Origin of the sequence: Deinococcus multiflagellatus (assembly GCF_020166415.1) — a bacterium.
Classification (GTDB): domain Bacteria; phylum Deinococcota; class Deinococci; order Deinococcales; family Deinococcaceae; genus Deinococcus; species Deinococcus multiflagellatus.
The window spans coordinates 114,928-172,598 of sequence record NZ_JAIQXV010000006.1 but is presented as its reverse complement, the minus strand read 5'-3'; the positions used below and the strand labels follow the sequence as shown (position 1 = coordinate 172,598).

Sequence of the window (57,671 nt, the reverse complement as noted above, 5' to 3'; positions counted from 1 at the left end):
GCACAGCAGACCGTCTCCGCTCGGACCATAGCCCCCGTCATGGCGGCGCGCGGCGCTGTCATGGGCGCGGCGGGCGACATTACCCGCCTGCTGCCGCGCGAGAACGGCACTGGGCGCAGCGCGGGCCGCATGGACCGTATTCGCGCGCGCAGCGACGACATGATGGTGCTGCGGGGCGTGAACGTGTATTCCACCCAGATAGAGGCGGTGCTGGCCCAGCTGCCCGGTCTCCGCCCGCATGACCAGCTGGTGCTGTCCCGCAGCGGTAACCTGGACGAACTGCTGCGGGTGAAAAGCGAGCGGCTTGACCACGCCCTGCGCCTGGAGATCATCCGCCTCGTCAAGGCGCAGGTGGGCGTGTCCATTGCGTGCGAACTGTGTGAGGTGGGCAGCTTGCCCCGCAGCGAGGGCGGCAAGCTGCAGCGTGCTATGGGCCAGCGCGGGCCCCGCTAAGGGCCTCGCCCCTCCCAGGCCAAGGTTTCAAAAAGCGCAGAAACGTGTCCACCCTCGGGGCGAGGCCCTTTGTTCGCTGCTTCGCTCTACGGCCCCGCTGTTCAGGCCCGCTCGGTTGATCACAAGATCAACAGCGGGCGACTTCGCTGCGCGTGGGCACCCGGCGCCTGTGCAGGGCCCGGGACCGTTTGATGTGGGTGAACGGCCCTCCAAGCGGAATCTGGATCAGCGGAATCTGAACCAGAAGGCACCAGACACGCCTGACCGCCTCCGGTCATGGAGATGGCGGACACCCCGCGCCATCCTGAGCATTTCCTGATCTTTGGCAGCGGGCGCCCGGGGCAGCGTTATGCTGCGCGGCGATGACCCGGCCCCTGGCGCCCTGGCGACCCGTTCCCCTCTGGGCGCGGCGGGCGCCGGCTTGCCCAGGACCCGCGGGGGCCCAGCCGTGACGCTGGGACCGCCCGACCCTGACCCGCTGCTGCAGGCCCTGGACACCGCGCAGCAAGCCCTGGCAGGCGCCCAGACCCCCGCCGAGGTGCGCGCGCGCGCCGCAAGTGCCTTCGCCTTCCTGGGGCCGGACCTTTCGGTGCAGTGGACCGTGGCCGCCCATGTCCCTGCCGGCGCCAGCGGCCAGGACCAGCTGGCCCTGGGGGGCGGCGGGGCCGAGCCCGCGTGGGCCGCGCAGCCGTTCAGACAGGGGCAGGACGAGGAAGCCGCGGCGCTGGTGATTCAGCGTCCCGGCGGACCCTGGACGGACCGCGAGCGAACCCAGCTGCGCGCCGCGGCCCTGGTGGTGGGCCGCGCCCTGGACCGGGCCACCCTGGCCGAGCGACTGGCGGCTGAGCGCGCCGCCCTGGCCGCCTTTGCAGGCTTCAGCGAGCAGGCCCTGCGCAGCACCGATGTGGCGGCCCTGGCGCAGCGCGCGGTGGCCGTGCTGCGGGCCACCCTGGGTCCGGTGTCGGCCGCCTATCTGGTGCCGCAGGGGCGGCTGTGGCGGGCCTCGGTGCTCTCAGGCGGCGTGCCCGAGGCGCTGGCGGCGCAGCTGCGCGCGGGCCTGCCGCTGCGGGGCACCAGCGTGGAAGCGGCCCTGGGCGGCCAGGACGTGCTGTTTGTGCCGCACTGGGCCGGGCCCGCCGTGGCAGGCGTGCACACCTTCCGGGCGCTGGCGCTGTACCCCATGCACCAGGGCGGCGCGGCGGCGGGCCTGCTGGCCATGGGCACCGCGCGGGCCGACGACTGGACCGAGCGCGAACGCAGCGTCTTCCGGGCGGTCGGGCGCAGCCTCGCCCTGGCCCTGGACCGCGCCCTGCACGAAACCGGCCTGCGCGAGGAAAACGCGGCGCTGCAGGCCCAGGCCCGGGCGCTGGAGGCCTTTGCGCAGCTCAGCGCCGACCTGGGGGCCCAGGACCAGCGGCTGGCCCTGATCCGGCGGGCGCAGGAAGTCATTCTGTCGCTGATGCCGCGCGGCTTCGCGGCCTACTACGAGCAGGCGGGCAGCCGCTGGCAGCTACGCTCGCAGGTGGGACAGGTGCGCAGCCCCGCCTTTCAGGCCGCCCTGGACGCGGGGCTGCCCCCAGAAGCCCAGAGCCTGCAGTTGCCCTGGGACAGCGGCGAGCCCTACTACCAGGCGGCCTATGACCCCCAGGCCGACGGCCTGGACCTGCTCGACGCCCCAGGCGCGCTGGCCAGCCTGCCGCTGCAGGTGGGCGAGGAACGACTGGGCGTGTTCACGGTGGGGCAGTTTGAGGCCCAGCCCTGGACCGGGGGCGAGCGCACGCTGCTGCTGGCCGTGACCCAGAGCCTGACCCTGGCGCTGGGCCGGGCGCGCAGTGTGCAGCAGCTGCAGCAGTCGGCCCTGGACCTGGAGCGCAGCAACGAGGCCCTGCAGGCCGCCAACGAGGAGCTTGAGGCGTTCGCCTATTCGGTCAGCCACGACCTGCGCGCGCCGGTGCGGCACATTGCCGGCTTTGCCGACCTGCTGTCGCGCGCCCTGGACGACGACACCCGCGCGCAGCCCAAGGTGGCGCGGGCCCTGCAGGTGATCGCAGACGCCGCCGCGCAGATGAACGCCCTGATTGACGCCATGCTCAACCTCTCGCGCGCCGGGCGCCAGGAACTGCGCCTGAGCGAGGTGGCGCTGGACCCCCTGGTTCGCAGCGTGCTCACCGAGCTGCAGCCCGAAGTTCAGGGGCGCGAGGTGCGCTTTGAGGTGGGGCCGCTGCCCACCGTGTACGCCGACCCCGCCCTGCTGCGGCAGGTGCTGGCCAACCTCCTGGGCAACGCGGTGAAGTACACCGCCCGCTGCGAGCACGCCCACATTGAGGTCTGGGCGCAGAGCACGCCGCGGACCTGGACCATCTCCGTGCGCGACAACGGCGTGGGGTTCGATCCGCGTTACGCGCATAAGCTGTTCGGGGTCTTTCAGCGCCTGCACCGGGCTGAGGACTTTGGCGGCAGCGGCGTGGGGCTGGCCAATGTGCGGCGCATTCTGCAGCGGCATGGCGGCAGCTGGGCCGCCGAGGGCCGCCCTGGAGAGGGCGCCACCTTCAGCTTTACCCTGCCCCGTCCGGCAAACTAATCGGCGCTCATAGGCCCAAACTCGGTTGAGCCCCCTTGCGCCTGAGAAGGCCGTCCTCACCTTGCGGCCTGGATCGAAGGGTTGGTCGGGTTGAGCGTTCTTTCTCGTCTGGACGACGGCACAGCTTGGCTCCAGAACCCAGTGTACCCTCACGGCCAGGAAATGAGACGGCACTCAGCACTGGAGGCCCGGAGGTTGTGCCCACCAGCAAACAGGACGGGCCTCACGTCTCCAGCAGTGTCCTTTTTCTGCTCACCCTGCAGAGGCCCTGTCGCCGTCTACTCGACTGGGTTTGTTGGTCCAGGGCGGGCGTCCATACGCGCCGGGCACTGATTCCGCAGGCGCAGCGAACGATGTCCGCTCACAGCGGCCTTCCGTTCCGCCCAGGGGCGGAAAGCACCCCTCAACGCCCCGCCAACCGCTGTCTGTCGCGGTCAATCGCGCCGCTCGCCCCAGGTCACCGCTATGAGGGAGATGTGCTGCAGACCGGGCGCGCGGAACCGCTCTCCACCCCTGGCCAGGGCTGCGGGCAGCGGGCAGACAGGCCCCTGCGCCATCAGGACGAAGGCAGAGACTGGGGCCCTTCCTCGTCCTGGGTGGGCGTTTCGCCCGGTGGCCACTGCGGCGCCGACAACCGGGCCCCAAGCTGCGCGGCGCTGAGCGGCCGGGCAAAGTGGTAACCCTGGCCCAGTTCGCAGCCCAGCGCGGCGGCGGCGGCGGCCTGGGCCGGGGCCTCAATGCCCTCCACCACCACCTGCGCGCCCTGGGCCTGTCCCAGCGTCACAATGGCCCGCACAAAGGCGTCGTTGCCCTCATTGAGGGTGTGCACGAATGAGCGGTCGATTTTCAGCACGTCCACGGGCAACTGGCGCAGATAGCTGAGGCTGGAATATCCGGTGCCAAAATCGTCCAGGGCAATGCGCACGCCCAGTTCGCGCAGGGCGCGCATCTTCTGCGCCGAGGCCTGGGCATCCTGAATCAGCGTGCTTTCCGTGAGTTCCAGCATGACGGCCTCGCCCGGCACCCCGTGGTGCGCCAGGGTCCGCACCACCCCCTCCACAAAATCGCCCAGCCCAAACTGCGAGGCCGACACATTCACCGACACCGTCAGGCTGGGCGCGGCCTGCCGGCGCCACTGGCCCACCTGCCGCACCGCCTCGGCCAGCACCCAGGCGCCCAGTTGCGGCATCAGGCCGCGTTCTTCGGCCAGTTGCACGGTCTTTAGTGGGGACACGGGGCCCAGGGCCGGCGAGGTCCAGCGCAGCAGGGCCTCTACGCCGCGCAGCTGTCCGCCCGGCAGCGCCACAATCGGCTGATAGTGCAGTTCCAGGGCGCCGCTGGCCAGAGCGGCGCGCAGTTCCTCTTCCAGCTGAATCTGCTGCATCTGGGCGGCGTGGTCGTGGGCGTCGTAAAAGGCCAGGGCGTTGCGGCCCATGGCCTTGGCGCGGTACATGGCCAGGTCTGCCTGGTGCAGCGCGGCGGCGGCGTCCACTGCGTCGCCGGGGCACACCGCAACCCCCACACTGGCGGTCAGTTCCAGCCGCTGGCCCATCAGCTCAACCGGCTGCCGCACGCCGAGCAGCAGCCGCTGGGCCAGGGCCTGCAGGCGCGGCTGGTCCTGGGCAATGGCCACCACCACAAACTCGTCGCCCCCAAAGCGCCCCACGACGTCGGCCGCGCGGGTGCTGGCGCGCAGCCGCTGGGCAAACTGCCGCAGCATCTGGTCACCGGCCGCGTGCCCCCAGGCGTCATTGATGTGCTTCAGGCGGTCCAGGTCCAGAAACATCACGCCCACCACCTGGCCCTGCGCCTGCGCAACCTGAATGCAGTGCGTCAGGGCCTCGTGCACGGCGCTGCGGTTGAGCAGCCCGGTCAGGGCGTCGTGCCGGGCCTGCCGCTCCAGGGTGCGCTGCAGGCGCCCGGTGTCGATCAGCGCCAGCACCTGACGCACAAACAGCAGCGCCAGCAGCAGCGGCGCGGCCCGCCACAGCGCGTGCCCGCCCTGCAGGCCGGGCCCCAGAAAGAACACGGCGTACGGCAGCGTCAGCGCCAGGGACGGCAAGACATTCAGGCGGTGGCGCCGCGTGGCCGACAGGGGCGCGCTGGACAGGGCCTGCGGGTCCCGGGCGGCCAGACGCACGTAAGCCGCGCTGCCAAAGGCCACAAACGCCAGCGGCCACAACAGGTCCAGCGGCCCGCCCACCAGGTAGGCGCCGCGCGCCGCCTGCTGGGCATACACCGTGTGGGCCACGCACAGCACGGCCAGGCCACCGCCCAGCAGCGCCAGTTGCATCTGCCCCAGGCCCCGGGGCTGCCACACCGCCGCAACCAGGGCCAGCGCCACCACCACCAGGTCCGACAGGGGGTAGGCCACCGCCACGGCCAGGGCGAAGGGGTGCCCGGCATACAGCGTGAGCACCGGCGCCACCAGGGATGCCCAGAGGGCCGTGCCCAGCGCCAGCACAATCAGGGCCACGTCCAGCGCCAGGCCCAGGGCCAGCAGGCGCGAGGGCAGGGGTTGCCAGATGTGCAGTGCCCCCAGGAAAAAGCAGGGTGCCAGCAGCAGATACCCCACGTCGGCCAGCGAGGGAAAGGGCGAGGCCCCCGTAAGGTCCAGCCACACGTACGCCACCTGCCCCGCCGCCCAGCACAGCAGGCCCGCCGTGAACAAGGTCCAGGCGCGGCGGGTCTGGCCGCCCACGCGGCGCGAGAGGGTCCAGCCCAGGGCCGCCGCCAGCAGGCAGGGGGCAAAAAAGATCAGGTTGCCCAGCACCGGCCGCAGCGCCGCTGGCTGGGCACCTGTCCCCACCCAGCCGGCATGGAGCAGGGCCGAGATCAGCAGCGCGCCGAACAGCAGATGGGGCTGGCGCCAGCGGTTCACAGGTCTTTTCCTCACCTCCTTGGCCCTGGGGCGGCCCACGCCTCAGCGGACGCGCGGCGGCGGCCCGTGTGCGCTCCTTTACCTGAGCATCACGGACTTCAGCGCACCGCCAGACGATGAGAAGTTTGCCATGACAGGGCCCTGTCCCCCCGGCAGTAACATAGGACAAGCCACGCAGCGCCCGCGTCTTAAGACGGCCATGGGGGCACCCTCAGGTGAGCTCATCATGAAAGCGCTACACTCAGGCGCCGCCAACAGTGTGGTCTTCCGGCGCTCTGGTTCGCGTTTCCTTCCTTCTTCTTTCTTCAGGAGCTCTTCATGCGTCGCACTTTCCCCTGCATCCTTCTGACTGCCCTCCTGCTGCCCGGCTGCAGCCGTCTGGTCACCCCAGAGGTGCAGCGGCCCACCACCACCGTGACGGTCCCGGTGACGGCTTCGGTGACCAACGAGGCGCTTGAACGCCAGTACGGCGGTCGCGTCGCGCTGCGCACCGAGACCTTCGCCGTGGTGGGCAACCCCACCCGCGCGCCCCTGCAAGGGCAGGGGGCGGGCCCCCAGCCCCAGGCCAACCAGAATGTGCTGTCCGTGCCCTCCGATACGCCGCCTACATTCTGGAGCAGCGCCAGCAAGTTGTCCTGGGGGCGGAGCACGGGCGACCTGTGGTCCAGCACCGTGACCGACTGGACGGCAACGGCACAGCAGCTGTGGTCGGGCGGCACCTATCAGGGTTTACCGGCCAACACGGGAGCGTGGCGCCGCATCGGCCTGGACAACGCCTACGCCAACAGTCGCCTGGGCGCGGGGCAGGTGATTGCCGTGGTGGACAGCGGCCTGGACCTGCAGCACCCCATGTTCACCCACCTGCTGAGCGACCCGTCCACCTGGCACGATTTTGTGGATGGCGACGCGCGCCCCCAAGACGAGGGAACCGCAGGCGAGGGCGCCTACGGGCACGGCACCGTGGTGGCGGGCATTGCCGCGCAGGTGGCTCCACGCGCCAAGATCATGCCGCTGCGCGTGCTGGACCACGCTGGCCGGGGCGACGCGCTGAACGTGGCCGCCGCCATCGTGTGGGCGGTGGACCACGGTGCCGACGTGATCAACCTGAGCCTGGGCACTGCTGAGCCCTTTGACGCCCTGCAGCAGGCGATTGCCTATGCCAACCGCCAGCAGGTGTTGGTGGTGGCGGCGGCGGGCAACAGTGACCGCCCTGAACTGGACCACCCGGCCGCCGACTTTGCAGGCCAGGCCCTGAGCGTGGCCGTGGGCAGCGTGGACAGCGACGACCTGAAAAGCTCGTTCTCGTCGTACGGCTCTGCCGTGGGGCTGATGGCGCCCGGTGAGCAGGTGGCCGCGCCGTACCCTGGCGCGCGGGCCGGGCAGTTCAGCGGCACCTCCATGAGCACGCCTGTGGTGGCGGGCGCCCTGGCCCTGGGGCTGTCAGAGGGGGCCAGCCCGGAAGGCGCCCGAGAGGCCCTGCAACGCGCGGCGCGGCGCGTGGACTTGCTGCCCGGCAACAGTGCCTACCAGGGGCAGTTGGGCGCCGGGCGCGTGAACCTCACCGATTTCCTTGACGACCTCGATGATTGACCTGGGGGACTTCCCAGGCGGCGCCTTGCGGGAGACAGGAGAGGACTCCAGGAACTGGGTCAAGACTCAGGTAGACGGGCCTTCCCCGGGTTTCGCCCGCGGTGTGGTGCGGGTTCGTGGCTGTAGACGTGTTTCTTCCCAGCCGGTTCAGCAAGTCTCCCCTTGCCCGCCGCGCCCGCCGCGCCCGCTTCGCTGATGCCAGACGCGCTGCAGAAAGTGCTCGATCTTCTCGACAGAGGAGAGTTGGAGGCCGCGCACACCGCGCTGGCCTCGCTTTCTGCCGCCGATCTCCCGTACGCCAGGGGTGAATACCACAAGGCGGCCGGCGACCTGGCCCAGGCCCAGCAGGAGTTTGAACAGGCCCGCGAGACCGCGACCCTACGTGGCGACCTGGCCGCCCAGGCGCGCAGCCTGGTGCAACTGGCCCACCTGCACCACCTGCAGCTGGACAGTCAGAAAGCCCTGCGCCTGCTGCAGGAAGCCGCCCAGTTGCGCGCCCGGCTGGGCGACACGGTGGGCCGGGTGAACGTGCTATGTAATATCGCGGGCATCTGCCTGAGCCTGAACGATGACTATCAGGCCATGCTGGCGCTGCAGGAAGCCCAGACAGCCCTGGACCAGATGCCCGCCAGCGAGCTTCCCCTGGCGGCCGAACTGCATTTCCTGAACACCCTGGCCCGGGCCCTGACCTCGCAGGGTAAGCTGGACGAGGCGGCCCACCAGTACCGGCGTTGCCTAGAACGGGCGCGGGGCGCGGGGGCCGCCAGCGCGCTGTTTCTGGCGGCCATCAATTTGGGCGACGTGTACCTGAGAGGAGAGCGGTACGCCGAATGTGTGGCGCTGCTTGAACCCCTGATTCAGGAACCCGAACTGCCCAGTCTGCCGGACATGCAGGCGTACGTGCAGCTGAATCTGGCGCAGGCCCTGTTTCATCTGGGGCATACGGGGGCCCGTGCCTGCGCCGAGCAGGCCCAGGCCACCTTTGCAGGGGTTCATGATCCCGACGGGGTGATGGCCACCCAGTTGCTGCTGGCGCGCATTTACCAGGAGGCGGGCGAGCAGGGCCTCGCCCGCGCCGCTGCGGCCCAGGCCCTGGAACTGGCGAGGGCGGACCGCCGTAAGCAGGTGGAGCTGGACGCCCTGAACATTCTGGCTGAGCTAACCGAGACCGAGCACCCCGCGCAGGCGGTGGCCTACCTGCGGCAGGTGCTGGCCCTGCAGAGTGAACTGAACGCCGCTTCCCAAGACCAGCACCTGCGCGAGCTGACGGCGCAGGCCGCCCTGGACAGCGCCCAGCGGCGCGCCGCCTACGAACAGACGCTGCGCCTGCAGGCCGAGGAAACGGTGCAGCGCCAGCTGCAGGAACTGGAACGCGGGCGGCTGTACGACCCGCTGACCGGCCTGCCCAACCGGGTCATGCTGCGCGCGCAGCTGGACCAGCAGGTGGAACGCGCCGGGCGTCAGGGCTCTGAATTTCTGCTGGTGTCGGCGGACCTCAACCGCTTTCAGCTGGTGAACGACGCCTATGGCCAGGACGCGGCCGACGAGGTGCTGCGGGTGGTCGCCGGACGACTGCGCGCGGCGCTGCAGGACGACGAGATGGTGGCGCGGGTGGGCGGCGACGAATTCGCCTTGCTGCTGCTGGGCCGCCGCGCCGACGGCACCCTGGATCAGCGGCTGGCGCAGGCCCTGGACGCCCTGAACGCCCCGGTGCCGGTGGGGGGCCACCCTATCCGGATGTCGTGGAGCGTGGGCGCGGCGCACTGGCCCAGCGACGCCCGCGAACCCGAGGCGCTGCGCCAGGCCTCCGAGCTGGCGCTGAACGACGCTAAGGCACAAGGTGAAGCCTGCGTGGCCTACGACCACCGGGCCCATGCCCACGCGGGCCTGGAAGGCGCGCTGGCCCGCGCACTGGAGCGCGGCGAGTTTGAGTTGCACGTTCAGCCGATGATAGATGTGCGCTCGAGGCGGGCGGTGTGCGCCGAGGCCCTGCTGCGCTGGCGCAGCGCCGAACACGGCCTGCAGAGTCCGGGCATCTTCATGCCTATTCTGGAACGCAGTGGCCAGATCGTCGAAGTAGGAGCCTGGGTGCTGCAGGCCGCCTGCGCCCAGGCGGCGCACTGGGGCGGGACGCGGGTGGCGGTGAACCTCTCAGCGCAGCAGTTTGCCCACGCCGATCTGCGCGGCGTGGTGCGTGCGGCGCTTGAGAGCAGCGGCCTGCCGCCTGAGTGCCTGGAACTGGAAATTACCGAGAGCCTGATGATGCAGTCCCCTGAACGCGCCGCCCGGCTGCTGGCCGGGTTGCAGGCCGACGGCGTGCGGGTCATGCTTGACGACTTTGGCACCGGCTACAGCAGCCTGGGCTATCTGGCGCGCTTTCCCCTCAGCGGCATCAAGATTGACCGGGGGTTTGTGACGGCCCTGCAGGAGCAGCCAGATGGCCGCGACGCAGCGATTGTGCGGGCGATGGTGGGCCTGAGCCGCGACCTGGGCCTGGAACTGGTGGCCGAAGGGGTGGAAACCCTGCGGCAGGTGGACCTGCTGACTGCGCTGGGCGTGCATGTGATGCAGGGGTATTACTTTGCGCGTCCTGCCGCCAACTGGCGCCCGCCCACGCCGTAGGGCACTGGCCGTCCAGCAGGCCTCACAGCGGTCCTCCGTTCCGCCCAGAGGAAGAAGGCACTCCCCTCAAGGCGACGCCAACCGCCCTCTGTCGCGGGCACTCGTTCCGCTCGCCCCAGATGACCTGATACGGACTGCCGTCCATTTCCGGAACATCCAGTCTTTCCTGGATGTTCCCCACGTTCGGCCCTGTGCCAGTCCAATTCCCGGAAATCCGTCCTTTTTCCTTCGCGCTTCGGTCGGAAAATTCCACAACTCGCTACGGAATTTTTCGGGAGTCGTATGAAGGGTTGACCTTCAGGTCTTGTGGTGACCGTTATCAGCGCCAGGAACGTTCCCCAGGCGGCAGGTGGCCCACCTCGTTGAAGCTGTCCAGGCTCACGCGGCCCCGGCCAAAGCTCAGGCGGGTCACAGACGCGTTGCGCACCCGCCAGTTCAGGGCCAGGGCGCGGGCGGGAGCTGCCTGCAGCACCTGGGCCACGGCCAGCGCGATCACGCCGCCGCTGGTGAACACGGCCGCCCTGGACCCAGAAGGCAGGCCGCAGAGGTCGTGCAGGGCGGCCGTCACGCGCGCCTGGAATGTGGGCCACGGCTCGACTGCCGGGTGAGTTAAAGCCCCGGACTGCCAACCCTGGGCCACCGCTTCCAGCACGCCCTGAAAGGCCCGCTGCCGCTCTGCGGGGGGCAGAGGTTGGCGCAGCTGGGCCAGCCACGCGGCCACTCCTGGGTCCTGCGCGGCGAGCAGCGGGGCCAGCACCCGCATCAGCCCTTCGCCGTCGTACTCGGCCAGGCGGGGGTCTGCTGAAGGCAAAGGCCAGAGCACGCCCGCCGCCTGGGCGGCCAACTCGGCGGTGTGGCGCTGGCGAATTAGGGGGCCGTGTACCACATGGGTGGGCGTCAGACCCTCGGCGGCCAGCCACTGCCCCACCCGGCGGGCCTGCGCCTGTCCCAGCGGGGAGAGCCGATCCGTGTCGGCCTCAAAGGGGGTGGCCTGCCCGTGGCGCACCAGCAGCAATTCAGCCACGGGCAGGCAGGCCCGCCTGTTCAATGCGGCGCTGGGCTTCGGTGATCAGCCACGCGGCCTGGGCGGCCAGGGGAGCAAAGCGGGGGTCCTGGGTCTGGCCGGCGCGGTAACGGGCGAAGATCTGCAGCACGATCACCGCCAGCTTGAAATGCCCCAGCACCTCGTACCACGGCAGGCTGCTCGTCACATGACGAGCAAGGCGGGCTTCGTAGTGCGCCACCAGTTCGTCGCGGCCCAGGAAACCGGGGGCCGCCGCGCCCACCCGGTTTGGGGCGCCGCCGGGCAGCTCGGGCAGCGTCCAGTAGGTGAGCGTCAGGCCCAGGTCCACCAGGGGGTCGCCCACCGTGGTCATCTCCCAGTCCAGCAGGGCCGTCACGCGCCCGGGGTCCTGGGGGTCGAACATCAGGTTGTCCAGCTTGAAATCATTGTGCACCAGGGTGTGCGCGCTTTCTGTGGGGGTGTGGGCCTGCAACCACGCCATGACCCCTTCGTCGGGCAGGGTATCGGGCAGATCGCCGCTGCCCTGCAGGGCGGCGCGGGCGCGGCGCCAGCGGCCGGACCAGCCGTCGACCTGCCGCGCGTTGAAGCCTTCGGGACGGCCAATGGCGCGCAGGCCAGCGGCGTCAATATCCACCGCGTGCAGGTCGGCCAGCGTGCCAATCAGTGCAGCCGAGAGCTGCGCGGGGGCGTCTGGACGGGCTGCGTATTCGGGGGGCAGGGCCGTACGCACCACCACGCCCCGGCGGCGTTCCATCAGGTAAAAGGGGCGGCCCAGCACCGTCTCATCCTCGACCACCAGCACCGGGCGCGGGGCCACCGGCAGCACTGGGTGAATGCGCGCCAGGAGGGCGGCCTCGCGCGCCATATCGTGGGCGCCGGGGGCCACCGGACCCAGCGGCGCCCGGCGCAGCACGTATTCGGTGTCGCCCAGGCGCAGCAGGTAGGTGAGGTTGGAAAAGCCGCCCGGAAACTGCTCGACCTGCAGGGCGTCCACGTCGCCCGGCACGCGGCCTCGCAGGGCGCCTTGCAGCGCGGCCAGCGGCAGCTCCTCGCCTGGGCGCACCGGGGCGGTGTCCGGGCGGGTCACGGCTGGCCCCTCACGCCTTCCCCAGCAGGGTCATGGCCTTCGTGCGCAGGGCGCGCATGCGTGCAATCCAGCCGTCGTAGTCGGCGGCCTTGAGCGCAAAGCCCTTTAGGGTGGTGGGGTGGGTGGTGATCAGGAAGGCCTCGGCGCGCAGGGCGGCCAGCGTCTTGTCCACCAGCTCATCGGTGGTGATGGCGGTTTGCTGCAGCAGCGGCGCGTGCGCGATCATGGGGGTCCAGACCCCTTCCGGGCACAGGCAGGCCACGCGGATGCCCCGGTCGCCGTAGGTGATCGCCAGCCACTCGGCCAGGGCCAGCGCGCCGTGCTTGCTGACCGCGTAGGGTGCCGAGTGCAGTTCGGTGAGCAGCCCCGCCGCCGAGGCCGTGTTCAGCAGGTAGCCCTCGCCGCGCGCCAGCATGTGCGGCAGCAAGTGCCGGGCGGCCCACACATGGCTCATGACGTTCACCCGGTGGCTGAGGTCCCAGTGGGCATCCGGCGATTCGGGCCCCTCCCCTATCGCCACACCGGCGTTGGAGCAGAAGAGGTCAATGCGCCCCTCATGGGCCAGCACGCCTTCGATCAAGGCCTGCACGTCCGCTTCGGTGCCCACGTCGGCGGCCACGAACCGGGCGCCGATGTTCGCGGCGGCCTGGGCGCCCTGGGCGGCATTCCGGTCAGCGGCCACGACGGTGGCCCCCTCCTGCACAAAGCGCGTCGCCAGCGCTAGCCCAATCCCGGACGCGGCCCCGGTGACCACAATGATTTTGCCCGGTATCTCCATCTTCAGTCCTCCTGGCGGCGAGCGTGCCGGCCCAATTCCACTTTGGCCACCGTCTCGGTGTGCACGATGTCCGGGCCGTCGGCCAGCCGCAGGGTGCGGGCCTGGGCGTACATCAGGGCCAACGGCGTGTCCTGGCTGACCCCGGCCCCGCCGAACACCTGAATGGCGCGGTCAATCACCCGCAGGGCCACATTCGGCGCCACCACCTTGATGGCGGCAATCTGCCCCCGGGCGGCGCGGTTGCCCACAGTGTCCATCAGGTGCGCGGCCTGCAGCGTCAGCAGCCGCGCCTGATCAATCTCGATGCGCGACGTGGCGATGGCCTCGCGCACATGCTGGTGGCCGGACAGGGGCTTGCCAAAGGCCACCCGCCCCTGGGCGCGCTCGATCATCAGGTCCAGGGCGCGCTCGGCCTGCCCGATCAGGCGCATGCAGTGGTGAATGCGGCCCGGTCCCAGGCGCCCCTGCGCGATTTCAAAGCCCCGGCCCTCGCCCAGCAGCAGGTTGCCGGCCGGCACCCGCACGTCGCGGAAGGTCATCTGCGCGTGGCCGTGCGGGGCGTCGTCGTAGCCAAAGACGGTCAGCATGCGCTCGGTGGTCACGCCGGGGGCGTTCATGGGCACCAGAATCATGCTCTGCTGCGCGTGGCGGGGGGCGTGCGGGTCGGTCTTGCCCATGAAGATGGACACAGCGCAGCGGGGATCACCCGCGCCACTCGTCCACCACTTCTCGCCGTTCAGGACATACTCGTCGCCGTCGCGCTCAATGCGGGCCTGGATGTTGGTGGCGTCGCTGGACGCCACGTCGGGTTCGGTCATGGAAAAAGCCGAGCGGATCTCGCCGCGCAGCAGCGGCCACAGCCACGCCTCCTGCTGCTCCGGGGTGCCGTAGCGCGCCAGCACCTCCATGTTGCCGGTGTCAGGGGCCGAGCAGTTAAAGACCTCCGGCGCCCACCACACCCGGCCCATCAGTTCGCACAGCGGCGCGTACTCCAGGTTGGAGAGGCCGGGACCAAACTGGCCCTGGGGATCGCTGGCGGGCGGCAGGAAGAGGTTCCACAGGCCCTCGGCGCGCGCCTGCTCTTTCAGGGTTTCCAGCAGGGGCAACGGGGCCCAGCGGTCCCCCGTGTCAATCTGGCGGCTCACTTCCGCCTCGTTGGGGGAGATGTGGGCGTCCATGAAGCGCTGCAGACGCGCGTGCAGGTCACGGGTGCGCGGGGAAAGGTCAAACAGGGTCATAGGGAGGTTCTCCTTCAAGAACTGCTTTCAATCGCTGTTGGCCCAGACCAGCACGCCGGAGCAAGGCTCGGGGCTGACAAAGGCAGGCGGGGGGTGCTGCTCGCTGTGAACCTCGACCCAGATCCACGCCTCGGAGGAGTCGCGCAGTTTCTGTCGGTCCACACGAATCCAGGGAGGCAACACGTCTGTATCGAGCCACTGGGCGGTCTCGGGCGATACCCCTCACCAGGACTCTCCCGCCGTTCGAGTGACTGCAAAACCTGTACCGCTGTATGGTGGCGCGGCAAAATGACCCTCCAGGGCTTCTCTGAGTCGGCCAAGTTCGTCAGACAGAGGAACCAGGAACCCTTCCTGCTCCGGCTGAAGACACACGGTGCCGCAGGCTTGCTGGGCGTAGATGACCCCAGAGGGCGAACAGACGATCACCGCTGGGAAATCCAGCAGCAGGCCAAGCTCAACCCGCACGCTTGCTCTGTCCCCACTCATAGTGGCTCCTCTTCCGGGTGCAGTGGCCGGAAGCCCGCCTGGTCGCCCTCAATGCTCAGCAGCATGTTGCGGTAGCCGGTGCCGCGTGGGCCGCGCAGCACCAGCCCCAGGGCCAGAATCCGTTCCAGGCTGGCTTCGGCCTGCGCCAGCACTGCCGGCGAATCGTCGTCGGCCACCCGCTCGGCCCACCGGGCATCCTCGTCGAAGAGGGCGCGGTAGGGTTCGAACGCGGGAGTGGCCTTGAAGGTGCCACGAATGGCGAACATGTCGGTGTCGGTGACGGTCAGGGTGCCCAGGACCACGCCGGCCTTTTCCAGGGTGTAGGCGGCGCCGGTGATCACGGCGCCTCCGAGGCCGGCAGGTCGTACACGGTGACGGGCACACCGTGGCGGGTCAGCTCGTCTTCGATGATGGGCGCGATCACCGCCCAGTCGCCACCCGCCACCCCTGCGCCAATCCGGGGCATGTGGACGCTGGCGCCCAGGCGCCCGGCTTCCAGGCGCACATGCGCCAGCCCGGCGCGAATCGCCTCGTAGCGCACCGGGGGCTGGGCGGTGGGCCTGCTTTTGCGGGCGATGTCGTGCTGCCCCACCAGATTCGCCACCACAAGGTCCGGCGCCACTGGCACGAATTGCACCTCGCCCAGCGCGTAGGGCTGCCCGGTCTCCCCGGCGGCCCAGCGTTTGAATTCGGCTTCGGGGGTGGGGAAACGCTTGGAGAGCGCCAGCACAAACCCCCGGCCCCAGGCACCAATGTCATTGCACACGTGCACCAGCAGCTTGGGGCCCTCGCCCTGCGGCTGGGTGGCGTCGCCCGTCACGTACACGATGGTCATGCTTCTCCTCCTTGGCGGCCCACCCAGACGTGGCCGCGCTGCAGGGCGTACAGCGGTTCGCCCACCTCTGGGGTCAGGACACGGTGGGGGCGGCGCAGCCACGAGCGCCGCGCGGCCACCTCCTCGCAACTCAGAAACACCTCGTCCAGACCCGTCTGCCAGTGCAGCGTGTTCAGCCGCGGGTCCTGCAGGGCCAACTGCGGCGGCAGCGGCCGGGGCTCGGCGGGCGTGAACATGGTGCGGTACATCTGGGCCCGCTCGGGCGACGCCATCACCACCTGCGAATCCACGAAGTGCGGCCAGCCCAGCCAAAGGGCCAGATACGCCACGTCCTCGCGGCCCGCAGCGGCGCGGGCCCAGGCGGCGTGAATGTCCAGCAGCCCGGCCAGCAGTTCGCGCCGCACCCACGCCGGCGGCTCGCGGCGGGGAAAGCGGCACCAGGGGTCCACCCAGAGCTTGGCGTAGGTCACGCCGAAGTGCTCCAGAGCGAACCAGTCGGGTTCCAGGTACTGCGCGCGCCAGCGGGCCACCCGCCGCAACTGGGTGTGGCCGCCGCGCAGTTTTTTACGGTTGGTCAGGCGGCTCACAGGAAAATCCGGTACACCACCTCGGCGGTGCAGGCGGGCCGGGCCTCGCCTTCAATCTCAATAGTGTTGCCCAGGGTGAGTTGCACGTGGCCTTCCCCCTCCTGTGCGGCCTGCAGCACGGCGCGGGCGCGCAGACGGGCCCCGGCGCGCACCGGGGTAATAAACCGCACCCGGTTCAGGCCATAGTTCACGACCAGCCGGGCGCCTTCAATGGTAGGCACCCCGCCCTGGGTCATGAATTCGCCCGCCAGCAGCGACAGGGTGAGAAAGCCGTGCGCCACCGTGCCCCCAAACGGCCCGGCCGCCGCGCGCACGGGGTCGGTGTGAATGAACTGGTGGTCCCCCGTGGCGTGGGCAAAGGCGTCAATGCGCGCCTGCGTCACCTCCACCCAGCCGGAGCACGCCACCTCTTGCCCCAGGTGCGCGGCCAGTTCGGCGGGCTTCATACCGCCGTGATTCCGCCGTCCACGGCGATGTTCTGCCCGGTGATGTACGCCCCGGCGTCGCTGGCGAGTAGCAGGGCAAGGCCCTTGAGGTCCTCGTCGCTGCCCAGCCGCCGCATGGGGGTGTGCTCTAGAATGGCCGCCTCGCCGTAGGCCAGGGTGCCCTTGGTCATCTTGGTGGGAAAGTAGCCGGGGCAGATGCTGTTCACCGTGATGCCCTGCGCGGCGAATTCGGCGGCCAGGGCGCGGGTGAAGTTCACCAGGGCCCCCTTGCTGGTGTTGTAGGCCAGGGTGGGCACCATGCGGGGGTCGTTGCCCTGCAGCCCCGCCACCGAGGCCACGTTGATGATGCGCCCCCAGCCGCGCGGCAGCATGGAGCGGCGCAGCACGCTCTGGGTCAGCACGAACGCGCCGTTTACATTCACGTTCATCACCTTCTGCCACGCCTGCAGCGGGTGCTCGGTGGTGGGCGCGCCCCAGGTGGCCCCGGCGTTGTTCACCAGAATGTCAATGTGCCCCACTTCGGCCAGCAGGCCCTCTACGGCAGCGTCAATGGTGTCCAGGGCCGAGAGGTCGCCGGGCAGCACCTGCACCGTGATGCCCTGGGCGCGCAGGTGGGCGGCGGCTTCTTCCAGTTCGTGGACTTTGCGGGCCGTGAGCACCACGCGGGCGCCGTATTCGCCCAGGGCCTCGGCGATTTGCAGGCCCAGGCCCCGGCTGCCGCCAGTCACCAGGGCCACCTTGCCGCTCAGATCAAACAGTTGCTTCAGGGGCATGGACCATCCTCCAGGGTGAGATGTGGGTTCAGCATAGGCTGAAAGTTACGAGCACGTCAATTTTGAACGTGGGCGGAGATTTGAGGGGTTCAGGGGTCAAGCGGCGGCTGGGCTTCAGAAGTACGAAGAGCGGACCTGCACCCGGCTCAGCGGCGACACCTTGAGCGCGTTCTCTTCACCATGGCTGCGGCGTCCGCTTCAAGCGGCATCCGGGGGCATTGCCTGTCGCTGCCGCTTCCAGGCCCCGCGCCATTCCCACCCCAGCACGCCGCACAGGGCAAGGTGCACGCACAGCAGCCTGCCCAGCTCCACATCCGACGTGGAACTGCGGGTCAGCAGCAGGCCCAGGCCCACGAGGCCCAGCAGGCCAGACCCAGCCAGCGCCCCCGGACGGAACCCGATCAGCCAGCACAGGGGCGGAAACACGATGGGCACGATCAGCAGCAGGAAGGCGAAAAACCCAAGGATCAGCACGTAGATCAGGCTGGCCAGGACCTCCAGCGGGGTCTGCGTTTGCAAGGCGTTCAAGACGAACACGAGTAGCGGCAGGGCACACACCAGCACCCCCAGCAGGCGCAACCAGACCGGCATGGGGGGCAGGGCAGCAGAGGGGGCCACACCCCGGTACAGCCTGGGGCCACCGCCCCCGCGTGCCCCCGGGCTTGGGCCTGCGTTCAGACACAGGACCGGCGGCGGGAGCGCGATGGCGTGCGCAGGCCCTCAACAACGCGCCATTGGCATCCTGGCCCGCTGGTTTCTACGGATTTGGACACTTGGTCCTACCGGCTCCTGGGCCTGCAGGACCACATTTCTTACCCGTTGAGAGGTGGTTGGGGGAGGGAAGGAGGTCTGAGGCCTCTGCCACGTTGTTTCCTGAGTGCAGTTCGCATCACCCTGTCCCGTGATGCTGGGCGGACCCGGCCGGGCGCGCGCTACGCTGCGGTGATTCCGCTCGGCTCTCCCCTCCCCTCCCCTTCAAGGAGCCCCATGACTGTCCTGCTGAACGACCCCGTGACCCGCACCCAGGCCTACTTTGACGGCGAGTGGCGCGCCGGCGCCCGCACCTTCGAGGTGATTCACCCCGGCACCCTGGAACCCATCGGCGCGGTGGCCGACTGCACCGCCGACGACGCCCGGCGCGCCATTGACGCCGCCGAAGAGGCCCTGCGCGCGTGGCGGCAGGTTAACCCGTACCAGCGCGGCCAGATTCTGCGCCGCTGGCACGACCTGATGTTCGAGCACAAGGAAGAGCTCGCCCGCCTGATGACCCTGGAAATGGGCAAGCCCATCACCGAGACGCGCGGCGAGGTGCATTACGCCGCCAGCTTCATCGAATGGTGCGCCGAGGAGGCCGGGCGCATCAGCGGCGAGCGCATTTCCATGCGCCAGAACCGCAAGCGCGGCTTCACGAACGCCGAGCCGGTGGGCATCGTGTACGCCGTGACCCCCTGGAACTTCCCGGCGGGCATGATCACCCGCAAGGCCGCGCCCGCCCTGGCCGCCGGCTGCGTGATGATCCTCAAACCCGCCGAGCAGAGCCCCATGACCGCGCTGTATCTGGCCGAACTGTGGCTGCAGGCGGGCGGCCCGGCGAACACCCTGCAGGTGCTGCCCACCAACGACGCCCCGGCCTTCAGCGCGCCCTTCATGGCCGACGAGCGGGTGCGCAAACTGACCTTCACGGGCTCCACCGCCGTGGGGCGCCTGCTGTACACCCAGGCCGCCCAGACCCTGAAACGGGTCTCCCTGGAACTGGGGGGCCACGCGCCTTTCCTGGTGTTCGAGGACGCCGATCTGGAAAAAGCCGCCCGCGAGGTGGTGGGCAGCAAGTTCCGCAACGCGGGGCAGACCTGCATCAGCACCAACCGCATATATGTGCAGCGCGCCGTGGCCGAGGAATTCACCGCCATCCTCACCCGCCTGACTGGCAAGCTGGTGCTGGGCGACCCCCTGCTGGACGGCACTGGCGTGGGCCCAGTGGTGGAACAGGCCGGCCTGGACAAGATTCAGGCGCAGGTGCAGGACGCCCTGCAGCGCGGCGCCCGCGCCACGGTGGGCGGCACGGTGAAAGAGGGGCTGTACTTCCACCCCACCGTGCTCACCGACGTGCACCCGGATTCGCTCATCCTGCGCGAGGAAACCTTTGGGCCGGTGGCGCCGGTGGTGCCGTTTGACACCGAAGAAGAGGCGCTGCGCCTGGCCAACGCCTCCGAATACGGACTGGCCGCCTATGCCTACACCCGCGACCTGGGCCGGGCGTGGCGCGTGGCCGAGGCGCTGGAGTACGGCATTGTGGGGATTAACGACGGCGTGCCCAGTGCAGGCGCCCCGCATGTGCCTTTCGGCGGCATGAAAAACAGCGGTGTGGGCCGCGAGGGCGGGCACTGGGGCCTGGACGAGTACCTGGAGACCAAGTTCATTTCGATGGGCCTGTAAGGGCGGCAAAGAAGGGGCCGGACTGGGAGCATCTTCCCTGGTCCGGCCCCCTTCTTTGCCTCTACAGCACCAATCGGCCTAGCTTGCGGTATTCGAGGTGCAGGGCTTCTTCCACCAGCGGCTGGGTCAGCGGGACGCCGCGCGCCACGGCCATGAACACCGCGTTCATCACCACGCTGCGGATGTTGCCCCCGGCCACATCGGCGGCGGCGAGTGCGGGGAAATCCAGGGCGCTGGTGTCCAGGGTCTTGGGAAAGGCCCCGCGCCACAGCCGCTCGCGTTCCTGGGCCTGCGGCGCGCGGAAGTTGATCACGAACTGCAGGCGGCGCATGAAGGCAATGTCCATGCTGCTTTCCATGTTGGTGGTCAGCACCGCCAGCCCGTTAAAGCTCTCCAGGCGCTGCAGGAGGTAGTTCACCTGCACGTTGGCGTAGCGGTCATTGGAATCGCGGACCTCGCCGCGTTTGCCGAACACACTGTCGGCCTCGTCGAACAGCAGCACGCAGCCGCCCTGGTCGGCCGCATCGAAAATCTTCTTGAGGTTCTTCTCGGTTTCCCCGATGTACTTGCTGACCGTGCTGCTGAGGTCCACCCGGTACAGGTCCAGGTTCAGGTCGCGCGCCAGCACCTCGGCACTCAGGGTCTTGCCGGTGCCGCTGGGCCCGCTGAAAAGGGCCGCGATAGAGCGGCCACGCCCCGGGCGGGCCATGCCCATGTCCTCGTACACCTGCGAGCGGTGGCGCACATGCGCGGCGATCTGTTCCAGCGCGGCGCGGTCGGCGGCGGGCAGGATCAGGTCGTCCCAGCCCGCGCGGGTTTCGATGCGCTGGGCCAGCGAGCCCATCAGGCGGCGGTTGGCGGTGCGGGCCGCTTCCCAGGCGCGGTCCAGCCGGGCGGCATGCGAGGCATTGGCCGCCAGGGCGGCCCTCGCCTCGCGCGCCAGGGTGTCAATGCGGTCCAGGCTCAGCTGGTACTGGTCGCCCAGCTGGCGCAGCAGACTGGACTCGCCGCCCACGCCCAGCGCCTGGGCCCAGCGCTCGCGCTGCTCGGCGGGGGTGGGGGCCTGCACCTCCAGCGGCAGGATGGCGCGCGCCGAGTCCAGCGGCAGCGGATCGGGCGCCAGCATCACGCACAGGCCGGTGGCGGCCCCCAGCACGCGCCCGGTCAGGTCGTCCAGGGTCTGGCCCTCGGGGGGGTCGCCGGTGGCGTCGAGCACCAGCGGCGTGGTGTTCACCCGCCCGTCGCGCTCCAGGGCCCGCAGGATCACATTCAGTTCCTCGGCGGGGCGGGTGGCCAGGGCCGCCACGTCCAGCAGCAGGGCCGGCCCCGCCGCGTCGGCCAGCAGGTGCCCGGCCAGCGAGCGCATGGCGGCGGTCTGGGTGCCGTAGAGTAGCACCGCCCGCTCGTTGCCCCCGCGCGACAGGTGCTTGCGGGCGGTCTGCAGCGCCGCCTCCTGCGAGTCGCTCAGCAGCCCCCCGGCGAGCAACGGCTGCGCCACGCCGCGCAGTTCCAGGGCTGCGCTGTCGTCGCCGCGCAGGTAGGCCAGGGCGCCGGCCGTCAGGCGCAGAGGGGTCAGGGCCTCCACCACGCTGGCATTCACACTCTGGCCAAACTCGATCAGGTGGTAGCGGAACAGCGCGCCGCCCGGCTGAAAGGCCGCCACGTCCGTGCCGGCAGGGTCTGGCAGCCAGCGGCGGCACAGCGAGGGGGTCAGGAAGCCGGCGTAGGGGCCTTCCAGTTGCAGCGCGGTGGCGCAGGCGGCCAGGGTGCGCTCGGGGTACAGCTCGGTGGCCAGGGCCAGGGCCACCACGCCGGTTTCAAAGGGGGTCAGCTCCAGGCCCCGGGCCAGCGCGCCCAGCCGGGTCTGGTCCAGCTCATCGGGCAGCACCACCTCGTAGGCGGCTTCGGGGTCACCCTGTTCACTCAGGGCGGCGTCCAGCACCTGGGCACTCAGGCTGTCACAGACAGCGCGCAGCAGGCGGGGGTCCTGGGCGGCGGCGGGGCGGGGGGCAGTTCGGGGCATCAGTCGTCCAGTTCGATGGCGTAGTTCACGCGGCTGTAACCGGCGCCATCATCCACCGTGCGAAAGGCGGCGTGAAAGGTGCGCGTGGCGCCGCCCGCCAGCTGAATGCGGCCGGTGCCCACCGTGCAGCGCGCCTCGGCTTTCAGGGTCCGGTAGCAGGCGCTGAGTTTCTGCCCGCTGATGGGCGCACCCAGCACCAGCCGCGTGAAGTGGCCCAGCAGGTTCAGGGTGGCGGCTGGCAGGGCTGCGCGCACCGTGGTGTCAAACATCAGATCGGCAAAGGTCACGATGTTTTTCTCGTACATCACGGTGGCTTCCGGCACGAAGCGCCCCGCTCCGCTGTCTCTCAGCACCTGCTCTGCACGCGCCGAGAGGGGCGCCACATACCATCCCAGGGTGCCGGTGGTGGTGGTGCCCTGCGACTGCGAGCCCACGCAGCGGTACGTCCGGCAGAAGGCGGCGCCCTCCACGCCCACCGGCATGGGCACAGGCCCTTCCACCGTCTGCACCGGCCGGAACAGGGCCTGTCCCAGCAGGGGCCGCCCCGGCGCAGAGGCGGCGCCGGCCAGCCCCAGGGCGCCCAGCACAACGGGCCAATACCAGAGGCGGCTCATACGACTTCCGAAAAACTCCGTCAGGTATGACGGAATTTTTCCGACCGGAGGGAGAGGGAAAAAATACGGATTTCCGGGAATTGGAGGAACATCCAGTTCTTTCCTGGATGTTCCGGAGATGGACGGAATCCGTATCACTTCTTCTTCACCGCCGCAATCCACAGCATGTCGTGTTCGGCCACGCTGGCCCAGGACCAGACGGTATCGTTGCCGCTCTTGGTGCCATCGTGCTTGTACTGGCCGTCTTTGTCCTTGGCGGCCAGGCCCGTGTTTTTCTTCAGCACCGACTTGCCATACGGGTCATCCACGATCAGGCCCTGCTCATTCATGCCCTGCAAGCGCACGATATGCCCGTTGATGCTCATCATCACGGCCTCGCCCTCTTCCAGGTGCTTGCGCACGGTGCTTTCCCAGAACTTCCGGTCGCGGCGGGGCGGAATGGTGTCGTGCGAGGCGCCCATCAGCGCCAGCACCTTGCCCCAGCCTTCCATGGTGGTGCGGTGGAAGCGCTGGTACGAGCCCTGGCGAGCCTTTTTGGGCGAGAGGCCCGCCGCCAGCAGTTCCTGGTAACGGGCGTCCACGTATTTGCGCCGCAGGTCCTCCAGGTAATCCTCGAACTGGGGAAAATCCTCGGGGTTGGGGTTCTCAATGCCCAGCTGCTCCAGCACCATCGCCGCGCTGGTGAGGTTGCACATAACCCCGCCAATGCGGGCGTTGGGGCGGTCGCCGTCCACCGCACGCCCCAGGCTCTCGTTGTTGCGCTGCGAATGGTGCGGGGTCTTTTCCTGCAGGATCAGGTACAGTTCGGCCCGCTGCGACTGGGGCTGCAGCTTGATCAGTTCCCGCGCCACCCGGATCTGCTGTGCGGTGTACTGCGGGGTGTCCTCGGTGAGTTTCATCAGCTGGTCCAGGGCGTCGGGTTCGCCCACCGGCTCCTCTTCCTCACGGAGTTCCACCGCTGGGGGCTTGGGCAGCACGGGCGCGGGGATGGGCGTCCGCTCGGCCGGGTCCAGGCTGAACAGCGGCAGGCCGTTGTCGTGTCCTGCGTCGTACACGTAAAACAGCTGGGTTTTGCCGTCAAACTTGCGCCGGGTGGGCTTCAGGTGCCGGCTGCGTTCATCCAGGTTCGCCTTGAAATTGGCCGTGAAACGCCCGCGCACCGTGTCGGCCGCTTCGGCCGGCGTGTTGTGACCGTCCTGGTCGGCGTCCATCGGGTTCTGACGGTAGGCGGCGCTGCCCTCGCTGACCCAGACGTCCTTTTCGGCGTACTTGGCGCTGCCGCCCAGGTGCCCCATGTAGACCTCTTCCAGCGAGGTGGTGCGCCCAGCGGCCTTGGCCTTTTTGTCCACCCCATGCATGTGCAGCTGCAAGTGGATTTCCACGTAGGCCAGCTGCTGGGTGGCGCTCAGGGCGGTCAGGTCCTGGGTGGTGTCCAGCGGCTTCAGGGTGAGCTTGTGCCGGGCAATAAAGGCGTTGATGTCCTTGAGTGCGTCCTTCCCAATCTGCCCCAGCCCCTTGTACTGCGTCTTGCGGTCCTTGTTGCTGGTGGGGTCCAGGTTGCTTTCCAGATTCAAGAAGGCCAGCACGACCTCCGGCGTGGTGTTCACCGCAGCGGCCACCTGCCGCAGCCGGGGCAGAAAGCCGGGCTCGCGCAGGGCCGGCAGGTCGGGCAGCGCGCCCGTGCGGGGGCCGCTGGCGGTCTGGTTTCCCCCTGCCGCCGCGGGTGCTGACGCCGGCTTGGCCGCCGGTTTTGGCCGGGACGCGGCGCCCAAGCGGGTGAAGGTGAAGTTCTCCAGCGAGAACTTGCGGTTCTTGAATTCGCTCACTTCGGGCGTGCCCCCGCGCAGCGAGCCCACGAAGCGGGCGCCGTTCTGCGTGCCGTGCAGACTGAACGTATCGTCACCCTGCAGCCGGCCGGCCAGCGGCCAGTTCTGCCCGCGCGCCTTGCCCTTGGGCTGCACCGCGTAGTGGCCGCTCAGCTGCCCGTCCGCCGCGCGGCTGAGGTGCAGGTGCAGGGTCAGCTGGCCGTTGTCGTGCCGGAAGTCCCTTGTCCAGGTCTGACCGCGCCCAAGGCCCCCCGGTTGGGGCGAGGCCGCCCTGGGCTGGCCCCAGCCCAGGGCGGCCAGCACGCTGTCGGCCAGATCTTCGGCCTTCTGTTCCAGGGTGTCCAGAAGGCCGGGCGGACGTTTTTGCAAGTTGGCCTGTGTCATGAAGGCTCCTGAGGAAACGGGCGCGGGGAGGGGCAGCAGTGAACGGGTGGGCCTCTATTTTGCCGCGAGGCGGGCCTGGGCACAGCGGGCCAGGGTTCAGCAAGCCTTGGGGGGAAAGGGGCCTGGGCGAGGCCCCTCAGTTCAGGTTGATCATCACGCCGCGCACGTCCACGTTGCCGCCGCCGCCGTCAATGCTGATGCCCATGCGGGCCTTCAGTTCCAGCTTGCCCGTGCTGGTGATCGTCACCGTGTTGCTGCGCGTGTTCAGCAGCACTTCGTTGCCGTTCTTGTCGCGCAGAATCACCTGGGGGCCGCTGCCTTCAGTCAGCGTGAGGCGGTGGCCGTCCTTGGAGCGCAGTTCGACAAAGGGCTTTTTCTTGTCGTCGTTCAGCTCTAGGGCGTGGTTCTTGCTGCTCTGCAGGGTAATTTTGGGCGGATCGGGGGCGTCGGGGTCGTCGTAAATGAACTCATGGCCCAGGCGGGTGCGGTAGACGCGCTGAATTACCTTGCCGTTCTTGACCACCTTGTTCACCGGGCGCGGCGGGCTGTCTTTGCCGTTCCACAGACCCCCAATCACGTAGGGGTGGTGGATGTCACCGTGCTCAAAGCCCACCAGCACCTCGTCGTTCACTTCCGGCGTGTGGTGCGAGCCCCGGTTGGGGCCGTTGCCCAGGCCCGCCACGCGCGCCCAGTCGGTCTCGTCGTCCTCGGTCAGGGCGGGCAGCTTCAGCTTCACGCGGCCCTGATTTTCCGGGTCGTTGTTGTTGGTCACCACGCCGATCATCAGGCCCGGCACCGGGGTATACGGGGCGTCGGCGCCCGCGCCACTGCTGGCGGCCCGCAGCAGGCTGCCCAGCGAATCCGGGCGGCTGCCAGTCACGCTGAATTCGGTGCTGTAGCCCTCGCCGTTACGGTAGACATGGCGCACATTGCTGGCAATGTACTTGCCGCTAAAGCGCCGGCCCACATTCTTGATTTCCAGGGTGGTGCCGGCCGTCAGGCGCGGGTAACCGGCGGTGACGCCCCGCGCTTCCAGCAGGTGTTCGGCCACCACGTTGCGCTGGGCCTGGGCAATGGCCGCCGCGTAGCCCTGGTCGCGCACAATCAGGGTGCTGGAGGTGGCGGGCGCTTTCATGTTGAACGCCTGCTGGGCTACACCCTCACTTTTCGTGCGCTCGGCCACCTCGGCCTTGCCCTTGCCGCTGGTGGCCTGCCCCACCACACTGCGCTTCTGCTTGGGATCCCAGGAGCGCACGGTGCTCTGGCTGGTCTGCTGCAGGCTGGTCAGGCGCGGCAGAAACTCCGAGAGGTTGTCGCCCCAGGTCAGCTCAATACGGTCCTGGCCGCGCACCGGCTCGCAGTGCAGGGTGGTGCCGTCGGCGTACAGGATCATGCCCAGGCGCGAGACCCGCTCGCGCAGAAAGGCCAGATTGGTCTGGTTGTGCTGCAAGACGTAAGGGTGCACCACGCTGCTGCCTTCGGTCTTGGCGGTCATGCCCGCCTCGCCGGCCAGCTTTTTCACGAGGTCCAGGTCGCTGATGTTCTGAAACGACCGGGTGTGGGTGCCGCGCGCCAAGCGGTGCAGGCGGTCGAAGGCGCGCAGGCGCAGCTGCTGGGTGGATTTGGTGTAGCGCGGCTCAATCTCCACCAGTTCGCCGTCGAACAGCGTTTCCTTGTGGTCCTTGACCTGCGAAATGATCTTGATGCGGGCGCCCAGCTTGAAGCGCTCGTCATCGACCAGCATGCCCTCAATGTCGCGCAGGGTGACGGTGGCCACATCCGGGAGCTGCAGGCTGCTGTCCACCGTGATTTCGTGAATCACCTCGAACAGTTCCTGGTCCATGTCCCGGCCATCCACATTCATGTAGAGGCTGCTGACTGACCCTTCCAGAGGGTCGCGCACAGTGCGGGTCATGCCTTAGCCCTTCCCGAACGTGGTGCGGCGCAGGTCGCCGGAAAAGCCCCGGTCGGCCGCCGCGTTGCGAATCCCCTGACTGACATGGGTGGCCTTGGGCCCCTGCGCATTGGGGCCGTAAAAGGCCGTGCTGCGGTCGGCCTGCTCGAAGGTCACCTTGATGATCGAGCGCACGGGCGTTCCGTCCGGCATAAACAGCGTGAACTGCTGCTCCATATCCTTGATCACGGCCTCAAAGTGCCAGGTGCTTCCCCACTGGAACAGCACCTTGGGCGGCCGGAGCTTTTTCAGCCCCGAGCCCTTGGCGGTTTCCGTCGTGGAGGGATCCATCTGGGTCATGGCCCACAGGCGGTCGGTGTGTTTGCGCACGTCTTCGACGACGCCCGGCTGACTGCGGAAAGCGTAGGTGTCAAAGAACAGTTCCAGCGTCAACTTGGCGGGTGAGCCGCCCGCGTACACCTTGTTGCCGGTGTCGGTGTTGTCGTTGCTGGCGGTTTTCCATTCCAGGGTGCGGGAAATGGAGTACTCGCGGGGGTTGAACATACACGGAATGGGTTTGTCGTACTTGCGACTCTTTCCATCGCCTTCAACGGGCACGATCCGCGCACGCGCGAACTGGCCTCCTGAACCGTTTGCCGTCATAGGGTCACCTCCGGTGTGAAATTAGCGGCAGTCCTGGGGGGGTGGGGTGTTGGGACGGTAGGCGCACCAGCGTTCACTTTCACCTCGGAAGGTGTAGGTCCCTGTCATCGTCTTGCGCCCAGTGTTAATCGTCAAGATCAACTTGAACTCGCCGAGTTGCGGCGAACTGGCGGTGAGGGTATTGCCCGTGAAGGTGATGTCCAGCGGCACGTTGGCCAGGGCTTCATTCTCGCCCACGAAGGTGCCGCTGGCCCGGCGGCCCTCAACGCCAGAGATGGTCAGGGTGCCCAGGGGGTGGTTCCACAGCCCCGCCAGATCGGCGTACGAGCTGCTGCTGGCCGTCACATTCACGGTGGTGGTGCTGCGTAGGGTGCTTCCACTGGTCGTCGTGGCCACCAGGGTGTAGGTGGTCGTCTGGGTGGGCGTCACCCGCACGCTGTCAATGCCCTTGAAGGTACCTTCCACGCCCTCAATCCGCACGCTGCTGATGCCCACGCTGCGCCAGCTGAGGGAGGTCGAGGACCCGGCCTTGACCGTTCGGGGGGTGGCGATAAAGGAGGTGACGCGCGGGGCCACGCCGCTGCCACTGGATGAGGGCGGCGGAGGCGGTGGATTCACCCCTGGGCCTGGGTTCTGCTGCCCGCCCTGCGTGGGGGGCGTACTGATGCGGGCATTCACAACCACCGAGACACTCTTCTGCTGATTTCCAGCAGTCAGCACGAAACTTGTGGTCTTGTTCAGCTGCACGGTGGCGCTGCCCTGCGGTTTCCAGAGGCCGCCCGGCAGGTTGCCCACCAAGTTGGTGATGCGCACGGCGCTGGCGTTGCTCACGTCCCAGCTGAGGGTCACCTTGCCCGGCGCGCTCAGCGAGGTGCTTGAGGCCTTGAAGCTGTTGATCCGGGGCAAGGGCGCGGGCTTGACCGTGATGGTCTGGCTCTGTGTGCTCTCGCCCGCGCGCAGCACGAAGGTGCGGGTGACACTCACCGGCACCGAGGTGCGGCCCCTGGCCGGCCACGACCCGTCGCTGTTGGGGCCGCGCACGCCGTCAATACGGACGCTGGAGGCGTTCTTCACGTCCCAGCTGAGCACCGCCGTGCCCGAGCCCGTCACCTGCCGGGGCTGCACGTCAAAGCTGCTGATGACCACCTGCGGCAGCTTGACGTTCACCGTCTGCGTGCGCTGCTGGGCACCGACGCTCAGCACGAAGGTGCGGGTTTTCGCCACCGTGACGGTGGTTTCGCCCTTGGCCGGCCACTTGCCCGCCAGAGGCCCAGGCACACCGGCAATCCGCACGGCGCTGGCATTCGCCACGTCCCACTTGAGGGTCACGGGGCCTGGCGCCTGCAGGCTGGTGCTGGACACGCTGAAGTCGCGGATCTCGACTGGACGGGGCTTGACCACGACCTTGCGCTCCAGCTTGTACAGTTTGCCGTTGCGCAGCGGCAGAATCAGGGTGTACACGCGCGTCTTGTTCAGCTTCTCATCGGTTTCGCTGCCCTGAGCATCAAATTTTCCGTTAATAGGCCCTTTCAGGGGAGAAATAGTGGCCGCGTTCCAGCCTGGGGCGTTCCAGGTCAGCGTCACGTCGCCTTCACCCAGAATCTCTTTGGGCTCGGCCGTGAAGGTGATTTTCTGAAGATTGGCCTTTTCTTTCTCCTGGGCTTCTTTTTCGCGACGCGCTTCTTCTTCTTTGCGCTTTTTCTCCGCCTCCGCCTCCGCCCTGGCCTGCTCATCCACGTACTCAACCTGTACCTGCTTACTCACCGGCACCTGATCGCCGGCCTCGTTGCGGGCGGTGAGCGTCACAGTGAAGCCGCTCGACTTGTCAGGCACAGGCTTGATGGTGCTGCCTTCCGGGCCGCTGTCTTCAGCCCCTTCACCATAGTTGACGTTCACGCCGCTGGCGTTCTTCGTTTTCCAGGTAATCGTGATCTGCTCGTTGGACTTCACTGGGTTGGGCGACACCGTGAACAGGGTAAATTCCGGCTTGGGCAGCGTGATTTCCAGGCGGGCGTTGGCGCTCTTGGTGAGGTTGCCGCCGCCCACCGCCGTCACGGTGTAGGTGGTGCTGTCTTTGGGCGTCACGGTGCGCTTGCCCTTGGCGGGCACCGTGCCCAGGCCGTCAATCGTGACGGTCGTGGCGTTGCGAATATCCCAGGTCAGCACGGCGCTCTGGCCCTTCTGGATTTCGGTCGGCTTGATCTCAAAGGTTTCAACTTCTGGCCCCAGCACGCTCACGCTGCGGCTGTCGCTTTCCTTCTCGGTGCCATTCTTGGCACTCAGGGTGATGTTCAGGTCCTTGTCGGGGATGAACGAGCGCTTGCCCTCAGCCGGCACCTTGCCTAGTTCGGTGATGGTCACTTCCTCGGCGTTGCGCACCTTCCAGGTCACCGTGACCTTCTGGTTGCCCGCCACCCGGGCCGGCGACACGTCAAATTTCTCAATCACTGGGCGGTCAAAGCGCGACTGCACCACCTCGGCCCTCTCGGCGCGGCGGCCAATCAGGGAGCGGGCCACCAGGGTGTAGCGCTGGTCCTTGGTGATGCCTTTTTTCACCTGGAAGGTGCCGTCGGGCGGCAGGTTCTGGCCCTCGGCGCCCAGTTCCAGAATGCTCACGCGGCGGGCGTTGCTGGTGTCCCAGCGCAGGGTGAAGGGCTGTCCTGGGCGCACGGCGGTGTCACTGCCATTCAGGGCAAACTGGGTGATCTGGGGCGGCCGGGTCAGCCACCAGATCAGAATGCCCAGCAGCAACAGCAGAATGGGAATCAGCCACAGCGGAATCAGGGGGTTGTGGTGCAGGGTGGCGCGCGCCTGCGTCATCAGGTGGCCGCTGTCGTCCTCGTCCACCGGCACGCTGTACAGGTCCACCCGCATCTCGTGCTGCGAGGAGGTGCCCACCCAGCGCAGGGGCACGCGCACCTTCAGCGTTTCTTCCTGGGTCTGGCCGGGTTCCAGTTCCAGCAGGGCCGGCAGGCCCTCCAGGCGAATGCGCCCCTGGCCGCCCACCAGCCGCTGGGCCGCCATCAACGCGGCGTGGCGGGCCTGCTGGGTGGCCTGCCGGGCGGCCTCATGGGCCATCAGCGTGGGGTCAATGCCCCGGCCGGTCATCATGGTGGGCTGCGGAATGTTGGCGTTCAGCAGGTCCTGCGGGCGCGGCACCGCCAGCATCTGCCCTTCGTGGTCCAGCAGCTTGGTCAGCGCGTCCTGGCGGGTGTTGCCCTTGTTCTCCACGCGCAGGGTGTAGGTGGTGTGGCGCCACGTGCGGCGCACCGGGGGCAGCAGGGTGGCGACCAGGTCATGAAAGGGCGTGACCTCGATGGTCATGGGCGCCTCGCCGTATTCGGCGGGGTTCTCGCGCGAGCGGGCGCGCACCTTGACCTCGTAGGTGCCGGCGCGGCTGCGGCTGTCGCGCGGGGCCAGCAGCGTCAGGCTGGTCTGGCCCTGCATGCCGGGATTCAGCTGCACCTCGCCGTGGGCGTCCTGCACCCACTCGGGCGGAATGCCTTCCAGGCTCACGCGGAAGTGGTCCACCGTGCGCCCGGTGTTCGCCAGCCCAATGTCCAGCACATACGGAGTGCCCGGCGAGAGCTTGATGCTGGTGCGCTCGGGGCTCACCACGATGCGGGGGCGCACGGCCGCCGCCTGCGGTTCCAGCAGCACCAGCCAGTAGGGCCGCAGGTACAGCGGCGTGCGGGTGGGCCAGCGCAGCCGGGTCATGGGGGTCAGGGGCAGCCCGTCCATGACCGTGCCGTTGGTGGCCGTCAGTTCGGTGACGTGCGCCTGGCCGCCGCTGAATTCCACGTTCAGGTGGTGGCGACTAACCCCCACATGTTCGAGCACCACCGCGTTGTCCGGCGCGCGGCCAATGGTCAGGGTGGGCGCGGTAATCGGCTGGGCACGCACCAGTTCATGACGCTCACTGAACACCAGCAGTTGCAGCTCTGGGCCGGGCGTCACAGTGTCCAGGCGGGGCGGCGGCGGCAGCACCGGCAGGGCCGACAGGCGCAGCGTGGGCTCGGGGCCGCCGGGCATCAGCGCGTTCAGGACCTCCTGCAGCGCGGCTTCCAGGGCCTGGGCGTGCGCGTAGCGGTCCTCGGGGTCCTTGGCCAGACAGGTCAGGACAATCTCTTCCAGCGCCCCCGGCATGTCAGGGCGCAGGCGGCTGGGCTGGCGCGGCGCCACATGCTGGTGCTTTTCCAGGGCCTCGGCGGCGTCCCGGATCTCGAAGGGCACCATGCCGGTCAGCAGTTCGTACAGAATCAGGCCCAGGGCGTACAGGTCGGTGCGCAGTTCGTTGCGCACGCCCCGGCACTGCTCGGGGCTCATGTACGCCAGGGCGTTCACCACCGCGCGGTCGTGGGTGCCGTAGCTGCCCGCGCGCAGCTCCGCCAGCCCGAAGTCGCTGAGCTGCGTCACATACCCCGTGTGGCCCAGCAGCGCCCGCCCGGGTTGCAGAATCAGGTTTTCCGGCTTCAGGTTGCCGTGCATCAGGCCGTGGCCGTGGGCGTGGGCGAGGCCCGCAGCCGCCTGCCGCACCAGTTCCACCGCCGTCACGATGGGCAGCGGTTGGGCGGCGCGCGCTTGACCCTGCAGCAGCTGGCGGGCGCTGCCCTGGCGGCCCAGTTCCATGGCGTAAAAGGCGCGGTGGTCGCGCTGCTGCAGCGCTTCGGTGGGCAGGATGTGGGCGTGGCGCAGCGAGGAGACTTTCAGCAGCAGCCGCTCCAGCTGCATGATCAGGAACGACTGGCCGCTGCTGGCGTCGTCCAGAATGCGCAGCGCGACTTCGCGGCCCTCGTCAAGGTCGGTGGCGGCATGGACAGGGCCCAGCCAGCCCCCGCCCAGCAGGCGGCCCAGTTGGTAGTGGTGGAAGATCTTGGTCTCTGTCATGCGCGGGGTCCTGTGTCGGGGGCCTCAACGGGCTGGAGGCCAGGGTCAGCGGGGGGGGCGGCAGTGGCCGGGGCCTCCACAAACTCTACGGTGACCCGCACGTGCGCCGGGGCATGGGTGAAGATGAACTGCGTGATGGCCTCGCGGCTGGCGGTGTCCTCGCCGTCTGGCGAGTCCAGCAGTTGCACGGTCAGGGTGTGGGGCTGGGCGGTGTCTTCGCGCAGCACCGGGGTTAGGCCGTACACCGTTTCCAGGGCGCGGCTCAGGCCGTAGCGGGTGCCGCGCCAGCGGTAGAGGGTCACGGCCTCGCGCATCCAGGCGCGCTGGCGGCCCTCCGGCCAGTGGGGGTCCAGGGGCAGCCCCAGCCAGCCGGCCATCCAGCCCAGCACCTGCGGCGGCGCCACCCGGGGGTCAAAGTGCAGCTCGATGCTGTCCTGGCGCCGCTGCAGCGGCTCCCACATCGCCTCGAAGATCTTCAGGTAACGCCCCAGGAATTCGGACTCCTGAAAAAAGGGCGGCAGGAACTCGGTGTACAGCGCCAGCCCGTCGTGGGGCGGGCGCTCGGCCGTGAAGGTGGGCAGCGGCGGGCGGGCCGGGCGCGCGGCCAGTTCGCCCTGCACGTCCACGCGGCCAGCCGGGCGCGCGGCCTCGGCGGTGACCGACGGGTCAGCCAGAAAGGCCAGGGTAAAGGGGCCAATCTGAATTTCGTCGCCCTGTTCCAGGCGGTGGGGCTGGTTGGGCGAGAGGCGGTGCCCGTTGACAAAGGTCACGCCCTCGCCGCCCGTCAGGTCGGTCAGCAGCAGGGCGCCCACCTCGGCAGTGATTTCCGCGTGGCGGATGGCCACGCTGGGATCGCGCAGGGGCAGGCCGTTGTCAGGGGTGCGGCCAATGGACAGCTGACGGCTGAGGGTCAGCACCCTCAGCACCTCGCCGCGCACGCGGACCTGCAGCTGGGCCATCAGTGGTCCACCCGCACGTGGTGCACGTCCGACACGATCAGGGCCTGCGGGGGCAGGGGCAGGCTGCCGGTAATGGTCTCGCGCGTTTCCGGCTGGCCGGGTTCGGTGAGGACCACCTGCACGTCTTCCGCCACCTCCACGCCGGGCACCGCGCGCAGCAGGCCGTACAGTTCGCTGATGCTGAGCGTGCGGCCAAAGGGCCAGCCCTTGCCGTCGGGGCCGCCCGTGAAGGGGTTCAGGTAGCCGTACAGCGCCTGCATGGCGCGGCGGCGCACGTCCTCGCGCACCGGGCGGCTGGCGCCGGCGCCCGCGCGCAGGGTGGCGGTCACACTCACCCACACGTACTGCGGCGCGCGCAGGTCCAGGGTGGTGCCCACCGGGCGGCGCAGGTCCAGCTCTTCCTGCACCGCGCCGCGCAGTTCGGCGCTCAGGGTCAGGCGCTCGGGGGCAATGCGGCCGGTCAGGGGGGCCAGGGGATCGGTGCTCACATCGTCCAGGCCAATCAGGTCGTCAAACGACACGTCTGGCAGCAGGGCCAGCGTCACCTGCCCGGCCGGCACCGTCAGGGCGCGGATCTGCCCGGGGTAGGTCTGACCGGGCACCGCCATGTTGGGGGTCACGCAGCGCGCGCGCGCCACGCCGGGCACCTGGGCGGCCAGCAACTCGTAGTCATCGGCCGTCACGGCGCGGTTGCGCAGGCGCAGCAGGTAGGGCACGCGCTGCACGGCGTCTTCCAGCAGCTGGCCGTTGCGCCCGCCCGCCGCCGGGGCGTGGTTGGTCACGCGGGCCACGTAGGGCACGCTGGATTTCAGCACGCTCAGGGCGCGCGCCGGCACGTTCCCGCCCGCGCCGCCGCCGTACTGGTAGCGTCGCATGCGGATGGTGGCGCCCTGCGGCGGCACCGCGCCGAAGCGGTACACGCTGCCGTCGGCCTGCAGGATGCTGGGCCCAAAGGCCACCTCGCCCGTGGTGGCGTCCAGCGTGAAGTGCCGGTCCTCGGGGGCGGAGGTCGAGAAGTCCGGCACTGGCGTGTACAGGTGAATGTCGCCCTCGGCGGTCACCACTTCCAGCACGTCCCGCTCGGGGTCCAGGTGCAGCACCGGCTCGTGCAGCAGCCGGAAGCGCTGGCCCGGGGTGCCGTTGCTCTGGCCCAGCAGTTCGTTCTGCACGATGGTCGCGTGCCGCGCGGGCACCGTGATGCCCCGGGCGTCCACCAGCAGCGTCTCCAGGTCGGGGCTCACCTTGTAGCCCGCGTGCATCTGCTCATTGGTTAGGCGGCAGCGCAGCCAGTAGCCGTGCTGGTCGAAGAAGGTGCCCTCGCGCATGGTGGGCAGGCGCAGGATCAGTTCGCCGGACACGTTGAAGGCCTGGGTGCCGTCGTACTCCACCTCGCAGGTGGCCCAGCGGCTGACCCCGCCCTGCCACGCCTCCCACACATACGGCGGATGATTGGGGTTGACCCCAGCGCCCCCGGCGAGCTCCACGCCGAAGGTGAGCGCCACCACGTGCTCGCTGTGGTCGCCCTCCAGCTGGATAAACAGGGCGTCCCCGGGACGCGGCTGCGGCTGGAAGATGGGAAAACGGTAGCCCGGCAGCCCCAGGTGGGCGAGGTCGTGGCGGGTGGCGTCACCGTGGCCCTCGCCGCCCTGCCCTTCGGTGTCCAGCCGCACCTGCGCCAGCGTGTTGGCGGTGTACAGCCCGCGCAGCGTGGGCGGCCGGATCAGCCCGGCGCGCTCGGTGGAGAACACAATCGCCTCGTTCACCTCGGTGCGCAGGGTGGCAATCTCGGTGCCCGCCGCAATGCTCAGGGGGGTGTCCTGCGGCGCGCTGAGGTAAAAGGTGACCGGCGCCCCGGCCGCACGCGGCGGCGCGAGCTGCACGCCGATCATCTCCAGAAAGGCGATCAGCAGCTTGTCCGGGACCTGATTGACCCGGTAGAGGAGCAGGTCCGTCATCCAGGCGAACACTTCCAGAATCGCCATGCCGGGGTCAGAGGCGTTGTGGTCGGTCCATTCGGGGCAGAACTGCGGAATGAGCCGGCGCGCCTCGTCCATGATGTCGTCGAAGCGGCGGTCGTCCAGGTTGACGGTGGGTAGGGGCAAGGCAGGGTCTCCGAAAAAGCGAGGGAAGGGGCTTAGGGGGTGCGGTAGAAGGGAAACACCAGCGAGCGCGGTTCCGGGGTCCCCTTGAGGCGGTAGAGCAGCTCCACGATGATGCGCGAGCTGTCGGCCGGGTCCAGGCGGGCCTGAACGTCTTCGACTTCGATGCGGGGCTCCCACATTCTGAGGGCTTCGTCCACGTAGTACGAGGCCAGACCCAGGGTGGTGGCGTCACCGGGCGCAAACACCAGTTCGTGAATGCGGCAGCCGTATTCCGGCCGCATCACGCGCTGGCCACGCGCGGTCATCAGGAGGGTCAGGATGGCCTGGGTCACGGCGCGCTCGCCGGACACCATGCTCAGCTGCCCGCGCGCGTTCACGCCCACGGGAAAAGCCACGCCCGTGCCCAGCACGTCGGCCGCCGGGGTCAGAGAAGACGGTTTGGTCATGCGGAAACTCCCAAAGCGCAGGGGAACACGGCCGCACTGTACCGGGTCATGCGTCCTCCAGTACACGAGGTTGCGCCTGCGGGCTGTGGGGCGCCAGACTCAGCTGCCGCCCGTCCAGGGTCAGGATGTCCAGGCGGCCCACCGCCTCGCGGGGGGTGTCCAGGTGCACCACCCCGCCCGCGTCGGTAAAGCCGCGCGCGCCGCCGTCGGTCCGCACCAGGGCGTCGGCAAGCGGCGCGCCCGTGTCGTCACGCAGCTGCCAGCTGGAGCGGCGCCGCACGCTAACGGGCGGCGCCTGCCGGTCCAGACCCGCGTGGAAGGCCAGGTCGCGTTCCAGCACCAGCGGCGACAGGGCCGTGACATTCAGGTCCAGCGGCACGGTTACGGTGTAGTTGAGGTGAGGCCGCACCGGCTGACCCAGGCTGGAAAACACGCTCTGGATGCCTTCCGCGGGGCCCACGGTGCCCAGAATGCCCAGCTGCAGGCGCTTGGCGTCTTCGGGCAGGTAGGCCTCGTCCCACTCGCCCTGGCGCATCAGGGCGGCGAGCACCCGCCACAGCACGTTCCACTCATCGCGGCCCAGTTCGTCCAGTTGCGACTTGAAAAACACCGTCACCAGAAAACGCAGGTCTATGCGCCGGGCGGCCAGGGTGCGCTGCACGCCGCCGCGCACCGGCATCTGGTTGAACTCCATGGAGCGCAACCCCGCATTTTCACGCAGGTCGTGCATAAAGAAGTTCAGGGTGGGCCGGGTCAGGCCCGAGACCCAGGCCGAGGTGGGGGCCGCAAACCGGATGTCAATGGCGTCGCGGGGCAGGGCCGCTTCGGTGTACACCAGTTCCTTCAGCGCCTGCTGAATGTCAGCAATCATGGGCTGGCTCCTGGCATCTGGCAGCCCTGATCCCAGCAACGAACCAGTCTTGTGAAGTTTGTCATGGCGTTCTTACGTCCTGAAACGGTACATCTGGGAGCTTGGATGGCCTGCACGGCGTGAGTGACTGGTCAGTATAAACCCCTCCTCCGCCGCTCGTCTGCTGACTTGCGGTTTACATGTGCGCTCAGTTCTGCCATGGTGGAAGCCTCGGTGTTTTGCGCACGCCGGCCCCTTCCGGGTCGTGGGTGTCGCCGACCCCTGCACGTTTCCCGGAGGAATCCATGGCTGAATATCTGTCCCCAGGCGTTTACATCGAAGAAACCCAGAGCGGCCCGCGGCCCATCGAAGGCATCAGCACGACCACCGCCGCCTTCGTGGGCTTCGCGCCCAATGGCCCGGCCAACACCCCCGTGTTCATTGCCAACTGGCAGCAGTTCAAGGAGACCTTCGGGACCCTGGACGCCAGCGGCACGCGCAACCCCTTCATGGACGGCGCGTACCTTGCCCAAAGCGTGTACGCGTTTTTCAACAACGGCGGCACGCGCTGCTACGTGGTGCGCCTGGTGCCCCAGCAGGGCGACGCTGGCAAGCGCACGGTGGAAGCCGCCCGCCCGCTGCAGCTGCCCTCGCGCGCCAGCAAGGCTGTGCCCAGCCTGAGCATCGTGGCCAAAGACGGCCGCCAGAGCGACATTCAGATTGAGGTGCTGGCCCCCGATCCGGTCAAGGCCCAGGACGGCGCTGCCAAGGGCAAGGACGCCAAGGGCCCCCAGGACCCCGAGGAAGGCCCCGACGGCCTGTTCACCCTGAAGGTCACCCGCAACGACGTGACCGAAACCTTCCCCAACGTGTCCATTGGCAAGAAGCACCCGCGCGCCGTGGCCGAAGTGGTGAACAAGGAAAGCACCCTGATCACCATTGAGGAAGCCAGCAGCGCCGGTCCCCTGGTGGAGCGCGCCCCTGAACCCGGCAGCTACGTGCTGCAGGCCGACAGCAACGTCATCGAGCAGCGCCGCGAGATGAAAGGCCAGGACTTCGTGGGCAGCGTGGACGGCCGCAGCGGCATCGAGAGCCTGGAAATCGCTGAAGAGGTCAGCATGATTGCCGTGCCCGACCTGATGAGCGCCTACCAGGCCGGCATGATCAACGCCGACGGCGTCAAGGCCGTGCAGCGCGCCCTGATCGACCACTGCGAGCGCAACGCCAACCGCATTGCCCTGCTCGACACCCTGCCGGACCTGACGCCGCAGCAGGCCCTGAAGTGGCGCACGGTGGACACCAACTTCGACTCCAGCTACGCCGCCATGTACTACCCCTGGGTCAAGATCGAAGGCCCGGACGGCGCGCCCATGGTGGTGCCCCCCAGCGGCTTTGTGGCTGGCATCTACGCCCGCAACGACGTGGAGCGCGGCGTGCACAAGGCGCCGGCCAACGAGACGGTGCGCGGCATCCTGGGGCCGGCCATTCAGGTCACCAAGAGCGAGCAGGACATCCTGAACCCGGTGGGCGTGAACTGCATCCGCGAATTCCCTGGCATGGGTGTGCGCGTGTGGGGTGCCCGGACGCTCTCCAGCAACGCCCAGTGGCGCTACGTACCGGTGCGCCGCCTGTTCAACTACGTGGAAAAGAGCATTGAGCGCGGCACCCAGTGGGCTGTGTTCGAACCCAACGACGAGAACCTGTGGTTCCGCATTCGCCGCGACATCAACTCCTTCCTGACCAGCGTGTGGCGCGACGGCGCGCTGTTCGGCAACACCGCCCGCGAAGCCTTCTACGTGAAGTGCGACAGCGAACTGAATCCGCCGGAACTGCGTGACCGCGGCGTGCTGCAGGTCGAAATTGGTCTGGCACCCGTGAAACCCGCCGAGTTCATTGTCTTCCGCTTTAGCCAGTACGCTGGCGGCGGACAGTAAGCGCGAAAAGCGTTACACTGTTCCCGTCACGGTCTGAATTCCGCCCTTCTTTCCACATCTCTTTCCCGGAGGTACAGTCATGACCGCAACAACCCGTAAAGACCCCTTGGTGGCCGCCTACTTCAGCCTGCAGTTTGACAACAAGGTTGTGGGCGCGTTCCGCGAAGTCACCGGCCTGGGCAGCGAGTCCCAGGTGGTGGAATACCGCGCCACCGACGACAAGGGCCGTCCCGTCCTGATCCGCGAAGCCGGCACCATGAAGTACAACGACATCGTGCTCAAGCGCGGCATCACCGACGACATGGACATGTGGACCTGGCGTCAGCAGGTGGAAGAGGGCAAGATGGACGAAGCCCGCCGCAGCGGCACCATCACCCTGTACAACCAGGCCGGCCAGCCCATCGCCGCCTGGACCTTCGAGCGCGCCTGGCCCAGCAAGCTCAACGGCCCCACCTACGACGCCAAGAGCAACGAGGTCGCCATCGAAGAGCTGACCATCACGCACGAAGGCTACAAACGCGTTCCCGTCGGCGGCTAAGCCCGCCCTCCCGGACTGAAGCGTGAACGAGCTTCCCTTCATGCTGCCCGTCGGACTGTTTACGTCCGACGGGCAGGTTCACCGCAGCGGCGTCATGCGGCTGGCCACTGCCCTGGACGAGATTGAGCCCCTGGGTGACCCACGGGTGCAGCAGAACGAGGCGTATTACAGCCTGCTGCTGCTGGCCCGGGTGGTCACGCGCCTGGGCCCATTTTCACCTGTGACGCCCGACACGCTGGCCGTGCTGCCAGCCGCCGACTTTGCCCACTTGCAGGCGCTGTATGCGCACATGAACGCCGCCCTGCCCGTCAGCTGGTCAGCGGCAGCGCCCACTGTGCAGAGCGCGCCGCCTCTGGCCGGCACCGTTGAAACCGAGTGCCCCCACTGCGGGGCGCTGCTGGAGCTTGATCTGGGTCAGGAGACCGCGCCGGCATGAGCGGCGCGCCGCCCGCCCGGCCAGCGGGGTCCGCCGTTCCGGTGGGCACCCGCGCGCCCCAGCAGACGGCGGGGTTGGACCTGGAAGAGCTGACGCGGCGGGTGTATCTGCTGCTGCTGGAAGATCTGCGCCTGGAGCGCGCCCGCCGTACCGGAGGTCAGTAGATGAGTGTGAAGATGGCAGCCAGCGCGCACTACAGCCGGGCCGGCGCAGGCGCGTCCCTGAGTGCCTCGGCCACGGTGGGGGGCGGCGGGTTTTCGGCCTCGGCCAGCGTGAACGCCTACGTGCGCGCCCAGGTCAAGCAGCCCCCCGTGCCCACCACGCCGCAGAAAGCGGCCTACAACATTCTGTCCAATCACCGCTACCACGTGGCGATTGACGGCCTTGAACACGCGGCCTTCAACGAGGTCAGTGGCCTGCAGATTGAAACCGAGACGATGGATTTTGTTGAGGGCGGGGTCAACGACCGCGTCCTGCGCCTGCCCGTGCGCAGCAAAATGGGCAACATCACCCTGAAACGCGGCGTGGTGTCTGGCCAGCAGCTGCTGGAATGGTACCTGAGCGTGGTCAACGGGTACCTGGACGCGCGCAACGTCACTATTATTGTTTACCACCCCAACGGCAACGTGCTGGTGCGCTTTGAACTGCTGCAGGCCTACCCCGTGAAGTGGAGCGGCCCCCAATTTGCGGGCAGTGGCGACGCCGTGGCCGTTGAAACCCTGGAACTGGCCCACGCCGGTTTTCTGCAAATCAGCCGCTGAGCGCGGGGACCTCCCTCCTACCTTGGTCCCCGCTGGGTCACCCGCGCGGCGACCGAGAGGAGTTTTGTGAGCATCTTCGACGAGCGGCTTCGCCGCCTGAAACACGCTTCCCGCATGGCCGTCACGCAGCAGGATCTCGCGCCGCGTGCGGCCCCCACCCCTCTATTCGGTGCCGCCACCGGGTGGGCCTCCCAGCCGCTGGCGGCGACCACCCAGGCCAAGCCCCGCCGGGTGGTCGCCCGCGTCCTGGCCGTCCCACACCCGGCGTCTGCAGCGGAAGACGGGTTCGCCGCCGCTTTACCGCTGGGAGACCGTCGTCAGCTGGCCCCAGCGGCGCCACTGGCCCCGGCGCCCGCCGGGCCCGCACCCCTGAGCCCGGCACCTTCTGCGCCGACGGTCGGGACCCTTCCGCCGCGCGTGCCAGAGGTTCCGGCCACGCCGCCCACACCCGTGGCAGCCCAGCCCGCGCCGCCCAGTGCGCCGGTGGTGGCCCCGGGGACTGAAGCGTGGCCCGCACCCGATCCTTACGGTGACGCTGAAGAAGTCTTGGCGGCCGGCCTGCTTACCTCACCGCCGCCCGAGGGCCTGCCGCCCGCTCCCCGGCGCGAATTTGAGCCTCCGGCACCCGCGGGCCCCGTTCCCCGGCGCACGCCTTCATTCCGAGAAACGATGGCCCTGAACCAGCAGCTGGAAGATGGCGTGGCCGCCGATGGACCGTTCACCACCGCGCCAGCCGAGCCTGCCCCGCTGGCCCCCCTGGAGGTGGAACGCACGCCCGTGACCACGCAGCGTGCAGCGGACGAGGAACGCGCGCCGCGCGGTGAGCCAGCGGCGGCTCCTGTCAGCGCGCCCGAGCCCCTGGTGGCGGGCCCCACCCCTCCGGTGGCCGACATGCCCAGCGAACGCGAAGCGCCGGCCGTGCAGGGGCCTTCTGTTCAGCCCCCGGCCCAGTTGCCCGCTGACCCCGCACCCCGGGCTGCACCGCCGGCCCCGCCAGAGCCCCAGCATGAAACTGTGCCGGCCACGCCCATGCCAGAGAGGGTCCCCCCAGCACCAGAGGTTGCAGCGGCCCCCGAAGAGGCCCCCGAGCCGGCTGAGGAGACGCCCGCAGCGACGGCGCCGGAAGAACCCGCCGCGTCAGGCCCCAGTGCCGAAGAGTTGCGGGCGGCCCAGGAACGGGAACGCCGCGAACTGGAGGCGCTGCTGCGCGCCCAGAACAGCGATGTGCCGGTGCGGCTGCCCCGCCGCCCCCGGCCCGCCGTGCCCCCCCGCCCCCAGGCGCCGCCGCCATCAGAGACCAAGGCCGCCCCCATCATTGCGCCCGAAGCCTCGCAGAGCTTGCTGTCGCGCCTGAACCGCTACGCGGAGATGGAAGCCAACGGCGAACTGAGCCCGTCCATGATTCCCATTCATGAACTGCTGGACTGGAAAGACCACAACCCCGAGCAGAACCTGACAGCCGATGAGGGGCCCGAGGAGCCCCAATTCCCCACCACTGGCCCTGAGGCCAGTGCGGCCAGCCCGGCGCCTCTGCCGGCCCCGCTGTCACAGCCGCCTGCCAGCGCGCCCACGCGCGTAAAAGCCCGCGCCAGCCGGGCGGGGCACACCAAGGAGGGGCGCTCGGCCCCGAACCGCCGCCGCGAGGCCAACGAGGCGGACGAAGAACCGGACACAGCACCTCCTCGTGGGGGGTCTCCGCCTGCACCGACAGGCCTTGACGCTTCTGGAGGAGCAGCGGCGCCGGCGCTTGCGGGCGGCCAGGAAGAGAGCGCTGGGCCAATTGCCCCCCAGCCCACGCAGCCGGTCCAGCCGTCGCCCCTCACCACACCTGCACCAACGCCAGCCCTCCCTGGGCCCCTCCAGCCCACAGCCGAGACTGCGCCAGCCCCCGGTGAGCCAGTCCCCAGTGAGCCAGTCCCGGGGGGGCCAGCAGGTTGGGGGGCAGAAGCCGCGTCACGCCCGCTTCAGACCGAGCCCGCGCGCCTGTTCACCCCGGGCGCCACCCCAGCCACGCCGCCCACCCGACCCGAGGCCCCTGCCCCCACGGTCGCGCGGCCTCCCTTGCCCGTGGCGCCACCCGCAGACGGGGGTGCCGAACTCGCTGTTCCTTTGCCCACCCCACGTCCCGCGGCCAGTGCGCCAGACCATGCGCCCCTGGCCCCAGCCCCCGTGATGGGGCCCCACACGGAACCCACAGCTGCCGGGCGGCCGGGCACTGATCTGCCACCCGCGCTGGCGCCCCAACCCGAGGCGTTCTCTCCGCCGGCACCCACCTTGCCGGCTCCAGCAGTGCCGCCAGGACCAGTGGCAGCAGCGCCAGACGCACCGTTTGCGGACCGTTCAGCGGCTGTGCCGCCCACACCCGTCGGCCCGGCACCGGCGGCAGCCCCCCAGGCGATCCAACGTCAGGCACCAGAGGGACCTCCACCGTCCCCCCAGCCCGACGCGCGGCCCACAGTTCCAGTCCAGCCGAGCGCACTCTTGGCAGAGGACAGGGCACCCGAACTGGTGGCATCTGAACCCGTTCTGGAAGCCGCTCCACCCCTGCCTGCCGCCACGCCGCCCCTCTTGAACCCGGCGGAAGGTGCGCCGGCCATCCAGCCACCCAGCGTCCCTGTGGCCCAGCCGGCGGCGCCAGAACTGGCTGTGCCAAGTGCGCCGGAGCTCGCACCAGCGGGAGCGCCAGAACCGGTCTTCCCTGCTGCCCTGGACCGCGGCGCCCCGGCAGTGCCCCCCCTTCCTTCGCCCCCAGCGCCGCAGCACAGGTCACTGCGCCCGCCGGAAGAGCAGCTGACCCCAGCTGTGGTGCCTGTGCCCCCGCACGAGGTCCCCTCAGTCCCGGTGGCGCCTGGGCTGCCGCTGGCCGCCGACCCAGCGCCGGCCATGCCCCCTGGCCCAAGCCCCGTGCCAGCGGCATTGGTCCCGCCGGTTACCGCGATTCCAGAGCGGCCCATACCGGAAGCTGGCCCCTTGCCCAGCGAACCTGCGGCCAGCCCCACGCTGCCGGTGCCGCCCGCGCCGCCGACCCCAGCCGCCGAGCAGGCAGACTTCGCCCACCTTAAGGCCTCGGCACCGGGCGGCCAGCCCAACACGGCTGGGCCTGCCGCCCTCCCCGTCACCCAGGCCCCCAGGCTGCCAGTGGGCCAGCCCCCCGCTGTGCCGGACCCGTGGGCGCCCTCGGGCCAGTTGCCGCCGGCTTTCACGCCTGCCCTGGCCCGGCCTCTGCCGGTTGAGCCGCAGGTGGCGGCGCCCCCAGCCCAGCCCCCTGTCCTGCCTGTTCGGCCCACCACGCCGCAGTCCCCCGAGCTGGCTTCTCCTGCACAGTCGCTGCCCACCACGGCAGTTCCTGCGGCGCCTGCCCAGCTCATCCCGCCCGGGCAGCCCGCACCTGCGCGGCCCCAGCCAGCGCTGCCCAGTGCCGGGCCCCACGCGCCTGTTGTGCCGGCTGCACTTCCCCAACCGGCGGTTCAGCGGCAGCCTGCAGCGGAAGCGGTGGCGCCCCCCACCTCTCCGGTCTCCTTGCCGCCCAGTGTCCCCCCACTTCCAGAGGCACCTGCGCCCGCGTGGCCTGTGGAACCAGTGCCCAGTGCTCCGGTCGCTCTGCGCCCCGACCTCTCCCCTCCCCCGGAAGCACCCTTGCCGGCGTGGCCAGTGGCACCGGCGCCGTCCACACCCAGCGGGGCGCAGCCAGTGGCCCCTGGGCCCCTGCCACTGAGTCGCCCGGCCCCTTCAGCGCCTCGCACGGAGCTGACGCCAGCGGCAGAGGCGCCCGCTGCTGGCCCGCCCGCTGCCCCGGTGGCCCGGCGCGACCGTCCGCAGGTGGGCATGCAGGAGACTGACCCGCGGCTGGCCGCTGACCGCCCCAGCCCGGCGGCCCCTGTGCCTGTGGCGCCGCCGGCAGCTGGGGTGGCAGATGATGGGGCGCCGCACTGGGCACCGGCCATTCCTCCTGGTCCAGCCCCCACCCGGCCAGCGCCCGCACCCAGCCTGAATCCCGAGGCGGCGTGGGCCGCGCCTGAGGCGCCAGTGCCCGTTGCGCCTGCAGGCGAGGGAAGGCCGCAGCCCCAGCCAGTGGCCCAGCGGCAGGTGGCCGACCGTTCAGGGCATGTCCCCCCTGCTCAGCCAGAGCCGGAAGCGCCGGTCTTGCCCCTGGCGGTCAAGCCCGACGGGACCCCAGCTGGAGAGGCCCGGGCCGCCGACGTGCGGCCTGTACCCCCTGCCCCCACCTTTGTGCCCCAGGGCCCCGAAGCCTACACCCCCCGCTCCTTTGATCTCGCGGCCCCGCATCTGGGCCCCGAGCCGCAAAGGGAAGTTCTGGCGGCTGACCGTGGCCCTGCCTCGCGCCCCGTGCCCCCGCCCATGACACCGAACAGCACACAGGCACCGGCCACCTCGGCCCGCCGGGCCGCCCCCTCTGAACGCCCTGGCATGCCGCTGCCCCGGCCGGTGCCACCCACGCGGCCCGATGGCCGGCCGGGCGGGCGGCTGGGCCTGCCCCGCGCGGTCCGGCCCCCCGGACAGGACCCCCGTGAAGCCCCGGGCGCCGCACTGGAACAGGCGCTGGAAACCGCTCTGGCCCGTGACGGCCACGGCCAAGCGCTGGCCCCCAGCGTGCGCGCGGCCCTGGGTCAGACGCTGGGCACTGGCCTGGATGACGTGCGGGTGGTGCAAAACGTGCATGTGCCGGCCGCCCTGAATCTGGCCCAGGCCGACGGGTTGACCGTGGGGCGCACCGTCTTCCTGTCGCCAGATACCCGTCTGGACACGGGCGCTGGCATGGCGCTCGCCGCCCACGAGGCCACCCACGCCATTCGTCACCAGCAGCCCACCTTTGTACCGCAGGTGCTGCGGCGCCAGGGCGCAGCGCCCTCGCCCCACGACGAGGAAGCCGTGGCCCTGGGCACCGAGCACGCCACCGCCCGGGAACAGGCCCAGGCCCGTCGCCCGGCGCCCCTGGACACGCCGGAAGCGCAGCGCCTGCCGGGCCTGCCAGCCCCCTGGGAGCCCATGCCCGGCTGGGACGATGGGGCCGCGCGGCAGCCAGCCCCCGCGCCAGCCGAGCCGCCTGCGCCGCCAGTGCAGGCCGCCCCACCCCCGAACGCGGCGCTGCCGACGTGGGCGCAGGCCGCCGCCGCCAACCGACCCGCCGCCGGGGCGCCCCCACCCGGAGCAGCGTCCAGCACCCCAGCCGTGGGGCGCCGCGCGGCAGCGGCGCCGCAGGTGGATCTGGATCAGGTGGCCCGGGAGGTCTACGCCCGCCTGCGTGACCGTCTGGGCGCAGAACTGCGGCGTTTGTAACCGCAGCAAAGCGGGGCGGGCGGCAGAGTGAGCTTCTGCCGCCCGCCCCTTTCTGGTTTTTCCCCGGTCCTGTTCTGCGAAGGCAGCCAGCACCGCCAGCGGGGGCCGTGGCCCACCCCCCCTTGGAACAACGCAGCGCCGGCCTTTTCCGAGTGCTCCGCCCCGAATGCGGCGTTGAGTGCCGGCGCGCCTCGGCGTAGACTCTAGCTATTGAGAATCATTCCTAATTAGGAATGGGTGGTTTCCGTACTCTGCTCCCGGAGGTGTCATGACCCTGCCCCTGCCCGCTGCCCAGCGCCCGACCTCGGCCCCCAGCCACCTGCACCTTGATCCACACCTGCGGCGCGCCGCCCTGCTGACGGCCCTGACCCTTGTTGGGCTGGTGGTTGGCCTGCTGGGCGAATTTGTGCTGCGCCGCCCGGAGGTGGCTGGACTGGGCTTTGCGGCGGCGTACCTCGCTGGCGGCCTTCCTGCCGCGCGCGAAGCCGCGCACGCCCTGATCCGGGAGCGCAAACTGGACGTTGACCTGCTCATGGTGCTGGCGGCGCTGGGGGCGGCCAGCATTGGGCAAGCGGCAGACGGCGCTGTTCTCCTGTTCCTCTTTAGCCTGAGTAACACGCTGCAGGACTGGGCCATGGGCCGCACCAAGGGCGCCATTGAAGCCCTGATGAACCTGAACCCCGAGGGCGCCACGGTGCGCCGTGAAGGCCGCGAGCAGTGGTGCGCGCTGGGCGAGATCCGGGTGGGCGACCTGCTGATCGTGCGCCCAGGCGAGCGCATTGCCGCCGACGCCCGCGTGCTGAGTGGGCAGACCAGCGTGGACGAGAGCCCGATGACCGGCGAGAGCGTGCCCGTGGACAAAAGCGTGGGCATGACCCTGGCCAGCGGCACCGTGAACCTCAACGGCAGCGTGGTGGCGGAGGTGGTGCGCCCGGCCGGCGAGAGCACGCTGGCGCGGCTGGTGGCCCTGATGGAGCAGGCCCAGACGCAAAAAAGCCGCGCCGAAACCCTGGGCGAGCGCTGGGAAAGCCCCTACGCCACGGTGGTGCTGCTGGGCACGCCCCTGGTCTTTGCCGGGCTGCATCTGGGCGCTCAGGTGCCGCTGGCCGAAGCCTGGGCACGGGCCATGACCTTTATGGTGGTGGCCAGCCCCTGCGCGGTGGTGATCTCCACGCCAGCGGTGATGCTCAGCGCCATGGCGGCGGCGGCGCGCGCCGGGGTGCTGTTTAAAAGCAGCGCGGCCCTGGACACCCTGGCCAGGGTGCAGACCATTGCGTTTGACAAGACCGGCACCCTGACCGAAGGCCGCATGCGCGTGACCGAGGTGGCCGCGCCGGACGACACCGCAGCCCTGGCCCTGGCGGCGGGTCTGGAGGCCCACAGCGAACACCCCATTGCGCAGGCCATCGTGGAGGCGGCGCGCCAGCGGGGGGTGTGCCCCCGATCTGTCAGCGCCGCCCAGGCGGTCCCTGGGCACGGCATTGAGGCCCAGACCGCCGAAGGCGCGCGTGCCTGGGCGGGCAACCGCCGCATGGCGGACCGGATCGGCGCGGCCCTGCCTGCCCACCTCAGTGCGGCGCTGGACGCACTGGCGCAGCGGGGCAGCAGCAGCGTGATTGTGGGGGTGGGCCCGCAGGTGCTGGGGGTGATCGGGGTGGCCGATACCCCCCGCCCCGGCGTGCGCCAGGCCCTGGCCGAGTTGCGCGGCAGCGGCGCGGCGCGGCTCGTGATGCTCACGGGTGACCGGCGCGAGGTGGCGCAGGCGGTGGCCCAGGATACGGGCGTCGATGACTTCCGCGCGGAACTGCTGCCCGAGGACAAACTGCGCCTGATTGCTGAGCTGCCTGCGCCCGTGGCCATGGTGGGCGACGGGGTCAATGACGCCCCCGCCCTGGCCCGCGCCGACCTGGGGGTGGCGGTGGCCAGCGGCACCGATGTGGCCATCGCCAGCGCCGACGTGGTGTTGATGCGCAGCGACCTGGGCAAGCTGGCCGGGGCCGTGCGGTTGGCGCGGGCCGCCCGGCGCACGGTGGCCCTGAACCTGACCTTTGCGTTTGGGGTGATGGTGGTGGTGGCGCCGCTGGCGGTGGCCGGGCAGGTGCCCCTGCCCCTGGGCGTGCTGGCGCACGAGGGCGGCACCGTGTTCGTGGTGTTCATGGGGCTGCGACTGCTGCGCCTGCGCCTGTAAGCGCACTTCCGAAAGATTCTGCAACGGGTTTCGGCGTTTTTCCGATCAAAGGGACGCACAGAACGGCGCCGCAGAGAAGGAAAAACGGGGACGGAAAGGTGTGGACGCACCGCAGCGACGCGGATCGGCTGGAACCGATGATCCGGAATCCGGATGACGAGGCAAGAGAGAGCGCAACGCCGCCTGCGACGCGCCTTGTTCCCCTCCAGCCTCCCTTATGTTCAAGCGCAAACCCCCGGACGCATCCGGGGGCTTACGACTGGGCCAGGGGGCTACGCCTAGCCCACGTCAGTGATGATGGGCGAGCGGAACTGGTCGTCGGGGGTAAATTGCCAGCGCCAGCGGGCCAGCAGGGCCACGCCCGCCGCCACCAGGGCCACCAGGGCCATGCGGACCAGAAAGGTGCCGTACTGGCCTTCATAGGCGCCGAACATGGCCGCGCGCAGGGCCGCCACCACATCGGTCACGGGCATGACGGCGTGGATGGCCTGGAAAAAACGCGAAGACAGTTCCACCGGGTAACTGCCCCCCGAAGCCCCCAGCTGCACCACCAGCAGCACCAGCGCCAGCAGCCGCCCCGCTGCGCCCAGCAGCAGGTTCAGCGCCAGAATCAGCAGCATGAAGGTCAGGCTGGCCAGCACGGTGGTCAGGACCACCAGCCCTGGGTGCAGGTACGGCACGCCCAGCAGGCTCAGGCCCGCAACGACCACCAGCGCCTGCAACGTCACGTAGCCGGCGGGTACCGCGAACTTGCGCAGCACGCGGGCGCGCTGGCTGGTGCCGCGCCCGCTTTCGGGCAGCAGCAGGTAGGGAAAGATGAAGGTGGTCATGGTGGCGCCCACCCACAGCGCCAGCGCCACAAAGTATGGGGCAAACGCCGCCCCGTTGCTGGGCACCTGGGCCGTGGCGGTTTCCACGACCACCGCGCTGGCGGCCAGGCCCTGGGGATCACCGCTGAGGGTGTCGGTGCGGGCCGGCAACTTGCGGTAGAGCGTGTCCAGACCGGCGCGCAGCTCGCCTGCACCGCCCTGCAGGTCGCGCGCGCCCTGGGCCAGCCGCCCCGAGCCGTCCGTGAGCTGGCCCAGGCCCCCACTCAGCTCACCGGTTTTCTGGGCCAGGGTCCTGGCCCCGCCCTGCAGGGCGCGGAGATCCTGCTCGGCGGGCAGTTTCGCGGTCACAGTGCCCAGGGCCGCCTTGAGTTTCAGGTTGCCGGCCACCAGGGTCTGCACGCCGTCCTGCACGCGCTGCGCGCCGCTGGCCAGCGTCCGGGCGCCCGCCGCCGCCTCGTTGGTTTTGGCCGCCAGGGTTGCGGCCCCCGCCTGCAGCTGCGCCGCGCCCGCCTGCAACGTCTTGCTCCCGCTGGCCAGCGCCTGCGCGCCCTCTGCCGCCTGCCCGGCCCCGGCCGCCGCTGTGCCCAGGTTCTCGTTCAGGGCAGCGGCGCCCTGCGCCAGGGTGCGGGCGCCGCTGGCCGCCGCCTGCGCGCCACTGGCCAATTGCCCGGCGCCCTGCACAGCGGCGGCGCTGCCCGCCTGGGCGTCCTGCAGCCCGGTGGCCAGCGTGGCCGCGCCGCCACTCAGGCGTTCGGCGCCGCTGACCAGGGTGCCCGTGCCCCCAGCCAGTTGTTCAGCCCCCTGGGCGGCGGCGCGGGCGCCCGCTTCCAGCTTGTGGGCGGTGGCAGCCAGGGTACTGGCCCCACCCTGCAGCTGCCCTGCGGCGCGGCCCAGATCGCCCGGCGCCCCCTGCGCCAGGGCGCCGGCCCCGGCCGAGAGCCCTTCGGCGCCGCTGGCCAGCCCCGCCGCGCCCTGGGCCAGGGTGGGGAGCTGCTTGGCCAGAGCCTGCGCGCCGGTCTGCACCTGTTCGGCGCCGCCCTTCAGCGTGGTGGCGCCGGCCTGTAACTGGCCAGCCCCGCCTGCCAGGGTACCCAGGCCCGCGCGCAACTCCGGCAGCTGGGTGGCGAGCGCCTGGGCCCCGGTCGCCAGTTTCGCGTTGCCCTGGACCAGTTCTTCAGCCCCACCCTGCAGCTGCCCCGCACCTTTGTGCAGCGCGCCCAGGCCCGCCGCGAGGTCCGGCAGTTTCTGGGCCAGCTGTGCTGCGCCGCCGCTCAATTGGGCCGCGCCGCCCGCCACCCGCTGGGCGCCGGCTTTCAGGTCCCCGGCACCCTGGCCCAGCGCGCCCAGACCGCCCGCCAGCCGCCCCGCGCCGGCGCTCAGGTCGGCTGTCCCCTGCTGCAGCGGCGCTAACTGCGCGCGCCCTGGGGCCGCCGCTTCCAGCTTGCGCAGGCCCTGGCCCAGCTGCGCGGTGCCAGTGGTCAGCCGGCTCACACCGCCCGAGAGGGTCGTGGCCCCTGCAGCCAGCGACTGTGCGCCCTGCTGGGCCGTGCGCATGCCCTGATTCAGGGTGTCGGCACCGCTGCGCAGCTGGGCTGCCCCTGTTTCCAGGCGCCCGGCCCCGCTGCGCAGTTTGCCGGTGGCCGCGCGAATGTCCTCAAAGCCCCGCTGAACGTCCTTGAGCGAGCGCTGCACCACTTCCCAGCGGTTGCCCCCCAGGGTTTCGTTGAGGTTGGTGGTGATCTCCTGGGCCACGGTGCGGCCCACGCGGCTGGCGAAATAGCTGGTGCCCGGCGCGGTGTACAGGTGCAGCTGGCCATGCTGGGTGCTGTTGCCCGCCACGGCCTTCTGGCTGAAATCGCGCGGAATGGTCAGGGCAAAGTAGACCTCGCCCCGGCGCACCGCCGCCTGCGCCGCCGCCTCGCTGGGATAGGCAATCAGGCGCACCGGGGGGTCCTTGCGCAGTTCCCGGACCACGTCGCCCCCCAGCGTGTACCGCTTCCCGCGCAGGGTGGTGCCCTGGTCCACATTCACCAGCGCCACCGGCAGGTCGGCCAGGCGGCCGTAGGGGTCCCACACGCTGGCGAGGTAAATCCCAGCGTAAGCCAGCGGAATAAACAGAATCGCCAGCGCCGCCAACCACATCAGCGGAAAGCGCCACAGCGCGCGTTCACTGGGGGTCAGGCGGCGAAAATCGGAGAGCACCGTGCGGGCAGGTGGGCGGGATGGGGTCTGGGTCATGAGAGTCCTTGGGAGCGGGTGGTTCTGACAGTGTGTCAGCTTCCACCATGATGCCCGCCCCACTGACAGATCGTCAAGTGACACCTTGTCAGAATTGGGATAGACTTCACCCATGCCTGTGGCCGACCCCCGCAAACGCCTGCCCTCGGCGGACCGTCGCCAGCAGATTCTGGACACCGCTGCCACCCTGTTTGTGCAGCGCGGCTTTGAGGCGGTGGGCATGGGCGACCTCGCGGGCGCCCTGGGCACGTCCCGGGCCACGGTCTACAGCTATTTTCCCTCAACCGAAAGCATTCTCGACGCCCTGCTGGACGAGCGGCTGCACCGCCTGCTGACCCGCTTGGAGCCGCTGCTGGCGCACCTGCCCTGGCAGTCGCCGGGCGCGCCCGGGCTGATTGAGCCGGTGTTTGGGTTCCTGCTGGCCGAGCGCGACACGCTGGCGCTGCTGCACAGCGGCGGTGGGCCGTCGTTCCGGGACCGGCAAACGCATTTTCTCTCGGAGGTGGCCCGGCGCCTGCCGCTGGACCCGGCGGTGCCGGGGCACGGCCACGCGGGCCTGCTGCTGATCATCACCACACTGCTGGACGCCCTGGCCTACCGGGTGATCAGCACCCCGGCCCTGGACGCCGAGGCGCTGGCGCGCACCCTGGGGGTGTTTGTGCGGGGCGGCGTGCTGGCCACCCTGGATGCGGCGCAAAGGGAGGGGCCCGCCGACATGACTTCTTCTGGCCCCGCCCCCGGCACCCGCTGAGCGGCAGGGGGCGGGCACGACAACGCCCGGCCAGCAGTCTTCCGCCTGAAGGGGAGGCACAAGCCAGGCCGGCCGAGCCGCGCAGGCAGGACACCACGTTCCTCTGGGTGTGGGACTGGCGGCGGCCTCTGCCCTAGCCCACGCCGCCCAGGGACACCACCGGCGCCGAGGCCAGCCAGCGCCCGAAGGCGGCCACCACCCTGGGATCAAACTGCCGCCCGGCCTGCGCGCGGATTTCGGCCACCGCCGCTTCTCTGGACCAGGCGCGTTTGTAGGGCCGTTCACTGGTCAGGGCATCGAACACGTCGGCCACGGCCACGATGCGCCCGCTCAGGGGAATCTGGGTCCCGCGCAGGCCGTGGGGATATCCGGCGCCGTCCCAGCGTTCGTGGTGCGTGCGGGCAATCTCTTCGGCCATCACCACCAGCGGGCTGTGCCCCCCCGACAGAATGTTGGCCCCGATCACGCAGTGGGTCTTGACCACCGCAAATTCCTCCGGGGTCAGGCGGCCGGGCTTGAGCAGGATGGTGTCGGAAATGCCGATCTTGCCCACATCGTGCAGCGCGGCGGCGCGCTCAATCAGGGTGACCTGGGCGGCAGGCAGGCCAAGTTCGCTGGCAATGCCCGCCGCCGCGCGGCCCACGCGGTTCATGTGTTCGCCCGTGTCGTCGTCGCGGTACTCGGCGGCCCGGGCCAGGCGCTGCAGGATTTCCAGCTGCGCGCGTTCCACCCGGCCAGTCAGCGCCTCATTGTGGGTGCGGATGGTCTGTTCGGCCACCTTGCGCTCGGTGATGTCAATGGACACCCCCACCAGCCCGGCGGCGCCCCCTTCCGGGCCCACGAAAGGCACCTTCGTGGACCAGTAGATGCGCCGGCCCCCCGTGCCCAGGGTGTCTTCCACCTCGTACGACTGGGCGTGCCCCGAGGCCAGGACCGCCTCGTCACGGGCGCGGGCCTGCTGCGCGGCGCGCGGCGGAAACAGCGCTTCGTCGGTGCGGCCCAGAATGTCAGTTACGGGCCGGCCAATCTGCGCGGCTCCCGCCGCATTGATCAGGGTGTAACGCCGCGCGGCGTCCTTGACATAGATCGCTTCGGGCACGCTTTCGACCACGGTATTGAGCAGCTGGTGGCTGGCCTTGAGGGCCTCGCGGGCCGCGCGCACCTGGGTGAGGTCGCGCACCGAGATCATGAACAGGGTCTCGCCGTCCACCCGGCAGGACGTGACGGTGAATTCAGCCGGAAACACGTGGCCGCCGCGCCGCTGCGCGGGCAGCTCGGCGCGGTGCTGCCGCCGCTCCCCCGTCGTGACCACCTGCGCAATGCCGCGGCGGTGCACCTCGTGGTAGTCGGGCGGCACCATCACTTCGGTCAGTTCGCGCCCCAGCGCCTCCTGGCGGCTGTAACCCAGCATGGCCTCGGCCGCCGGATTCCACGCCAGCACGCGCCCGCCGGCGTCCAGCACCATCATGGCGTCCATGGCCGAGGCCAGCACCGCTTCGTGGACCTGGTGCTCGCGCGCCTGCTGCGCGGTGGCCTGCCGGAGCTGCAGTTCGCTGACCACATGCGCGGCGAGGTCCTGCAGCATGGCGCGGTCGTCCGGTCCCAGATCGGGGCGCGGCGCCACGTCGTACAGGCACAGGGTGCCCAGCCGCAGGCCGCCGGGGGTGACCAGCGGCGCGCCCGCGTAAAAGCGAATCTGCAGCGCGCCCGTTACTGCCGGCAGGTCGCGGAACCGGGGATCGGCCAGGGTGTCGGGCACCACCAGCACCTCGGGGGCGCCGCTGTCAAAAAGCGCCTGACACAGCGACTGCGAGCGGGCATTTTCCTGCACGTCGGCCCCCACGCAGGCCTTGAACCACTGCCGGTCCTTGGCCATGAAGGTCACAGCGGCCATGGGCACCCGGAACACGCGCGCCGCCAGCCGCGCCAGCCGGTCATAGGCGGCCTCTGGGGGGGTGTCCAGGATGCGGTACCGGGCCAGTGCCGCCAGCCGCCGCTGCTCAGCAGGGTCATCGGGAAGCAGTGAGCGCGCGGCCGACATGGGCTTCAGGCTACGCAGAACATGTCTCTAAACTCTGACGTGAACGGAGCATGGGGCGTGGGCCCAGGGGGCGCCGGGCGTTTTCTGATACGGCGGCCAGAACAGTGCGTCACGTGGGCGGCGCTTGTTCTGCCCAGCGGAACGCGCAGAACGGCGCCGGGAGAGAACAGCGGCCATTCGTATGCCGGGAACCTGAACAGGGGCCAAACCCGGGGCACAGGATGAAACAGGTTCAGGGGCGCTCCTCCAGCTGGAAGAAGCGCCCCGGGTACGGCGGGGATGCGCGGGCTGGCCGGCAGGCCTGGGCGCGGGCTGATACGAATTTCGGATGAGCGGCGCCGCTCTGCGAGCCCCTCCGGTCGAGTGAACCCGCTATTCCACAACCGATGAACCGGAATCCTTCTGACGTCCCTCCCTCGCTCCTCCCACGCCAACGGTTCAGAACTGGACCGCAATGTTTCTAATCCCAGGGCGAGGCACTTGTTCCGCGCCTCGCTCCGCTGTGCTCAGGATCAATCGCCAGAAGCTGAGCTGGTCACGCCCGCCGGCATGAGCACCGGGCCAAAGGTCTGGCTGGGCCCAAAGGTTTCGGTCAGGCGCCGCTCGGCGGGGACCTGCAGGGCGTCCAGAATGCACTCGACCGCCTGGGTAAAGCCTTCGGGGCCACAGTAGTAGTACTCGGCGTCACCGGCTGGCAGGTACGGGCGCAGACGGTCCAGGGAGATCAGCCCCGCCTCGTCGTGGTGCTCACCGGGGCGGTCGTCGGGGGTGACCTCGGTGTAGAACACCACCTTGCGGATGTTGCTGTGGGTGCGCGCCAGTTCATTGACCGGCTCGCGGAAGGCGTGGGCCCAGCGGCCCAGCGCCGCGTGAACAAACACCACTGGCCGCGCCGAGCCGGCTGCCACCAGGGCCCGCAGCATGCCCAGCATGGGCGTAATGCCCACGCCGCCGCTGATCAGCACGGCGGGGCGCGCCGAAGGCTGCAGCACAAAGTCGCCGGCCGGCATGTGCACCAGCAGTTCGTCGCCCTCCTGCACGTGGTCGTGCAGCGCGTTGGAGATCAGGCCGCCCGGGACCAGGGGATCATGGGCGGGCGCCAGTTCGCGTTTCACGGCAATGGTGTAGCTCCGGCCATTGGGGGCGCTGACCAGACTGTACTGGCGGATCTGCCGCGTGGTCTGGCCGGGCACCTGCAGGTTCAGGCTGAGGTACTGCCCCGGCTGGAAGGGCGGCAGGGGCTGGTCGTCGGCGGGTTCCAGCTCCAGCGAGGCGATCAGGCGGCTTTCTTGCACCTTGCGCACCACCCGGAAGGACTTGAACCCCCGCCAGCCGGCCTGTTCGGCGCTGCGGTACATCTGCGCCTCGGCCCCCATCATGATGCCGGCCAGTTGTTCGTAGGCGGCGGCCCACGCCGCCAGAATCTCGGGTGTGGCGGCCTCGCCCAGCACAGCGGCGATGGCCCCCAGCAGGTGCTCACCCACCACCGGATAGTGCTCGGGCAGCACCTCCAGGCTCACATGCTTGTGGGCAATGCGCGTCACCATGCCGCCCAGGCGTTCGGGGTGCTCGATGTTGGCCGCGTACGCCAGCACCGAGGCCGCCAGACTGCGCGCCTGCCGTCCGGTCTGCTGGTTGGCGGGGTTGAAGATGTTCAGCAGCTCCGGGTGCGCCGCGAACATGGAGGCGTAAAAGGTGCGCGTGATGGTTTCGCCGTGCGCTTCCAGCGCTGGAACGGTGGCCTTGATGATGGCGAGTTGGGCAGGGGTCAGCATGACATCTCCAGAGCAAAGGGAAGGGAAAGAAAGGGGCGCCGCAGCGCGGTGCGGCCACACGGGGCCCCGGGCGCGGACAGGGTCAGGACAGATTCAGGACAGGCGCTCTGCAAGGGCGCTGAAGCGTTCGAGATTGGGGCGCATCCGCTGGGCCAGTGCCAGCAGCGCGCTGGCTTCTGGTGGCGGCAGGAGGTCGCGCAGGGTGGCGTCCCACAGGGCCAGCCAGCGGTCAAAATGGGCGGGTTCTATGCCCAGGCCGCTGTGGGCCGGTCCGGGGCGGCCCCGGTAGGCCCCAGGGCCGCCCATCACCGCGCGCCAGAACCCTTCCAGGCGCGCCAGGTGCAGTGACCATCCCGCCTGCGGAAAGGGGCCAATGCGCCGGGTGAACACCGGCCCCAGCGTCTCATCGGCCGTCACGCGGGCATAAAAGGCCCACAGCACCTGCCGCAGCCGCTCTGAACCCACCTGATCAAACAGGCTGGTGGCCGGGACTGGCGGCACCGTCATGGCGTGACCCCTTCAAAGCGGGCCAGCACGGGGCCAAAGAGCAGGCGCCGCTCGTCCTGAAAGGAGGTCTCGGTGGCGGCCTGCAAGGCGCCCAGGCCAGCCAGCAATTCGCGCAGCGGTGCCGGGGCACCGGGCGGGGGCGCCCAGTCGCCGCACGCCCGGCGCAGCTGCCCGAACGCGGCCTGGAGGTCTGCCTGGTGCCCGCTGAGCCGTTCCAGTGGCCCCTGCACGTGTGCGGCGAACGCCGCGCCTGCCCCCCGCCCGGCCTCCAGATGCCGGATGGCCGGAAAGAGCATCACGTCCTCTTTGAGCAGGTAGGTGTGCAGATTATGCGCCAGCGCTTCGAGCGCCAGACACAGGTCAGGCAGGCCGGCGGGGAACCCGGGCGCCTGGGCAACTTCGGCGGCCTGCCGTGTCCAGTGCGTCAATTCGGGGTGAAAGAAGAGGATGTGGTGCGTTGCCAGGGCGTCACACAGCGCGCCCAGGCCCAGGCAGCCCCACGCCGCGCGGCGTGGCCCCACGGCCTGCAGGTCAGTCAGTACCGTGCCCAGGTCCAGACGGGCAGCCTGCACCGCCTCGGCCAGCGTCTGCTCCGGCGAGTCCAGGCCGTACTGACACAGAACCGGCTGGGTGGCAGGGCAGCTGCGCCCCAGCTGGCCCGTGGTGACGTGGGGCGAGAACGTTGACATCACAACACTCCTTGCCCGTGGAGAAGTGGACCTTCACCTCCACCGGCAGGGTCAGGCTAGAGGCCTCTAAAGTGGATGTCAAGGTCTAGTTTTGGAAGGTCGTGTGCCCGTGACGCTGGCCCGCGAAGCCGAGGGCCGCCCGACGAGTCAGCCTCCACCAATCGGGCAGCCCGGCGACCACTTTTCGACAAGTTTTGCCATTTCTTTTCCCGCTTAAATGGCAATTTGCCATTTATGGTAGACTGATTCCCGAAACAAAATGGCAACCAAATCCAATTCCCGTCTCCAATCCCTGATTCGACACGCCCTGGAAGAACGGGCAGCACGCGGCCATCAGGGCGACCTGCCTGAAGGCAAGGTGACGCTGCGCCTGCAGGCCATGGACGTGTTCTGGCTGGCACAGCTGGCCGAGCTGATGGACGCCACCCGCACGCGCGCCGCTTCGCAGTTGCTGTCAGCCGCCATCCGCGACGCGGCCCAGGCGGCCGGCCTGGACACCGAGGGCGAGGCCTTCCAGAGCGCCTTTCAGGCCTTTTTAAGCCAGGAATTCCCGCACGAGACTTCGCCCCCCGCTGACGACTGAGAGGAGCCCCCACATGCCCCACCACACCGACCTGATTGCCGCCCTGGCCATTGGCCTCACGCTGGCCTTTTTTGGCGGCCTGCTCGCCACCCGTCTGCGCCTTCCGCCCCTGGTGGGCTACCTGCTGGCTGGCCTGGCCATCGGGCCCTTTACCCCCGGCTTCGTGGCCAACCCCCACATTGCCGCGCAGCTCTCCGAGATCGGGGTGATGCTGCTGATGTTTGGTGTGGGACTGCATTTCTCGGTGGGTGACCTGCTGGCGGTGCGGCGCCTCGCGGTGCCTGGGGCACTGCTGCGCATTGCGGTGATTACAGCGGTGGGGGCGGCGGCGGCGCAGCTGTGGGGCTGGCCGCTGGGTCAGGGCGTCATTCTGGGGCTGGCCCTGTCGGTGGCCAGCACCGTGGTGCTGCTGCGCGCCCTGGAAGAACGCGGCACACTGGACACCTCTAACGGCAAGATTGCGGTGGGCTGGCTGGTGGTGGAAGACCTCGTGATGGTGCTGGCGCTGGTGCTGCTGCCGGCCCTGGCCCCGCTGCTGGGCGGCGCGGGCGGCGCACCGGACCTGGGGGCGCTGGGCCTGTCACTGGCCACCACCACCGGCAAGATGGTGCTGTTCGTGGGCGTGATGATGGTGGCG

41 protein-coding genes and 1 pseudogene (1 of these 42 running past the window's edge) are annotated in these 57,671 nt (G+C 69.6%); 15 read left to right on the top strand and 27 right to left on the bottom strand.

Annotated features, from left to right (window positions below; all coding sequences use genetic code 11):
* Positions 1–39 precede the first annotated feature (39 nt).
* Positions 40–453 (top strand): phenylacetate--CoA ligase family protein, encoded by a 414-nt coding sequence (locus tag K7W41_RS10120; RefSeq protein WP_224607590.1) that lies wholly within the window; start codon positions 40–42, stop codon positions 451–453.
* Between the two features lie 448 nt (positions 454–901).
* Positions 902–3,034, top strand: a complete 2,133-nt coding sequence (locus tag K7W41_RS23490) for an ATP-binding protein (protein ID WP_318010906.1) — start codon at positions 902–904, stop codon at positions 3,032–3,034.
* 556 nt (positions 3,035–3,590) lie between these two features.
* Here K7W41_RS23490 and K7W41_RS10110 read toward each other — a convergent pair.
* Positions 3,591–5,915: a putative bifunctional diguanylate cyclase/phosphodiesterase gene (locus K7W41_RS10110; RefSeq protein WP_224607587.1), complete on the bottom strand. Its 2,325-nt coding sequence runs from the start codon at positions 5,913–5,915 to the stop codon at positions 3,591–3,593.
* A 318-nt stretch (positions 5,916–6,233) separates the two neighbouring features.
* Here K7W41_RS10110 and K7W41_RS10105 point away from each other — a divergent pair, with 318 nt between their 5' ends.
* Positions 6,234–7,505, top strand: coding sequence for a S8 family serine peptidase (locus tag K7W41_RS10105; RefSeq protein ID WP_224607584.1), 1,272 nt, complete (start codon positions 6,234–6,236; stop codon positions 7,503–7,505).
* A 195-nt stretch (positions 7,506–7,700) separates the two neighbouring features.
* The gene (locus K7W41_RS10100) at positions 7,701–10,127 is read left to right on the top strand and encodes a bifunctional diguanylate cyclase/phosphodiesterase (protein ID WP_224607581.1); all 2,427 of its coding nucleotides are present in this window, start codon (positions 7,701–7,703) and stop codon (positions 10,125–10,127) included.
* Positions 10,128–10,446: 319 nt separating this feature from the next.
* Here the strand turns inward: K7W41_RS10100 and K7W41_RS10095 are convergent, their stop codons facing one another.
* From K7W41_RS10095 to K7W41_RS10045, 11 genes and pseudogenes are all read right to left on the bottom strand, one after another.
* Positions 10,447–11,151: a histidine phosphatase family protein gene (locus K7W41_RS10095; protein WP_224607578.1), complete on the bottom strand. Its 705-nt coding sequence runs from the start codon at positions 11,149–11,151 to the stop codon at positions 10,447–10,449.
* Positions 11,144–12,238 carry a phosphotransferase family protein gene (locus K7W41_RS10090; protein WP_224607575.1) on the bottom strand — a complete coding sequence of 365 codons (1,095 nt, stop codon included), beginning with the start codon at positions 12,236–12,238 and terminating at the stop codon, positions 11,144–11,146. The genes K7W41_RS10095 and K7W41_RS10090 overlap by 8 nt, the downstream gene beginning before the upstream one ends.
* Before the next feature lie 10 nt (positions 12,239–12,248).
* The gene (locus tag K7W41_RS10085; RefSeq protein ID WP_224607572.1) at positions 12,249–13,016 is read right to left on the bottom strand and encodes an SDR family oxidoreductase; all 768 of its coding nucleotides are present in this window, start codon (positions 13,014–13,016) and stop codon (positions 12,249–12,251) included.
* Positions 13,017–13,018: 2 nt separating this feature from the next.
* Positions 13,019–14,254 (bottom strand): acyl-CoA dehydrogenase family protein, encoded by a 1,236-nt coding sequence (locus K7W41_RS10080; protein ID WP_224607570.1) that lies wholly within the window; start codon positions 14,252–14,254, stop codon positions 13,019–13,021.
* Positions 14,255–14,281: 27 nt separating this feature from the next.
* Positions 14,282–14,740: pseudogene (locus tag K7W41_RS23790) on the bottom strand (DUF6210 family protein).
* Positions 14,737–15,081, bottom strand: coding sequence for a hypothetical protein (locus K7W41_RS10070; RefSeq protein ID WP_224607567.1), 345 nt, complete (start codon positions 15,079–15,081; stop codon positions 14,737–14,739). The pseudogene K7W41_RS23790 and the gene K7W41_RS10070 overlap by 4 nt, the downstream one beginning before the upstream one ends.
* Positions 15,078–15,575: a macro domain-containing protein gene (locus K7W41_RS10065; protein ID WP_224607564.1), complete on the bottom strand. Its 498-nt coding sequence runs from the start codon at positions 15,573–15,575 to the stop codon at positions 15,078–15,080. The genes K7W41_RS10070 and K7W41_RS10065 overlap by 4 nt, the downstream gene beginning before the upstream one ends.
* Positions 15,572–16,162 carry a hypothetical protein gene (locus K7W41_RS10060; protein WP_224607561.1) on the bottom strand — a complete coding sequence of 197 codons (591 nt, stop codon included), beginning with the start codon at positions 16,160–16,162 and terminating at the stop codon, positions 15,572–15,574. The genes K7W41_RS10065 and K7W41_RS10060 overlap by 4 nt, the downstream gene beginning before the upstream one ends.
* On the bottom strand, positions 16,159–16,608 hold the full coding sequence (locus K7W41_RS10055) for a MaoC family dehydratase (protein WP_224607558.1): 450 nt from the start codon (positions 16,606–16,608) through the stop codon (positions 16,159–16,161). The genes K7W41_RS10060 and K7W41_RS10055 overlap by 4 nt, the downstream gene beginning before the upstream one ends.
* Positions 16,605–17,381 (bottom strand): SDR family oxidoreductase, encoded by a 777-nt coding sequence (locus tag K7W41_RS10050; protein WP_224607555.1) that lies wholly within the window; start codon positions 17,379–17,381, stop codon positions 16,605–16,607. Before K7W41_RS10050 ends, K7W41_RS10055 begins: the two co-directional genes overlap by 4 nt.
* 198 nt (positions 17,382–17,579) lie before the next feature.
* Complete coding sequence (locus tag K7W41_RS10045) at positions 17,580–17,972, bottom strand: hypothetical protein (RefSeq protein ID WP_224607552.1); 393 nt, start codon at positions 17,970–17,972, stop codon at positions 17,580–17,582.
* Between the two features lie 396 nt (positions 17,973–18,368).
* On the opposite strand from K7W41_RS10045, the gene K7W41_RS10040 reads away from it, so the two are divergent.
* Positions 18,369–19,817, top strand: coding sequence for an NAD-dependent succinate-semialdehyde dehydrogenase (locus K7W41_RS10040; protein WP_224607549.1), 1,449 nt, complete (start codon positions 18,369–18,371; stop codon positions 19,815–19,817).
* A 61-nt stretch (positions 19,818–19,878) separates the two neighbouring features.
* Here the strand turns inward: K7W41_RS10040 and K7W41_RS10035 are convergent, their stop codons facing one another.
* From K7W41_RS10035 to K7W41_RS09990, 10 genes are all read right to left on the bottom strand, one after another.
* Positions 19,879–21,840: an ATP-binding protein gene (locus K7W41_RS10035; RefSeq protein ID WP_224607546.1), complete on the bottom strand. Its 1,962-nt coding sequence runs from the start codon at positions 21,838–21,840 to the stop codon at positions 19,879–19,881.
* The gene (locus tag K7W41_RS10030) at positions 21,840–22,454 is read right to left on the bottom strand and encodes a hypothetical protein (protein WP_224607543.1); all 615 of its coding nucleotides are present in this window, start codon (positions 22,452–22,454) and stop codon (positions 21,840–21,842) included. Before K7W41_RS10030 ends, K7W41_RS10035 begins: the two co-directional genes overlap by 1 nt.
* A gap of 134 nt (positions 22,455–22,588) precedes the next feature.
* The gene (locus K7W41_RS10025; RefSeq protein ID WP_224607540.1) at positions 22,589–24,664 is read right to left on the bottom strand and encodes a C39 family peptidase; all 2,076 of its coding nucleotides are present in this window, start codon (positions 24,662–24,664) and stop codon (positions 22,589–22,591) included.
* A 136-nt stretch (positions 24,665–24,800) separates the two neighbouring features.
* Positions 24,801–26,579: a VgrG-related protein gene (locus K7W41_RS10020; RefSeq protein ID WP_224607537.1), complete on the bottom strand. Its 1,779-nt coding sequence runs from the start codon at positions 26,577–26,579 to the stop codon at positions 24,801–24,803.
* Between the two features lie 3 nt (positions 26,580–26,582).
* Positions 26,583–27,221: a CIS tube protein gene (locus K7W41_RS10015; protein WP_224607534.1), complete on the bottom strand. Its 639-nt coding sequence runs from the start codon at positions 27,219–27,221 to the stop codon at positions 26,583–26,585.
* A 21-nt stretch (positions 27,222–27,242) separates the two neighbouring features.
* Entirely contained in the window at positions 27,243–32,108 is a 4,866-nt protein-coding gene (locus K7W41_RS10010; protein WP_224607531.1) for a serine/threonine protein kinase, read from the bottom strand.
* On the bottom strand, positions 32,105–33,067 hold the full coding sequence (locus K7W41_RS10005; protein ID WP_224607528.1) for an FHA domain-containing protein: 963 nt from the start codon (positions 33,065–33,067) through the stop codon (positions 32,105–32,107). Before K7W41_RS10005 ends, K7W41_RS10010 begins: the two co-directional genes overlap by 4 nt.
* A complete protein-coding gene (locus K7W41_RS10000; RefSeq protein ID WP_224607526.1) occupies positions 33,067–35,169 on the bottom strand; it encodes a putative baseplate assembly protein in 2,103 nt (700 codons plus the stop codon). The genes K7W41_RS10005 and K7W41_RS10000 overlap by 1 nt, the downstream gene beginning before the upstream one ends.
* A 32-nt stretch (positions 35,170–35,201) precedes the next feature.
* Positions 35,202–35,615: a GPW/gp25 family protein gene (locus K7W41_RS09995; protein WP_224607522.1), complete on the bottom strand. Its 414-nt coding sequence runs from the start codon at positions 35,613–35,615 to the stop codon at positions 35,202–35,204.
* A gap of 46 nt (positions 35,616–35,661) precedes the next feature.
* Complete coding sequence (locus tag K7W41_RS09990; RefSeq protein WP_224607520.1) at positions 35,662–36,486, bottom strand: DUF4255 domain-containing protein; 825 nt, start codon at positions 36,484–36,486, stop codon at positions 35,662–35,664.
* A 284-nt stretch (positions 36,487–36,770) separates the two neighbouring features.
* Here K7W41_RS09990 and K7W41_RS09985 point away from each other — a divergent pair, with 284 nt between their 5' ends.
* The 7 genes from K7W41_RS09985 (at position 36,771) to K7W41_RS09950 (ending at position 47,620) form a co-directional block, all read left to right on the top strand.
* Complete coding sequence (locus tag K7W41_RS09985; protein WP_224607517.1) at positions 36,771–38,399, top strand: phage tail sheath family protein; 1,629 nt, start codon at positions 36,771–36,773, stop codon at positions 38,397–38,399.
* A gap of 79 nt (positions 38,400–38,478) precedes the next feature.
* A complete protein-coding gene (locus K7W41_RS09980; protein WP_221090719.1) occupies positions 38,479–38,937 on the top strand; it encodes a phage tail protein in 459 nt (152 codons plus the stop codon).
* Between the two features lie 22 nt (positions 38,938–38,959).
* On the top strand, positions 38,960–39,373 hold the full coding sequence (locus tag K7W41_RS09975; RefSeq protein WP_224607516.1) for a hypothetical protein: 414 nt from the start codon (positions 38,960–38,962) through the stop codon (positions 39,371–39,373).
* Complete coding sequence (locus tag K7W41_RS09970; protein WP_224607514.1) at positions 39,370–39,537, top strand: hypothetical protein; 168 nt, start codon at positions 39,370–39,372, stop codon at positions 39,535–39,537. Before K7W41_RS09975 ends, K7W41_RS09970 begins: the two co-directional genes overlap by 4 nt.
* Positions 39,538–40,134 (top strand): phage tail protein, encoded by a 597-nt coding sequence (locus tag K7W41_RS09965; protein WP_224607512.1) that lies wholly within the window; start codon positions 39,538–39,540, stop codon positions 40,132–40,134. It begins immediately after the preceding gene.
* Between the two features lie 3,825 nt (positions 40,135–43,959).
* Positions 43,960–45,432 carry an eCIS core domain-containing protein gene (locus K7W41_RS09955; protein WP_224607610.1) on the top strand — a complete coding sequence of 491 codons (1,473 nt, stop codon included), beginning with the start codon at positions 43,960–43,962 and terminating at the stop codon, positions 45,430–45,432.
* A 268-nt stretch (positions 45,433–45,700) separates the two neighbouring features.
* The gene (locus tag K7W41_RS09950; RefSeq protein ID WP_224607509.1) at positions 45,701–47,620 is read left to right on the top strand and encodes a heavy metal translocating P-type ATPase; all 1,920 of its coding nucleotides are present in this window, start codon (positions 45,701–45,703) and stop codon (positions 47,618–47,620) included.
* 278 nt (positions 47,621–47,898) lie between these two features.
* On the opposite strand, the gene K7W41_RS09945 is transcribed toward K7W41_RS09950, so the two are convergent.
* Positions 47,899–50,688, bottom strand: coding sequence for a YhgE/Pip domain-containing protein (locus K7W41_RS09945; protein WP_224607506.1), 2,790 nt, complete (start codon positions 50,686–50,688; stop codon positions 47,899–47,901).
* Between the two features lie 112 nt (positions 50,689–50,800).
* On the opposite strand from K7W41_RS09945, the gene K7W41_RS09940 reads away from it, so the two are divergent.
* Positions 50,801–51,439 (top strand): TetR/AcrR family transcriptional regulator, encoded by a 639-nt coding sequence (locus K7W41_RS09940; protein WP_224607502.1) that lies wholly within the window; start codon positions 50,801–50,803, stop codon positions 51,437–51,439.
* Positions 51,440–51,572: 133 nt separating this feature from the next.
* Here the strand turns inward: K7W41_RS09940 and K7W41_RS09935 are convergent, their stop codons facing one another.
* The 4 genes from K7W41_RS09935 to K7W41_RS09920 form a co-directional block, all read right to left on the bottom strand.
* Positions 51,573–53,480: a PAS domain S-box protein gene (locus K7W41_RS09935; RefSeq protein WP_224607499.1), complete on the bottom strand. Its 1,908-nt coding sequence runs from the start codon at positions 53,478–53,480 to the stop codon at positions 51,573–51,575.
* A 512-nt stretch (positions 53,481–53,992) separates the two neighbouring features.
* Positions 53,993–55,255, bottom strand: coding sequence for an NO-inducible flavohemoprotein (gene hmpA, locus K7W41_RS09930; RefSeq protein ID WP_224607496.1), 1,263 nt, complete (start codon positions 55,253–55,255; stop codon positions 53,993–53,995).
* A gap of 93 nt (positions 55,256–55,348) precedes the next feature.
* Complete coding sequence (locus K7W41_RS09925; protein ID WP_224607493.1) at positions 55,349–55,762, bottom strand: group III truncated hemoglobin; 414 nt, start codon at positions 55,760–55,762, stop codon at positions 55,349–55,351.
* Positions 55,759–56,451 (bottom strand): hypothetical protein, encoded by a 693-nt coding sequence (locus K7W41_RS09920; RefSeq protein WP_224607490.1) that lies wholly within the window; start codon positions 56,449–56,451, stop codon positions 55,759–55,761. The genes K7W41_RS09925 and K7W41_RS09920 overlap by 4 nt, the downstream gene beginning before the upstream one ends.
* A gap of 259 nt (positions 56,452–56,710) precedes the next feature.
* Between K7W41_RS09920 and K7W41_RS09915 the strand changes: the two genes are divergently transcribed.
* Positions 56,711–57,034, top strand: a complete 324-nt coding sequence (locus tag K7W41_RS09915) for a hypothetical protein (RefSeq protein ID WP_224607488.1) — start codon at positions 56,711–56,713, stop codon at positions 57,032–57,034.
* Positions 57,035–57,047: 13 nt separating this feature from the next.
* On the top strand, positions 57,048–57,671 hold the 5' end (the start) of the coding sequence (gene ybaL, locus K7W41_RS09910; protein ID WP_224607486.1) for a YbaL family putative K(+) efflux transporter. It continues 1,050 nt past the right edge of the window; 624 of the gene's 1,674 nt are visible here — the first part of the coding sequence; the start codon lies at positions 57,048–57,050; its stop codon lies off the right edge, out of view.

Excerpts from the sequence above, each read along its gene's own strand:
- K7W41_RS10035 (WP_224607546.1), bottom strand. The coding sequence starts at position 21,840 with ATGCCCCGAACTGCCCCCCGCCCCGCCGCCGCCCAGGACCCCCGCCTG.
- K7W41_RS09990 (WP_224607520.1), bottom strand. The coding sequence starts at position 36,486 with ATGATTGCTGACATTCAGCAGGCGCTGAAGGAACTGGTGTACACCGAA.
- K7W41_RS09950 (WP_224607509.1), top strand. The coding sequence starts at position 45,701 with ATGACCCTGCCCCTGCCCGCTGCCCAGCGCCCGACCTCGGCCCCCAGC.
- K7W41_RS09925 (WP_224607493.1), bottom strand. The coding sequence starts at position 55,762 with ATGACGGTGCCGCCAGTCCCGGCCACCAGCCTGTTTGATCAGGTGGGT.
- K7W41_RS10010 (WP_224607531.1), bottom strand. The coding sequence starts at position 32,108 with ATGACAGAGACCAAGATCTTCCACCACTACCAACTGGGCCGCCTGCTG.
- K7W41_RS09980 (WP_221090719.1), top strand. The coding sequence starts at position 38,479 with ATGACCGCAACAACCCGTAAAGACCCCTTGGTGGCCGCCTACTTCAGC.
- K7W41_RS09985 (WP_224607517.1), top strand. The coding sequence starts at position 36,771 with ATGGCTGAATATCTGTCCCCAGGCGTTTACATCGAAGAAACCCAGAGC.
- K7W41_RS10120 (WP_224607590.1), top strand. The coding sequence starts at position 40 with ATGGCGGCGCGCGGCGCTGTCATGGGCGCGGCGGGCGACATTACCCGC.
- K7W41_RS10020 (WP_224607537.1), bottom strand. The coding sequence starts at position 26,579 with ATGACCCGCACTGTGCGCGACCCTCTGGAAGGGTCAGTCAGCAGCCTC.
- K7W41_RS09970 (WP_224607514.1), top strand. The coding sequence starts at position 39,370 with ATGAGCGGCGCGCCGCCCGCCCGGCCAGCGGGGTCCGCCGTTCCGGTG.
- K7W41_RS10050 (WP_224607555.1), bottom strand. The coding sequence starts at position 17,381 with ATGCCCCTGAAGCAACTGTTTGATCTGAGCGGCAAGGTGGCCCTGGTG.
- K7W41_RS09955 (WP_224607610.1), top strand. The coding sequence starts at position 43,960 with ATGCAGGAGACTGACCCGCGGCTGGCCGCTGACCGCCCCAGCCCGGCG.
- K7W41_RS09915 (WP_224607488.1), top strand. The coding sequence starts at position 56,711 with ATGGCAACCAAATCCAATTCCCGTCTCCAATCCCTGATTCGACACGCC.
- K7W41_RS10040 (WP_224607549.1), top strand. The coding sequence starts at position 18,369 with ATGACTGTCCTGCTGAACGACCCCGTGACCCGCACCCAGGCCTACTTT.
- K7W41_RS10055 (WP_224607558.1), bottom strand. The coding sequence starts at position 16,608 with ATGAAGCCCGCCGAACTGGCCGCGCACCTGGGGCAAGAGGTGGCGTGC.
- K7W41_RS09920 (WP_224607490.1), bottom strand. The coding sequence starts at position 56,451 with ATGTCAACGTTCTCGCCCCACGTCACCACGGGCCAGCTGGGGCGCAGC.
- K7W41_RS09965 (WP_224607512.1), top strand. The coding sequence starts at position 39,538 with ATGAGTGTGAAGATGGCAGCCAGCGCGCACTACAGCCGGGCCGGCGCA.
- K7W41_RS10030 (WP_224607543.1), bottom strand. The coding sequence starts at position 22,454 with ATGAGCCGCCTCTGGTATTGGCCCGTTGTGCTGGGCGCCCTGGGGCTG.
- K7W41_RS10065 (WP_224607564.1), bottom strand. The coding sequence starts at position 15,575 with ATGACCATCGTGTACGTGACGGGCGACGCCACCCAGCCGCAGGGCGAG.
- K7W41_RS09935 (WP_224607499.1), bottom strand. The coding sequence starts at position 53,480 with ATGTCGGCCGCGCGCTCACTGCTTCCCGATGACCCTGCTGAGCAGCGG.
- K7W41_RS09995 (WP_224607522.1), bottom strand. The coding sequence starts at position 35,615 with ATGACCAAACCGTCTTCTCTGACCCCGGCGGCCGACGTGCTGGGCACG.
- K7W41_RS10080 (WP_224607570.1), bottom strand. The coding sequence starts at position 14,254 with ATGACCCTGTTTGACCTTTCCCCGCGCACCCGTGACCTGCACGCGCGT.
- K7W41_RS10100 (WP_224607581.1), top strand. The coding sequence starts at position 7,701 with ATGCCAGACGCGCTGCAGAAAGTGCTCGATCTTCTCGACAGAGGAGAG.
- K7W41_RS10085 (WP_224607572.1), bottom strand. The coding sequence starts at position 13,016 with ATGGAGATACCGGGCAAAATCATTGTGGTCACCGGGGCCGCGTCCGGG.
- hmpA (WP_224607496.1), bottom strand. The coding sequence starts at position 55,255 with ATGCTGACCCCTGCCCAACTCGCCATCATCAAGGCCACCGTTCCAGCG.
- K7W41_RS10015 (WP_224607534.1), bottom strand. The coding sequence starts at position 27,221 with ATGACGGCAAACGGTTCAGGAGGCCAGTTCGCGCGTGCGCGGATCGTG.
- K7W41_RS10005 (WP_224607528.1), bottom strand. The coding sequence starts at position 33,067 with ATGGCCCAGCTGCAGGTCCGCGTGCGCGGCGAGGTGCTGAGGGTGCTG.
- K7W41_RS10045 (WP_224607552.1), bottom strand. The coding sequence starts at position 17,972 with ATGCCGGTCTGGTTGCGCCTGCTGGGGGTGCTGGTGTGTGCCCTGCCG.
- K7W41_RS10025 (WP_224607540.1), bottom strand. The coding sequence starts at position 24,664 with ATGACACAGGCCAACTTGCAAAAACGTCCGCCCGGCCTTCTGGACACC.
- K7W41_RS09940 (WP_224607502.1), top strand. The coding sequence starts at position 50,801 with ATGCCTGTGGCCGACCCCCGCAAACGCCTGCCCTCGGCGGACCGTCGC.
- K7W41_RS09945 (WP_224607506.1), bottom strand. The coding sequence starts at position 50,688 with ATGACCCAGACCCCATCCCGCCCACCTGCCCGCACGGTGCTCTCCGAT.
- K7W41_RS10105 (WP_224607584.1), top strand. The coding sequence starts at position 6,234 with ATGCGTCGCACTTTCCCCTGCATCCTTCTGACTGCCCTCCTGCTGCCC.